56 protein-coding genes (1 of these 56 running past the window's edge) are annotated in these 57,164 nt (G+C 65.0%); 9 read left to right on the top strand and 47 right to left on the bottom strand.

Annotated elements, in window-relative coordinates:
- The 26 genes from flgK to motA form a co-directional block, all read right to left on the bottom strand.
- Positions 1-299 carry the beginning of a flagellar hook-associated protein FlgK gene (flgK, locus tag I6F09_RS21335; protein WP_036007035.1) on the bottom strand. Its footprint begins 1,177 nt before the window's first position, so 299 of the gene's 1,476 nt are visible here — the first part of the coding sequence; it begins with the start codon at positions 297-299; its stop codon lies beyond the left edge, outside the window.
- Between the two features lie 34 nt (positions 300-333).
- Entirely contained in the window at positions 334-1,566 is a 1,233-nt protein-coding gene (locus I6F09_RS21330) for a flagellar hook protein FlgE (protein WP_109144812.1), read from the bottom strand.
- Positions 1,567-1,672: 106 nt separating this feature from the next.
- The gene (locus tag I6F09_RS21325) at positions 1,673-2,254 is read right to left on the bottom strand and encodes a transglycosylase SLT domain-containing protein (RefSeq protein ID WP_225188970.1); all 582 of its coding nucleotides are present in this window, start codon (positions 2,252-2,254) and stop codon (positions 1,673-1,675) included.
- Complete coding sequence (locus I6F09_RS21320) at positions 2,205-3,548, bottom strand: flagellar hook-length control protein FliK (RefSeq protein WP_225188969.1); 1,344 nt, start codon at positions 3,546-3,548, stop codon at positions 2,205-2,207. Before I6F09_RS21320 ends, I6F09_RS21325 begins: the two co-directional genes overlap by 50 nt.
- Entirely contained in the window at positions 3,545-4,720 is a 1,176-nt protein-coding gene (locus I6F09_RS21315; protein WP_225188968.1) for a chemotaxis protein, read from the bottom strand. The genes I6F09_RS21320 and I6F09_RS21315 overlap by 4 nt, the downstream gene beginning before the upstream one ends.
- On the bottom strand, positions 4,717-6,030 hold the full coding sequence (locus I6F09_RS21310; protein ID WP_225188967.1) for a MotB family protein: 1,314 nt from the start codon (positions 6,028-6,030) through the stop codon (positions 4,717-4,719). Before I6F09_RS21310 ends, I6F09_RS21315 begins: the two co-directional genes overlap by 4 nt.
- Positions 6,031-6,036: 6 nt before the next feature.
- Positions 6,037-6,729, bottom strand: coding sequence for a hypothetical protein (locus I6F09_RS21305; protein ID WP_225188966.1), 693 nt, complete (start codon positions 6,727-6,729; stop codon positions 6,037-6,039).
- Positions 6,726-8,351: a flagellar basal-body MS-ring/collar protein FliF gene (gene fliF / locus I6F09_RS21300; protein WP_225139200.1), complete on the bottom strand. Its 1,626-nt coding sequence runs from the start codon at positions 8,349-8,351 to the stop codon at positions 6,726-6,728. The genes I6F09_RS21305 and fliF overlap by 4 nt, the downstream gene beginning before the upstream one ends.
- A gap of 297 nt (positions 8,352-8,648) precedes the next feature.
- Positions 8,649-9,563, bottom strand: coding sequence for a flagellin (locus I6F09_RS21295; RefSeq protein ID WP_057030126.1), 915 nt, complete (start codon positions 9,561-9,563; stop codon positions 8,649-8,651).
- Positions 9,564-9,831: 268 nt separating this feature from the next.
- Positions 9,832-10,740 carry a flagellin gene (locus tag I6F09_RS21290; RefSeq protein ID WP_225134442.1) on the bottom strand — a complete coding sequence of 303 codons (909 nt, stop codon included), beginning with the start codon at positions 10,738-10,740 and terminating at the stop codon, positions 9,832-9,834.
- Positions 10,741-11,004: 264 nt separating this feature from the next.
- Complete coding sequence (fliP, locus tag I6F09_RS21285) at positions 11,005-11,745, bottom strand: flagellar type III secretion system pore protein FliP (protein WP_036007014.1); 741 nt, start codon at positions 11,743-11,745, stop codon at positions 11,005-11,007.
- Positions 11,742-12,185, bottom strand: coding sequence for a flagellar basal body-associated FliL family protein (locus I6F09_RS21280; RefSeq protein WP_346730124.1), 444 nt, complete (start codon positions 12,183-12,185; stop codon positions 11,742-11,744). The genes fliP and I6F09_RS21280 overlap by 4 nt, the downstream gene beginning before the upstream one ends.
- A gap of 42 nt (positions 12,186-12,227) precedes the next feature.
- A complete protein-coding gene (gene flgH, locus I6F09_RS21275; protein ID WP_036007011.1) occupies positions 12,228-12,926 on the bottom strand; it encodes a flagellar basal body L-ring protein FlgH in 699 nt (232 codons plus the stop codon).
- A complete protein-coding gene (locus tag I6F09_RS21270) occupies positions 12,927-13,673 on the bottom strand; it encodes a MotE family protein (RefSeq protein WP_225188964.1) in 747 nt (248 codons plus the stop codon).
- Between the two features lie 67 nt (positions 13,674-13,740).
- On the bottom strand, positions 13,741-14,871 hold the full coding sequence (flgI, locus tag I6F09_RS21265; protein WP_036007006.1) for a flagellar basal body P-ring protein FlgI: 1,131 nt from the start codon (positions 14,869-14,871) through the stop codon (positions 13,741-13,743).
- Positions 14,868-15,344, bottom strand: a complete 477-nt coding sequence (gene flgA, locus I6F09_RS21260; protein WP_225126170.1) for a flagellar basal body P-ring formation chaperone FlgA — start codon at positions 15,342-15,344, stop codon at positions 14,868-14,870. Before flgA ends, flgI begins: the two co-directional genes overlap by 4 nt.
- Before the next feature lie 13 nt (positions 15,345-15,357).
- Positions 15,358-16,146, bottom strand: coding sequence for a flagellar basal-body rod protein FlgG (gene flgG / locus I6F09_RS21255; RefSeq protein WP_036006992.1), 789 nt, complete (start codon positions 16,144-16,146; stop codon positions 15,358-15,360).
- Positions 16,147-16,164: 18 nt separating this feature from the next.
- Positions 16,165-16,494, bottom strand: a complete 330-nt coding sequence (locus tag I6F09_RS21250) for a flagellar hook-basal body complex protein FliE (RefSeq protein ID WP_225188963.1) — start codon at positions 16,492-16,494, stop codon at positions 16,165-16,167.
- A 2-nt stretch (positions 16,495-16,496) separates the two neighbouring features.
- Positions 16,497-16,913: a flagellar basal body rod protein FlgC gene (gene flgC / locus I6F09_RS21245; RefSeq protein ID WP_036006988.1), complete on the bottom strand. Its 417-nt coding sequence runs from the start codon at positions 16,911-16,913 to the stop codon at positions 16,497-16,499.
- 11 nt (positions 16,914-16,924) lie between these two features.
- On the bottom strand, positions 16,925-17,326 hold the full coding sequence (flgB, locus tag I6F09_RS21240; protein ID WP_036027427.1) for a flagellar basal body rod protein FlgB: 402 nt from the start codon (positions 17,324-17,326) through the stop codon (positions 16,925-16,927).
- A 64-nt stretch (positions 17,327-17,390) separates the two neighbouring features.
- Positions 17,391-18,476: a flagellar biosynthesis protein FlhB gene (gene flhB, locus I6F09_RS21235; protein ID WP_225188962.1), complete on the bottom strand. Its 1,086-nt coding sequence runs from the start codon at positions 18,474-18,476 to the stop codon at positions 17,391-17,393.
- Positions 18,477-18,489: 13 nt separating this feature from the next.
- Positions 18,490-19,530, bottom strand: coding sequence for a flagellar motor switch protein FliG (locus tag I6F09_RS21230; protein WP_225188961.1), 1,041 nt, complete (start codon positions 19,528-19,530; stop codon positions 18,490-18,492).
- Between the two features lie 2 nt (positions 19,531-19,532).
- Positions 19,533-19,907 carry a flagellar motor switch protein FliN gene (gene fliN / locus I6F09_RS21225; protein WP_036006979.1) on the bottom strand — a complete coding sequence of 125 codons (375 nt, stop codon included), beginning with the start codon at positions 19,905-19,907 and terminating at the stop codon, positions 19,533-19,535.
- Positions 19,908-19,983: 76 nt separating this feature from the next.
- Positions 19,984-20,298, bottom strand: a complete 315-nt coding sequence (locus I6F09_RS21220) for a hypothetical protein (RefSeq protein ID WP_036006976.1) — start codon at positions 20,296-20,298, stop codon at positions 19,984-19,986.
- Positions 20,279-21,220: a FliM/FliN family flagellar motor switch protein gene (locus tag I6F09_RS21215; RefSeq protein ID WP_036006973.1), complete on the bottom strand. Its 942-nt coding sequence runs from the start codon at positions 21,218-21,220 to the stop codon at positions 20,279-20,281. Before I6F09_RS21215 ends, I6F09_RS21220 begins: the two co-directional genes overlap by 20 nt.
- Positions 21,217-22,113, bottom strand: coding sequence for a flagellar motor stator protein MotA (motA, locus tag I6F09_RS21210; protein WP_036006971.1), 897 nt, complete (start codon positions 22,111-22,113; stop codon positions 21,217-21,219). The genes I6F09_RS21215 and motA overlap by 4 nt, the downstream gene beginning before the upstream one ends.
- 143 nt (positions 22,114-22,256) lie before the next feature.
- On the opposite strand from motA, the gene I6F09_RS21205 reads away from it, so the two are divergent.
- The 5 genes from I6F09_RS21205 (at position 22,257) to I6F09_RS21185 (ending at position 28,682) form a co-directional block, all read left to right on the top strand.
- Complete coding sequence (locus I6F09_RS21205) at positions 22,257-23,045, top strand: DUF1217 domain-containing protein (protein ID WP_036006968.1); 789 nt, start codon at positions 22,257-22,259, stop codon at positions 23,043-23,045.
- A 3-nt stretch (positions 23,046-23,048) separates the two neighbouring features.
- Entirely contained in the window at positions 23,049-23,777 is a 729-nt protein-coding gene (gene flgF, locus I6F09_RS21200) for a flagellar basal-body rod protein FlgF (RefSeq protein ID WP_225188960.1), read from the top strand.
- 40 nt (positions 23,778-23,817) lie between these two features.
- A complete protein-coding gene (fliI, locus tag I6F09_RS21195) occupies positions 23,818-25,143 on the top strand; it encodes a flagellar protein export ATPase FliI (protein WP_225188959.1) in 1,326 nt (441 codons plus the stop codon).
- An 816-nt stretch (positions 25,144-25,959) separates the two neighbouring features.
- Positions 25,960-26,595, top strand: coding sequence for a MarR family transcriptional regulator (locus I6F09_RS21190; RefSeq protein ID WP_036006959.1), 636 nt, complete (start codon positions 25,960-25,962; stop codon positions 26,593-26,595).
- Between the two features lie 1,022 nt (positions 26,596-27,617).
- The gene (locus tag I6F09_RS21185; protein WP_036006955.1) at positions 27,618-28,682 is read left to right on the top strand and encodes a 2-dehydropantoate 2-reductase N-terminal domain-containing protein; all 1,065 of its coding nucleotides are present in this window, start codon (positions 27,618-27,620) and stop codon (positions 28,680-28,682) included.
- 22 nt (positions 28,683-28,704) lie between these two features.
- Here the strand turns inward: I6F09_RS21185 and I6F09_RS21180 are convergent, their stop codons facing one another.
- Positions 28,705-29,289: a LysE family transporter gene (locus tag I6F09_RS21180; protein WP_036027459.1), complete on the bottom strand. Its 585-nt coding sequence runs from the start codon at positions 29,287-29,289 to the stop codon at positions 28,705-28,707.
- A gap of 239 nt (positions 29,290-29,528) precedes the next feature.
- Between I6F09_RS21180 and I6F09_RS21175 the strand changes: the two genes are divergently transcribed.
- Positions 29,529-31,043, top strand: coding sequence for an ATP-binding protein (locus I6F09_RS21175; protein ID WP_225123905.1), 1,515 nt, complete (start codon positions 29,529-29,531; stop codon positions 31,041-31,043).
- 3 nt (positions 31,044-31,046) lie between these two features.
- Here I6F09_RS21175 and I6F09_RS21170 read toward each other — a convergent pair whose 3' ends face one another.
- The 8 genes from I6F09_RS21170 to I6F09_RS21135 form a co-directional block, all read right to left on the bottom strand.
- Positions 31,047-31,787, bottom strand: coding sequence for an ABC transporter ATP-binding protein (locus I6F09_RS21170; RefSeq protein WP_109144828.1), 741 nt, complete (start codon positions 31,785-31,787; stop codon positions 31,047-31,049).
- Positions 31,784-32,632, bottom strand: coding sequence for an ABC transporter ATP-binding protein (locus I6F09_RS21165; protein WP_210235505.1), 849 nt, complete (start codon positions 32,630-32,632; stop codon positions 31,784-31,786). The genes I6F09_RS21170 and I6F09_RS21165 overlap by 4 nt, the downstream gene beginning before the upstream one ends.
- Positions 32,632-34,455, bottom strand: a complete 1,824-nt coding sequence (locus I6F09_RS21160; protein WP_036006935.1) for an ABC transporter permease — start codon at positions 34,453-34,455, stop codon at positions 32,632-32,634. The genes I6F09_RS21165 and I6F09_RS21160 overlap by 1 nt, the downstream gene beginning before the upstream one ends.
- 54 nt (positions 34,456-34,509) lie before the next feature.
- Complete coding sequence (locus I6F09_RS21155) at positions 34,510-35,667, bottom strand: ABC transporter substrate-binding protein (protein ID WP_036027466.1); 1,158 nt, start codon at positions 35,665-35,667, stop codon at positions 34,510-34,512.
- A 58-nt stretch (positions 35,668-35,725) separates the two neighbouring features.
- Entirely contained in the window at positions 35,726-36,301 is a 576-nt protein-coding gene (locus tag I6F09_RS21150; RefSeq protein ID WP_225184708.1) for an alkylhydroperoxidase domain protein, read from the bottom strand.
- Between the two features lie 11 nt (positions 36,302-36,312).
- A complete protein-coding gene (locus I6F09_RS21145) occupies positions 36,313-36,912 on the bottom strand; it encodes a CMD domain protein (protein ID WP_225189045.1) in 600 nt (199 codons plus the stop codon).
- Positions 36,913-36,950: 38 nt separating this feature from the next.
- Entirely contained in the window at positions 36,951-37,988 is a 1,038-nt protein-coding gene (locus tag I6F09_RS21140) for a putative FMN-dependent luciferase-like monooxygenase (protein ID WP_225188958.1), read from the bottom strand.
- Between the two features lie 160 nt (positions 37,989-38,148).
- A complete protein-coding gene (locus I6F09_RS21135; RefSeq protein WP_225188957.1) occupies positions 38,149-38,931 on the bottom strand; it encodes a MetQ/NlpA family ABC transporter substrate-binding protein in 783 nt (260 codons plus the stop codon).
- A 333-nt stretch (positions 38,932-39,264) separates the two neighbouring features.
- On the opposite strand from I6F09_RS21135, the gene I6F09_RS21130 reads away from it, so the two are divergent.
- Entirely contained in the window at positions 39,265-41,052 is a 1,788-nt protein-coding gene (locus I6F09_RS21130) for a peptide ABC transporter substrate-binding protein (RefSeq protein WP_057026455.1), read from the top strand.
- Between the two features lie 285 nt (positions 41,053-41,337).
- Here the strand turns inward: I6F09_RS21130 and I6F09_RS37740 are convergent, their stop codons facing one another.
- The 11 genes from I6F09_RS37740 to I6F09_RS21075 form a co-directional block, all read right to left on the bottom strand.
- The gene (locus tag I6F09_RS37740) at positions 41,338-41,616 is read right to left on the bottom strand and encodes a DUF2934 domain-containing protein (protein WP_036006918.1); all 279 of its coding nucleotides are present in this window, start codon (positions 41,614-41,616) and stop codon (positions 41,338-41,340) included.
- Positions 41,617-41,745: 129 nt separating this feature from the next.
- The gene (locus I6F09_RS21120; protein ID WP_074447556.1) at positions 41,746-41,931 is read right to left on the bottom strand and encodes a hypothetical protein; all 186 of its coding nucleotides are present in this window, start codon (positions 41,929-41,931) and stop codon (positions 41,746-41,748) included.
- Positions 41,928-42,089 (bottom strand): DUF2934 domain-containing protein, encoded by a 162-nt coding sequence (locus tag I6F09_RS21115; protein ID WP_074447557.1) that lies wholly within the window; start codon positions 42,087-42,089, stop codon positions 41,928-41,930. Before I6F09_RS21115 ends, I6F09_RS21120 begins: the two co-directional genes overlap by 4 nt.
- Before the next feature lie 292 nt (positions 42,090-42,381).
- Complete coding sequence (locus I6F09_RS21110) at positions 42,382-44,400, bottom strand: S8 family serine peptidase (RefSeq protein ID WP_225188956.1); 2,019 nt, start codon at positions 44,398-44,400, stop codon at positions 42,382-42,384.
- A gap of 47 nt (positions 44,401-44,447) precedes the next feature.
- Entirely contained in the window at positions 44,448-44,678 is a 231-nt protein-coding gene (locus I6F09_RS21105) for a hypothetical protein (protein ID WP_036006916.1), read from the bottom strand.
- Between the two features lie 61 nt (positions 44,679-44,739).
- Positions 44,740-45,888 carry a hypothetical protein gene (locus tag I6F09_RS21100; RefSeq protein ID WP_225188955.1) on the bottom strand — a complete coding sequence of 383 codons (1,149 nt, stop codon included), beginning with the start codon at positions 45,886-45,888 and terminating at the stop codon, positions 44,740-44,742.
- 97 nt (positions 45,889-45,985) lie between these two features.
- Positions 45,986-46,810, bottom strand: a complete 825-nt coding sequence (locus I6F09_RS21095) for a BTAD domain-containing putative transcriptional regulator (RefSeq protein WP_050996197.1) — start codon at positions 46,808-46,810, stop codon at positions 45,986-45,988.
- A 449-nt stretch (positions 46,811-47,259) separates the two neighbouring features.
- The gene (locus I6F09_RS21090) at positions 47,260-48,435 is read right to left on the bottom strand and encodes a Gfo/Idh/MocA family oxidoreductase (protein WP_225188954.1); all 1,176 of its coding nucleotides are present in this window, start codon (positions 48,433-48,435) and stop codon (positions 47,260-47,262) included.
- Positions 48,436-48,452: 17 nt separating this feature from the next.
- Positions 48,453-49,508 carry a sugar phosphate isomerase/epimerase family protein gene (locus tag I6F09_RS21085; RefSeq protein WP_225188953.1) on the bottom strand — a complete coding sequence of 352 codons (1,056 nt, stop codon included), beginning with the start codon at positions 49,506-49,508 and terminating at the stop codon, positions 48,453-48,455.
- 141 nt (positions 49,509-49,649) lie between these two features.
- On the bottom strand, positions 49,650-51,770 hold the full coding sequence (gene mdoH, locus I6F09_RS21080) for a glucans biosynthesis glucosyltransferase MdoH (protein ID WP_225189044.1): 2,121 nt from the start codon (positions 51,768-51,770) through the stop codon (positions 49,650-49,652).
- Entirely contained in the window at positions 51,758-53,263 is a 1,506-nt protein-coding gene (locus tag I6F09_RS21075) for a glucan biosynthesis protein G (RefSeq protein WP_225188952.1), read from the bottom strand. Before I6F09_RS21075 ends, mdoH begins: the two co-directional genes overlap by 13 nt.
- Before the next feature lie 153 nt (positions 53,264-53,416).
- On the opposite strand from I6F09_RS21075, the gene I6F09_RS21070 reads away from it, so the two are divergent.
- Together I6F09_RS21070 and I6F09_RS21065 are read left to right on the top strand one after the other, a co-directional pair.
- Positions 53,417-53,554 (top strand): hypothetical protein, encoded by a 138-nt coding sequence (locus tag I6F09_RS21070; protein WP_157785121.1) that lies wholly within the window; start codon positions 53,417-53,419, stop codon positions 53,552-53,554.
- A 23-nt stretch (positions 53,555-53,577) separates the two neighbouring features.
- Complete coding sequence (locus I6F09_RS21065; protein WP_225188951.1) at positions 53,578-54,402, top strand: SDR family NAD(P)-dependent oxidoreductase; 825 nt, start codon at positions 53,578-53,580, stop codon at positions 54,400-54,402.
- A 244-nt stretch (positions 54,403-54,646) separates the two neighbouring features.
- Here I6F09_RS21065 and I6F09_RS21060 read toward each other — a convergent pair whose 3' ends face one another.
- Complete coding sequence (locus I6F09_RS21060) at positions 54,647-56,359, bottom strand: tetratricopeptide repeat protein (protein ID WP_225188950.1); 1,713 nt, start codon at positions 56,357-56,359, stop codon at positions 54,647-54,649.
- Between the last annotated feature and the right edge of the window lie 805 nt (positions 56,360-57,164).

Below are 57,164 nucleotides of genomic sequence, written 5' to 3'. Positions count from 1 at the left end.
TGGTCGAGCTCCGGATCGTCCACCGTCGCGGTGGCGATCTTCTGCAGGCCGTCATAGATCGCGGTCTGCTTGGCGGACGACGAGGTCGCGATCAGGACGTTGTTGTAGAGGCCCGAGCTGGCGGCGCGCTGGATCGCCGCGACATAGACGCCGGCGCCGGGCAGATTGTCCAGCATGGTGAGCTTGCGCGAATAGCCGGTGGCGCTGGCACCGGCGATGTTGCGCGAGATGACCGACGACTGAACGCTCGACGCCATGAGCGAGGAGCGAGCCGAGTTGAGAGCGGCGGTAAGCGACATGGCGTGCTCTTGCCCGAAACGAGCGCCTAGGAATTCAGCGCTTCAAGTTGACGACGACATCCAGCAGATCCGAGCCGGTCTGGAACGATTTCGAGTTCGCCGTGAAGCCGCGCTGGGCCTCGATCATGCCGGTGAGTTCGTCCGCAAGGTCGACGTTGGAGTCCTCCAGGGCACTGGACTGGATCGTGCCGAGCCCACCCGTGCCGGCATTTCCGACCTGCGCGTTGCCGGAATTCATGTTGGTCGAATAGACGTTGCCGGGCTCGGGCGTCAGATTGTCGGGGCTCGCGACGTCGGCGAGCATGATGGTGTAGAGCGTCAGCTGCTGCCCGTTCTTGAGGATCGCCGTCACATGGCCGGCATCGTCGATATCGACCTTGTCGATCGCCGAGGGAACGCTGCCATTGACAGTGGCCTTGAAGCTGAAGTCGGTGCCGACCTGGGTCAAGTTCGACAGGTCAAAGGTCATCGCCGCACCTCCGGGAACGGTGAAGGCGAGACCGGTCGGGCTCGCCGCGGCGAGCGCGCCCCTGCCGGCCGCCGTGGTGTCGAAGGTGAAAGTGGTGGCGGCGCCGAGCGAGGTGCCCGTCGCGGAGTCGTAGACCCCGATCTGCCAGGTATCCGAGCCGGCAGCCGTCGCCGTGTGGGACATATAGACGTCGAGCGTAACGGCCTGGCCGATATTGTTGTAGGCCACGATCGAGCTCTTCGATGAATATGACGCCGGGCCGGGCGGACCAGCAATGACAGCCGCTTTCGGATCCAAATTGCCGGTCGTGAGCGTCCCCGCCGTCGACGGCACCGGCACCTGCGAGACCTGGGCGATGTTGACGATCTGCATGCCGGACAGGCTGTTCTGCGAGAAATTGCTCACGTTGCCCGGCTGGCCCAGAAGATAGAAGCCGGCCGCGTTGACCAGATTGCCCTGGCTGTCGGGCACGAACGAGCCGGCCCGCGTCAGATATTGCTGCGTGTTGTTGGCGTTCGACACCACGAAGAAGCCATTGCCCTGGACGCGGAGGTCCGTGGTCGACGTGGTATACTGCGTATTGCCGCCGTCGCTGATGGCATAGCGGACCTTGGTTTCGACCGCGCCGGAATCGTAATTGCCGGAGCCGCTCTTCAGGATCAGCGAGGAGAATTCCGTGGAAGCTCGCTTGTAGCCCGTCGTGTTGACGTTGGCGATGTTGTCCGAGACCGTCGACAGCTTGTTGGACTGCGCGTTCATCCCGGAAACGCCGGTGCGCATAACACCATACAGGCTCATGAATTGGGCTCCTTTGGTAGGTTGCAGCTACAATGGGGGTTCTTGCTTGCGCGGGGCTGATGATTGGGCGCGATGCACAACTTGTCGTGGTCCGGTCAGCTCTGCTTCAGCTCGTCTTGGGCTGGCAGAACGAGCGCGCCTTGTCCGTCCACGCGCCGAAACCGCTCGAGACGAGATGCGCAACAATGTGACAGACATAGCGCTTCTGCGCCGGCTGATTGTTGGGACCCGCGTTGTAGCGCGCGACCGCCATGGTCCAGCTGCCCTCGCGCTGCTTCAACTCCTTGAGGAAGCGCGCGGCGTATTCGACGTTCCCCGCGGGATCGAACATCGCCCGGACCGAAGCGAACTTGTCGCCGTGATAATAATGGTTGATCTGCATGCAGCCGAGATCGATCAGCTTGATGCCTTTGCTGCGCATCGCCTCGAAATTCGCGATTGCATCGTTGATGTCCTTGGCGAACACGGTCTGGCCGTCGGCCCCGAGCGCGTAAGGATGGAGCGCGCCGCGCCGGCCGGTCTCGGTGAGGCCCACCGCATAGAGAATGCCGAGCGGAATCCCATGCTGCCGGGCCGCGCGCGTCATCTCGCGCTCGCAGGGGCGCGCAGTCTCGGCGGCGGCTTCCGAAGCGCTCGCGTTACAGATAAACAGGGCCGCGACGATGATGCGGCGCCACGTCCTGCTCATGACGCGTCTCCTGGTTGAACTGGCGCTCCTGGCGAGCCTGTTTCGCGCCGCCGTCGGATTGCCCCGACGACGTGCCGGCACCGCCGAACGCGCCTTGCGACTGCGGCGAGGATTGTTGCTGGCCCGAGAGCTGGGGCTGGGACTGGCCGGAGCCGCTCTGGAATCCGTCCAGCGAGCCGTGCTGGACCGGCGCGACGTCGGCGACGTAGCCGGCCGACTGCATGAGCTCGCGGATCTGGTCGCGCTGCTGGTCGAGCATCTGGCTCGTGTCCTTGCGCTCGGCCGCGAGCTGGACGGACACTTCGGTGCCGACGAGACGCAGGCGCACCGTGACGTTGCCGAGGGCGGGCGGTTCGAGATTGACCGTCAGGATCCTGAGCGGCTGATCCGGTGCGTTGGTCTGGGATGCGGCGAGATCGGGTGCCGCGGACGCAGCCGGTGCCGAGGACTCCTTCAGCTCGGCGACGACTGCATTGGCAACCTGCTGCGGGGCGTTGAACTGCGCCGGTGGCAGATGGGTTTCCTGCTGGACCACGGTGACCTTGGTCGTCTCGGGTAGCGCGGCGCGCGCCGAAGCCTTGGCAGCGCGCTCGACATCGGCCGTGACCGCCTCGAAGCCGGGTGATGCCGGCCTTGCGCTCGAGGCTTCCGCACCTTGCGTCAGCGCAGATTGCGACGCCGCCATCGCTTGCGAAGCCGCCGCCTGCGAGCGCGCGCCGGCCGCGGCAGGACTGGATGGACCGGCATCGCCGGTCGCCGCCTTCACCGCGCCCGGTGCCTCGTGCTTCGCCGAGGTTGACCGCTCATCGCGCGCGGGCGCGTCCTTGTCTGCGGAGGGCACTTGCATCTGCGGCTTCACGGCAGACACAGCAGCGATCTCCTGCCCGACCATCACAGCGATGCCGGATTGATCCTGGCGATCTGTCCCGGTGAGATGATCGACCGGACGTGGTTTCTCCGCCAGCTTGTCGGACTTGGTGTCGGAGGTCTCGTCCATGGACTTTGGATCAGCAATGGTCGCGACGCGTTCGCGCAGCGCCGCCTCCTTCGGCTGCTCCTGCTCGGCCGGATGGATCGGACGCGTGCGCAGCGTTCCGGTCTTCGCGGCCGCCTCGCTGCCGTCTTCGCTCAGCGCCTGCTTGGCGAGATTCGAGACGGTGTGGAGCAGATCGTTGAAGGACGAGTTCGCCTGTGGTTTGGTCGCGGCACCCTTTGCCGCGCGCGACCCGCGCATGTTGAGACTCTCGGCGAGACCGTTGAAGAGCTGTCCGGAGGTTCCACTGAGCTTGGTCATGGCCGGCGATCCTTGGTCAGGAGTTCGAGCTCCCCGAGCTGCTTCTGCGCGCGTGCGAGCGTCGCGGTCGATGACGCCAAATCGAGTCGCGCCGGCGTTGCCGGAGGCTTGTCCGCTGCCGCGGCGGATCCGCCCGCGAACGGCTTGCGAACGTCGAGCGCGAGCTGCACCGTGGCATTGAGAAGGGGGACGTCGCGTTCGGGCAGCTTCGACCGGTCGAGCGCCTTCAGTTCGGCGAGACCGCCGTCATATTCGTCGGTGAGCACGCGCGAGGCGCCGCGGAAGAAATGGGCGCGCTCGCGTTCCGCCGATGCATCCGCGCTCAGGGTCAATGCCCGCTCGCCGGCCAGCCGGGTCACGGTCAGCCGTCCGCGCACCATCGCGGCGCGCGCGATCATGAGATAGAGCTTGAGGCGGCTGGCGCGATCGATCTGCTCGAGCAAGGCTGAGATCCGCGCAAAGCGGCGCTCGTCGAGTGCCAGGCTCGATTGCGTCAGCCCCGCGGAGAAGCGCTGCCAGAAATCGCCCGCATAGATCGAGTTGCGGTAATGGCGGATATAGGCCAGCGTCAGGAACTCGAACTTCTCGAAATCCTCCGCCTGCCCCACCAGCAGGATCTCGCGCCGCAGGGCCGCCTCCTCGACCAGCGTGCCGGGCAACAGCAGGCGCGCATCGTCCAGGCGCTCGATCGCGAGCGAGGCCTCGGCGCGCGCGAACAGCGCGCCCTGAACCAGCGCGACCTGTCCGCCCAGTCCCGAAGGAATCGTCCGCGGCTTGATCTCCTTGAGCAGCTCCCGTGCTTCCTCTTGGCGACCCTCGACATAGGCGAGCGCACCGTTGAACAGCCGCTCGTCGACGTTCAACTTGTCGCGCGGCAGTTTGCGGACGATTTGCGGCGCACCGCCGCTGAGCAGGTAGATAACGACCGCCTGGCCGTTCCGCGGATTGCTCCACACCGCGGGATCGGCCGCGAGAAACTTCTCGCCGATTTGCCGGATCAGCGCGATATGACTGCCATGTGCGGCGGTGTCGCCATTGGCGATGCCGTCCTGCACCGCTTGCAGCGCGCGGACGAGCTCATAGGGTTCGCTGCCCTGGGGTGCAGGCTGGGCAAGCGCATTTGCCGCGATGAACGGCAGCAGCAAGACGGCGCGGCGCAGCAGCCTGATCAAGGTCGCTTCTCCCGGATCAGGATTTCGATCCGGCGGTTCTGGGCGGCCGCCGGATCGTTCGGGAGCTTCGGCCGCCGATCGGCGTAACCTTCGATATGCTCGATCCGCCGCGCATCGACGCCGGAACGGACCAACATGTAATAGGCCATCTGCGCACGCGCGGTCGACAGCCTCCAATTGTCGTAGGTTTCCGATCGATACGGCCGATTGTCGGTATGCCCGCGGACGATGATCATGCCCTGGCGCTTCATCAGCAGCGGCCCGATCTTGTCGATCACGCGGATCAGCTCGGGCCGCGGCTCCGCCGAGCCGACCGCGAACATGCCGAAGCTCGCATCGTCGGTGAGGCTGACCAGGAGCCCTTCCTCGACCTGACGCACCTCGGCCGCCGGCCCCGCCCCTGCTTTGATGTCCGACAGCGCCTCCGCGACCGCGGACTGAAGCTGCTTGAGGGTGGGCTGCTGTGTTTGCGCCGCGTCGCGCGCCTCCGGCTCCTTCGCCGCATCGTTGGGACGAGCCTGCGGGGCGGTGCTCACCTGGACGCCAGCTTGGGCGCTGCCCTCGCGCGGCGACTGCGTCGGTGCGGCGCCCGGCGGCATCAGCGGCGACAGGCTTGCGGACGAGCTCTCCGGGCCCGGAGCCACGTTGCCGCCGGCATCATCCGTCCTGCTCCGGCGCGCCTGCACCTCGCCCGGATTTGCTCCGGCTGCGCCGTCTCGCGCGGAGGCATTCGGCTTCGGCTCGCTCTCGATGAAGCGATCGGCGTCCTTGGACGCCTGTGGCGCCAGCTTCCAATAGCCGGGATCGAAGGGATCGCGATAGGCATCGCCCCCCTTGAGGCCGTCCTCTTCAGCGGAGGTCAGAGCGCCGGCGCGCCGCTGGCCCGTCGACTGGTTCGCGCTGTTGGCGATCTCGGCAAGCGTCGCATAGGGGTCACGGAACAGGACCTTCTCCTCGAAAGAGGCCGGCTTCTCAGCCGTCGGAGAATCGCCGCGACGTTCCTCGTTCGTGCCGGCCGGCTGACGCCTGCCGTCCTGGCCTTCGAACGACGACGGCTCCTTGTTGGAGAGATCCTTGAGGCCCTTTGGGGCAGGTGAGTTCTCAGCGAGCTTGATCGGGTTGAAATAGCTCGCGACGACCTGCTTCTGGTCCTGGTTGAGCGCGTTGAGCAGCCACATGACCAGGAAGAACGCCATCATCGCGGTCATGAAGTCCGCATAGGCGATCTTCCAGACGCCGCCATGATGCGCCTCCTCGGCGAAGGCGCTGCGGCGGCGGACGATCACGATCTCATGCTTGACCTCCTCCATGGCGGACTACCGGCGCGCGTCCTTGAGGCGTTCACTCCAGGCGGAGATCTGCGTCTCGATCACGGTCTGGTCGGCCACGACGCGCACCTCGAGCGTCTCGGCGGCCTCGTATGCGATGCCCGTTCGCCTGGACGCCTCGAGCTGCGTCTTCACGAGGTCCAGCAGCTCGCTCGGGCCGGTGACCTTGAAGGCCGGCGCCGATGAGCTGCCGGTCAACGCCGCGATCTGCTCGACCAGCGATCCGATCGCCTTGTCGCGCACCGCATCGGTGAGGAACGGCAGCAGGATCCGCGCCACGGAGCTTGCGATGTTGGTCTCGATCTCGCGGCAGGCCGCCTCAAAGCCGCTGACGATCGCGACCGCCTGCTGGTCGGACCATTTGGCCCGCTCTTCGCCGAGCCGGATCGCGCTACGAACGCGCTCCTCGGCCAATTTGGCGTCGCCTTCCGCGACGCCCGCGGCATGGCCGCGCCGATAGGCATCGTCCAGGAGATTGACCGGCGGCGCTTCCGTCGCGGGCGCCGGAGACGGCGCCTGATGCTGCGTGTGGGCCTGCGGCTGCGAGTGAGGCTGCGGATCGCGCCTCGCCTCCTTTGGCCTGGTCAGCACGTCCTGGATTTTCGGCGGTGGCGGCGGCGACGACTTGACCCGGCCATTCGCATCGAACTGCGTCAGAAGTTTTCCGATTGCCGCGTTCATGCCGCCTCCTCGCGTCGCATCCAGTCTTTAAGGATCGCCGCCGCCTGCATCTGATCGAGCCGGACGATCTGCTCGAGCCGCTTCTGCGGCGTTCGCTGCATCTTGCCTTCGAGATCTTCGACGAGGTTGAGCTCGGCCTCCTCGCCGTCGGGCAGCGCAAGGGCCGCCGAGGCCTCGAGCTGGGCGGCCTCCGCCGCCTCGGCCTGCTCCTGCTCCGCGCGATGGGTCAGAATGCCGTTGACCGCCGGCCGCAGCCCGAACCAGACCAGCATCGAAGCCACGGCGAGAATCGTGATCGCGTTGATGACGCTGCCGAGCTGCTTGTTGATCATCTCGACGAAGCTGATCGGCGGCACCGGCGCCAGCTCGCGCGAGCCCTCGATGAAATCGACGGCCGTCACCTGGATCTGATCGCCGCGCGCCTTGTCCAATCCGCCCGCCGTCGCCGCGAGCTGGCTGATCTCGGCGAGCTTGCTGTCGATGATGGCCTGGTTGCTCTTGTCGCCGAGATCGGCGACCAGTCGCGCGCGATTCACCAGGACGGCGATGAACAGCTTCTTGACGGAATAACCGTCGCTGACCGTGGTCGTGGTCTTGGACGAGACCTCGAAATTGGTGACGTCCTCGCGGCGGGTCTTGTCCTCGCTGGAGTTCTTGCCGCCGCCCGCATTCACCTGCTGGTCGGGGAGATTCTGCTGCACCGTGGTCGGCGACGAGCGGTCGGCGTTCTGCGAGGATTCCTTCTCGCGTACGGCCCGCACCGAGCGCTCGGCGCGGTTCTCGGGATCGTAGACCGTCTCGTTGATCTGCCGCTTGTCGGTGGACAGCTGCGGAGCGACGCTCACCTCGAAGTTGTCGAGGCCCAGATACGGCGTCAGCGCCTTGCGAATGCTCTCCTGCACCATGCCGCTGACCGTCTTCTGCAGGCTCGCCATCTTGGCTGGCGCGGCGCTGGCCTCGTCCTCTTCGGCGAGCAGCATCGAGCCGTCGGCATCGAGCACCGTCACCTTGTCGCGGCTCATGCCGGGAATGGCGGCGGCGACGAGATGCCGGATCGACTGTGCCGTGCGCGCCTCGATCGCGCCGTCGGTACGCAGCACGACCGATGCCGAAGGCGGCTGCTGCGTGGCGCGGAACGAGCCGCGCACCGGCAGCACGATATGCACGCGCGCCGCCTTCACGCCCTTCATCAGCTGGACGGTGCGGGCGATCTCGCCTTCGAGCGCGCGCAGCTTGGTGACCTCCTGCATGAACGAGGTCAGCCCGAGCGAGCCGATCTTGTCGAACAGCTCGTAACCGGAATTGGCGCTGGTCGGCAGCCCCTTCTCGGCGAGCAGCATCCGCGCCTGCATGGTCTGGCTTGGACGCACCGAGACCGCATCGCCGGCGGAATTGACGTCGAAGGTGATGTTCTGCTCGCGCAGTGCCGCGCCGATGCGCGTCACGTCTTCGCGGGTGAGGCCGGTGTAGAGCGTTTCGAACTCGGGGCGGCTGAGATAGTAGGCGCCGCCGACGACGGTGACGAGAACCGCAAAACCGATCAGTCCCAAGGCCATCAGGCGTCGCGGCCCAAGCTCCAGCAGATTGTTGAGCAGTTGCTGTACCTGCGCACGACTGAGCATATGACCTCGTACCAATGCGAATGGTGACGACACTCAGCTGCCAACCTTGTCTGAAGGTTGCGCGAGGCGCGAATGTTTCGGGTTCGCTGGCGAGGCGTTGCAATTATGCAAGACGAGGCGACGCAATCGGTTTGGCAGGCGCGAGCGAGCGCTCGGGCGCACGGCAGCCCGACCGGCCGCGGCATGTCGCAAGACGTATGACGAAGGTTCGATTGCCGGCATATCGCGTGTCGGCGCCCACCATCACGGCGGGGACCGTGCTCCCTGAGGGAGCACGGTCGTTTTCGAGAGCGCCGCTTAGCCGCGGAACAGCGACAGGATGCTCTGGCTGTTCTGGTTGGCGATCGACAGCGCCTGAACGCCGAGCTGCTGCTGGGTCTGCAGGGCCTGAAGGCGGGTCGATTCCGCGTTCATGTCGGCGTCGACGAGCTGGCCGACGCCGCGATCCACGGAGTCCATCAGGGTCTTGACGAATTCCGTGTTGGTCGAGATGCGGTTCTTGACCGCGCCGAGATCGGCAGCGGCCGAGGCCACCGAGTTGATGGCGGCGGTGACCTGCGCGATGTAGGCATCGAGCGTGGTCTGGTCGGCCGCCGAGTCAGTCAGCGCGGAGATGTTGATCGTGTCGACCGAAGCGCTGCCGGCCACGGTATCCAGAATGCCGGTCTGCGTCGTGGAGTACAGCGTGTAGTTGGCGGTCGTCACGGTGATCGAGCCGATGGTGGGCGTACCGCCGACGCGGGAGTAGGACGACACGAGGTTGAAGCTCGTCGGGGTGGTACCCGTCGTCGTGCTCAGCCAGTTGATGCCGTTGAAGGTCGCCGAATTGGCCTTCAGCTTCATGTCCTGCTGGATCTGGGTGATGTCCGCCTGGATCTTGGTGCGGTCGATACCCGCGGTCTTGGCTTCGACCAGCAGCGCCTGGAGCTTGGTCAGACCGGATTCCTTGTCGCCGATCACCGAGGTCAGAGCGGTATATTCGGTGTCCACGGTGGCAGCCGACAGGCCGAGCGAGTCGGAGACAGCGGACAGCGCGGCGTTGTCGGAGCGCATCGAGGTCGCAATCGACCAATAGGCGGCGTTGTCCGAGGCGGTGGACACGCGCTGACCGGTGGAAATCCGGTTCTGCGTGGTGGCGAGTTGCGTGCTGACAGACCGCAGGGTCTGCAACGCGGTCATGGCGGAGGAGTTGGTGAGAAGACTAGAACCCATTTTGATGTCCCTTTGAAGATTGACTTGAGTTGGGGACATACCGGGCTTGCACCGGTACGACAGGGCGGCGTCATGCCTTTGGGCGTGCCGCAAACGCGGGTTCAAGGCCCAATCTGTCGTAGCGGCGAGGTTAGCGAGCGAAGCTTGTGCGGGGCTTGTGGCCCTGTGTTCCGGCCGCAACAGGCGGCCGGACTTGGGCGCGCGTGGCTGCCCAAGCGAAAAGGCCGCGCTTCGCGAGAAGCGCGGCCCTCCCCCGATGACTTCCGTCTTAGCGGAACAGCGACAGGATGCTCTGGCTGCTGTTGTTGGCGATCGAGAGCGCCTGCACGCCGAGCTGCTGCTGGACCTGAAGGGCGGCCAGGCGGGTGGATTCCGCGTTCATGTCGGCGTCGACGAGCTGACCGACACCGCGGTCAACCGAGTCCATCAGCGACTTCACGAAGTTCGTGTTGGTCGAGATACGGTTCTTGACGGCACCGAGATTGGCGGCGGCCGAGGCCACCGAGTTGATCGCAGTCGTGACCTGCGCGATGTAGCCATCGAGCGTGGTCTGGTCGGCCGCCGAGTCGGTCAGCGCGGCGATGTTGATCGTGTCGACCGACGCACTGCCAGCCACAGTATCCAGAATGCCGGTCTGCGTGGTCGAGTAGAGCGTGTAGTTGGCCGTCGTCACCGTGATCGAGCCGATGGTGGGCGTGCCGCCGACGCGCGAGTAGGATGACACGAGGCTGAAGCTCGTCGGGGTGGTACCCGTCGTGGTGCTCAGCCAGTTGATGCCGTTGAAAGTCGCCGAGTTGGCCTTCAGCTTCATGTCCTGCTGGATCTGGGTGATGTCCGCCTGGATCTTGGTGCGATCGATACCTGCGGTCTTGGACTGGACCAGCAGCGCCTGGAGCTTGGTCAGACCCGAGTCCTTGTCGCCGATCACCGAGGTCAGAGCGGTATATTCGGTGTCGACGGTCGCGGCCGACAGGCCGAGCGAGTCGGACACCGCCGAGAGCGCGGCGTTGTCGGAGCGCATCGAGGTGGCGATCGACCAATAAGCGGCGTTGTCCGAGGCAGTGGACACGCGCTGGCCGGTGGAGATCCGGTTCTGCGTGGTGGAGAGTTGCGAACCCACAGACCGCAGGGTCTGGAGTGCGGTCATGGCAGTCGAGTTCGTAAGCAGGCTTGACATTGCGAATGTCCCTTTATGTACGCGTTTACATTTTCACGAGGGGACATACCGGGCTTTCACCGGTACGGAAGGGCGGCATCATGCCTTTGGACCGATCTGTGTGGGTCCAACCCGCCGTACCGTGTTGCTAGCACGCCGAATCTTGCTTCCGCATTAAGACGAGCTTGAATTCCGCAGCAAAATCATATGGTTAAAATTACGCGCCGCTAACCATATCCAGCGCGTTTCGTTTAACCATAATCGGCCGGCGGGCGCTCGCGGCGCTCACGAGAACGAGCGGACCAGCCCGGAGGCCAGCAGATTCCAGCCGTCGATCAGCACGAAGAACAGCATCTTGAACGGCAGCGCGAGGATCGTCGGCGGCATCATCATCATGCCCATCGACATGGTCAGCGTCGCCACGATCATGTCGATCACCAGGAACGGCAGGATGATGAGGAATCCGATCTCGAACGAGCGCCGGAGCTCGGAAATCATGAAGGCCGGAATGATGACGCGCAGATCGACCCGCTTGTCGTCGAACTTCCTGCGGAAGCTTTCGGCGGCGAGCGCTTCGAAGGTCTGGAGATCCTTGTCGCGGACATGGGCCAGCATGAACTCGCGGAACGGGTCCGTGATCTTCAGATAGGCTTCCTCTTCCGATATCTCGTTCTTCATCAGCGGCTGGACGCCGCTCTCCCAGGCCCGGTCGAAGGTCGGCGCCATGACATAGAAGGTCATGAACAGCGCGAGGCTGATCAGCACCAGGTTGGCGGGCGTGGTCTGGAGGCCGAGACCGGCGCGCAGGAACGACAACGCCACCGCAAATCGCGTGAAGCTCGTCACCATGATCAGCAACCCCGGCGCCACCGACAGCACCGTGATCAGCGCCATCAGTTGGATGATCCGGCCGCTTGTCGAGCCGTTTCCGGGCGGCAGCAGCGAATTCAGGTCGGGAATCTGGGCCAGCGCCGCTTCGGGCAGCACGACCAGAACCAGCGCGAGCAGCAGGACTTTCACCCTCACTGGATCACCAGCGTTTCGATGATCAATTCGCGGACCTTGCCTGACGAGCGGATACTGGCGCGGTCGGTCAGGTCGTCGCGCAGATGCTGGAGCCCGCGCGATCCCTCGAACTGCGCCACCGTAGCCGACCGCAGATAGGTCACGATGTCCTCGCTGATATGGGCGGCCAGAATGCCGGCATCCTCGTCGCTCATGCTGTCGGTCACCATCGAGGCTTCTATGCGCGCCCAATTGTTGGCTGGCGCCGCGAGATTGGTCACGATCGGAGACAATTTCCTGAGCCGCGCGCTGCCGGCGTAGCTCGACGCGATCGGCGGCGATGTGGCGTTCTTCTTGGCGTCGGCAACGCGTTCGGCGGTCGCGATCAGATGCAAACCGGCAATCGCGCCCGCGCCGATCGCGATCAGGGTCAGCACGACGATGGCGGCGATCAGGCGCATGGCGTCGCCCGCCATCGCGGCGCGATCAGGCCGGCTCGGGCGTCAGAATGGTGCCACGGCGTCATAGATCCGGTGTCCCCATCCAGGCTGCTGCACGTCCGACAGATTTCCGCGCCCGCCATAGGACACGCGCGCCTCGGCGATCTTGTCGTAGGAGATGGTGTTGGCTCGCGAGATATCGCGCGGACGCACGATGCCGCCGACCTTGAGCACGCGCATCTCCGTGTTGACGCGAAATTCCTGCGAGCCGCTGATCATCATATTGCCGTTCGGCAGCACGTCGGTGACGACGGCCGCGATCGAGAGCCTGATGTCCTCGGTGCGGTCGATCTGGCCGTTGCCCTTGATCTGGGTATTGGTGCTGAGATTGGCGTTGGCCGAACCCGTGTCGCTCCATCCAGCGATGTCCATCAGCCAGTCGAGCCCGAACTTGACCTGCGAATCGCGCGAACGGCCAGTCTTGTTGTCGAGCTTGGCCTTGTCCTGCATCGAGATGATCACCGTCACGACGTCGCCGGTGCGGCGGGCGCGCGGATCGCGGTAGAGATCGGTGCCGTCGTCCCAGGTCGAGCGATAGCTGACGGGCGTGCGCATGCGCGGCGTCACCGGGATCGGATCGGCCTGCATCCGCAGGCCGCTGCCGACGGGCGACATCTGCGGACCGGTCAGGACTTCGGCCGGATGGTAGCACCCGGCCAGGAGCACCGACGCCGCGAGCAAGGAAAGGATCGGCCTGTTCATCTATTTGCTCTTTCCGTCGTCGACGCGACGCATGCCGCCGAGCAGGTCTGCGAGGTGCGCCGCGCGTGCCGTGTCCATCTCGTTGAAGATCGCGCTCGAGCTGCGCGGGCTGAGCTTGGCGAGCACGGCGGCGGCGGTCTCGTCGGCCATGCCAGCGATCTGCGTCGCCGCAGCTTCGGGCTTCATGCGCGAATAGATCTCGACGACGCTCGCTTCGGCCTTCTTCAGGAAGTCGTCGCGCAGCGCCATCCACTTCTCGTATTCGGCGCGCTTGGCCTCGACCTCGGCGATGCGCTCGCGCAGCAGGCTCTCGGCCTTCTCGAGCTCCTTGAGCTGCCAGGCCAGCCTGGCATCGACGGCGGGATCGGCGACGTTGCTGCAGAACAGCGCGATTTCGTTGTCCGGGGGCGGCGCAGCCTGCGGCGGTGCAGGCTTCGGCGGCGCCGTGACGCTGCCAGGCTTGGCCGGACGGGCAGGCGCCGGTGTCTCCGGCACCGCACCGGTGACCACGGGGCCCGAATCTTCGGCCGCCCATGCCGTGGCCCGGACCGAAGAGTTGTCGACAGGTGTCGCGGTGGCCGACGGCTGCGGCTTCTGCGGTCCGCCCGCGCGGGCGCGGGCGAAGGAGAGCAGGTTGAGCGGTTTCGACGGCTTGGCCTCGTCCAAGGCGAACGCGGGCGAGGCGCTCGCGAGCATTGCTGCCGCGGCCAGCAGGAGGAGTTTGCCTTTGTGATCCAGCTTCAGCATCGGGCCGCGTGCGATTCTCGCTTCAGACCTGAGCATTGAGCGACCAAGCTTGCACGACGCTTGCGCATCATTGCACGATGACGTCGGCCTGGAGCGCGCCTGCCGTCTTGATCGCCTGCAGGATCGCGATGATCCCCGATGGCTTCAGGCCAATCTGGTTCAGCCCGCGCACCAGGCGCTGGAGATCGACCCCGCTCAGGATCGCCACCTGCGATCCGGCCTCGTTGGCTTCGACCACGGTCTGCGGGACGACCACCGTCTGTCCCCGCGAGAACGGCGCCGGCTGCGACACAACCGGCATCTCCGTGACGCGAACCGTCAGATTGCCGTGGGTCACGGCAACGGTGGATATCCGCACGTCGCGCCCGATCACGACCGTGCCGGTGCGCTCGTTGATCACGACCCGCGCCGGCGTATCCGGCTCGACCACCAATTCGCCGATCTCGGCGAGGAAGCGGACAGGGCCGACATGACGCGGCTTCGACAGCACGATGGTGCGGTAGTCGCGCTCGAAGGCGATCTGCGCGCGGTAGCGACCGCCGGCGTAGCGGTTGACAGCGTCGAGGATGCGCGTTGCGGTGACGAAGTCCGGGTTCTTCAGCTGTAGCACCAGGAACTCCATCTCGTGGAGACTTCCCTGCACCTCGCGTTCGACCAGCGCACCGTTCGGGATGCGCCCGGCCGTCGGCGTGCCCTGGCTGACGTTCTGCGCCTGGCCTCCGACGCTGTAGCCGGCAACCGTGATCGCGCCCTGTGCCACCGCATAGACGGCGCCGTCCGCCGCACGCAGCGACGTCATCACCAATGTGCCGCCGAGCAGCGACGTCGCATCGCCGAGCGAGGACACGGTGACGTCCATGCGCTCGCCGGGCCCGATCGAAGGCGGCAGGTCCGCCGTCACCATCACCGCTGCGACGTTGCGCGTGCGCAGCGTGGTCGGACGCGGGGGATTGTTGGTGCTCGTGGTCTCGTTCCTGACGTTGATGCCCATGTTCTCGAGCATCGACTGCAGGGACTGTTCGGTGAACGGAGCGTTGCGCAGCGTGTCGCCGGTACCGTTGAGGCCGATGACGAGGCCGTAGCCGACGATCTGGTTCTCGCGCAAACCCTTGATGTCCGCGATGTCCTTGATGCGGACGGCGGCCTGGGCGCCGGCGGCCGACACCAGCAGCATGAGCGCAAGCAGGAGCCTGGTCATGACCCGTCCATGACCTTGACGCTGCCGTCCGGCTGGACGACGCCCCTGATGATCACGCCGGTGTCCGTGTTGCGCACGGGGATCAGCGCGCCGGCCGCACCCGACTGCATGGCCGAGCCGTAAGTGACGATGGACAGGCCGCTGTCCTCGACCACGACCTTGACCATGGCGCCGCGCGCGACGGTCCAGGGGTCCTCCACCGCATTGGTTGGAATGGGCTGGCCCGGCAACAGCGCGCGCCGCGCCATGCGACCGACCAGGATCTGGCGTCCCTCGATGAACATTGCGACGCCGAGCAGGCTCGGCGCGAAGGCGCGCTCGGTGATCATCTCCTCGCGGATCATCTCGCCGGCGCGGATCGAGACGGCCGGTACGGGAAGCCGCTTCTCCTCGGCCGCGGCGGCCCGCGCCGCGGCGAGAACCAGCAGCACGGCGGCCAACCCGCGCACGATCAGGCCCACCCTGTTCAACATCGAGACACCGGAACTAGCGCATGCCCTTCGAGACCGTCTGGGCCATTTCATCCGAGGCCTGGATGACCTTGGCATTCATTTCGTAGGCACGCTGGGCCGAGATCAACTCGGTGATTTCCTTGACCGGGTCGACGTTCGAGGCTTCGAGCCATTTCTGGTTGATCTTGCCATAGCCGGCATCGCCCGGCAGACCGACGACCGGCGTGCCGGACGCCGTGGTCTCCTTGTAGAGATTGCTGCCCAGCGGCTCGAGACCCGCTTCGTTAGCGAAGTTGGCGAGGTTGAGCTGGCCGATCTGCCGCGGATTCACTTCCGTGTCGAGCTTGGCAAACACCTGGCCGGTCTGGTTGACCGTGACCTCAACCGTCCCCTGCGGGATGGTGATCGCGGGATCCAGCAGGTAACCGTCGATCGTGACCAGCTGAGCGTTGGCGTTGACGTTGAACGAGCCCGCACGGGTGTATTGCACCTCGTTGTTGGGGCCGAGCACCTGAAACCAGCCACGTCCGTTGATCGCGAGATCATAGGGATTGCCGGTCTGCGTCAGCGCGCCCTGGATGTGCAGCTTGCGGATCGCCGCGGACTTGACGCCGAGGCCGAGATTGGCACCTTCCGGAATCGGCGACGAGCCGTTGGTGTTCGCGACGCCCTGCATGCGGTCCATCTGGTAGAACAGATCGGTGAACTCCGCGCGCGCCCGCTTGTAGGAGGTCGAGTTGATGTTGGCGATGTTGTTCGCGATGACTTCGATGTTGGTCTGCTGGGCGTTCATGCCCGTGGCCGCAATGGCGAGCGATTTCACTGGTCCCACTCCTTCAGATCAAATCGACATCCGAACGACTTCCTGGTAGGCCTGGACGACCTTGTCGCGAACCGCGACCGCCGTCTGCAGGGCCTGCTCGGCCGACATCAGCGCCTCCACGACGCGGCGCGTCGATTCCTTGCCCTGCATTGCCGAGATCGATGCCGCCTCGCCCGCCTTCAGCGTCCCGATCGCATCCGACGTCACCTGCTTCATCACCGATTCGAAGCCGACGTCGTCACTGGTCTGGATCGAGGTGGTCGCCGCCGGCGAGACGGCTGACGTCTCAGTCGCACGGCCCGCGGCTTGCCCTGCGGAAATCGCGGTGGATGAAATCGCCTCAAGCATGGTCAGCTCCTCAAGAGATCGATGGTCATGCCGAGCATGGACCTTACCTGCTTCACGACCTGGAGATTGGCCTCGTAGGAGCGGTTGACCTCTCGCATGTCGGCCATCTCGATCATCATGTTCACGTTCGGCAGCTTGACGTAGCCCGCCTTGTCGGCCGCGGGATGCCCCGGGTCGTACTCGACGCGGTAGGGCGTGGTGTCGACCCCGATCTCCTTGACCTTCGCGAGCTGCGCGCCCGAGGCGCGATCCATCGCCGCATCGAAGGTGATGGTCTTGCGCTGATACGGATCGGCGCCGGCGGCGCGCCCCGTCGAGGTGGCGTTCGCGAGGTTCTCCGAGACGATGCGCATGCGCGTCGACTGCGCTTCGAGCCCGGAGCTTGCGACCGTCAGCGAGGCGCTCAATGAGTCCAGCATGTCAATTCACCTCAGGCCTTTGCACTCGACAGCACCATGCGGTGAAACGACCGGACGATCGCCGCGTTCATCGAATAGTCGCGATTGACGTCGCTGCCCTTGATCATTTCCTGCTCGAGGCTGACGGAGTTGCCGGAGTGAACCACTTCCCAGCTGTCCTTCTTCGCGGTCGCCCGCGTGTCGGTCTCGGCTGCGGCCAATTGCATGTGCGAAGGCGACGTCGTCGCAAGCCTCACCGGCATGCCATCGAGCACCTTGTTGAACGGCTCGACGTCGCGCGCCCGAAAGCCCGGCGTGTTGGCGTTGGCGACGTTGGTGGCGATGGTCGACTGACGCAGCTCGAGATAGCGCGCCTGCGACGATGCGAGTTCGAAGAGAAAAAGCGGTCCCACGACGGCCCCATTCTGATCCATTCGGGACGAGCCTAGGGCGTTAAGCTTTCGTCAAGCTGTTGCGCGAAGCACCATCCTCGGAAATCTATCGAACGTTCTCGGGCCGCGGCGCCTGCTTGGATTGGAGGAAGTAGATGATCTCGGCAACGGGCCGGAAGAATTCCGCCGGAATCACCTGATCGACCTGGACTGCCTCGTAGAGCGCGCGCGCCAGCGCCTTGTTTTCGATGACGGGGATTCGGTTCTGCTCGGCAATCTCGCGGATCTTCAGCGCGATCACGTCCATGCCCTTGGCCACGACCAGCGGCGCGGCGTTTTCCTCGCGCTTGTAGCGCAGCGCGATCGCGAAGTGCGTCGGATTGGCAATCACCAGCGTCGCGCGCGAGGCCGAGGCGATCATGCGCTGGCGCGAACGGTCGCGCGCCAGCGAGCGCAGGCGCGCCTTGATCAGGGGATCGCCTTCCGCCTGCTTGTGCTCGTCCTTGATCTCCTGCTTGGTCATGCGCAGCTCGCGCCGCCAGTGGAAGCGCGCCCAGGCGAGATCGATCGCCACCAGCACGATGGTGGCGATGCAGATCGCCGAGACGATGCGCATCGCGATGTTGAGGATCATCTCCGGCAGTGCGACCGGGTCGGTATACATGGCCTCGAACGCCCTCGCTTCGGACGAGCGCAGCACGAAGGCGACCACGGCGCTCACCGCGGCGAGCTTGAACAGCGACTTGGCGAACTCGATCAGGCCCTGCGTCCCGAACAACCGCTTCCAGCCGCTGACTGGAGAGATTCGCGATAAGTCAGGCTTGATCCGCTCGAGCACCAGGCGCGGCGCGTTCTGCAGCAGCGAGGCCGCGAGCCCGAACACCACCAGGATGACCACCAGCGGCACCAGGAACCGCAGCGCCTGCAGGCCGACCACGGTGAGCAGGTTCTGCGCGTCCGCACCGGTCGAGAGCGGGAAGCCCTCGGGATCGTCGAGCAGGCTCTTCAGCGCCGGCGTCAATTGCTGCACGCCCTGGCCGATCAGGAACGCCTGGATCACCATCAGCGCGGCCATCGAGGCGAAAATGGAGGCCTCCCGAGAGACCGGAATCTTGCCCTGTTCGAGCGCATCGCGGACTTTCTTCTCGGTCGGCTCTTCTGTCTTGCTCTCCTGATCGGATGTTTCTGCCATGCCCGTTCAGCGGTCAGCGGAAGACCAGCTCATCCTCCTGCTCGGGGTTGAGCTCGATTTCGCCCTTCTCCGCGAGGTCGAGTGCAAGGTCGGTGATCACACGGCGCGCCTCGAGCACGTCGCGCTGGTTCGACGGCTCGCCGATCGCGAGCTCGGCCTCGACGACGCGGCGGACGCGCGAGGCGACCGCGGACAGGATCACCTCGCGGAAATGCTTGTCGGTGCCCTTCAGTGCGACCACGATGCGGTCGGTCGGAACCTGGTCGAAGATCATGGTGCGCGCCTTCGGCGCCAGGTTGATGACGTCGTCGAAGGTGAACAACAGCTCCTTTAGCACCTCGGCCGACTTCGGACGCTTCTCCGACAGGCTCTTCAGGATGTCCTCGATGTGGCCGCGCTCCATCTTGTTGATGATGTCGGCGACGCGGGCGTAGGTGTCGGCGCCGAGGTTGCGGGCGAAATTCAGCGTCAGATCTTCGTGCAGCGTCTTCTCGAGGACCTTCATCGCGTCATCAACGATCGGCTTGAGGCTGAGCACGCGCCGCATCAACTCGTTGCGCAGACTCGACGGCAGCTGGCTCATGACCTTGGCGGCGCAGGACGGCTTGACTTTGGACAGGATGAGCGCCGCGGTCTGCGGATGCTCCTTGGACAGGTAGGTGGCCAGCGAATTTTCCGACACCGACGAGACGCGGTCCCACACAGAGCGGCTCGAATTGCCGAGCAGGTCCGTCATGATCGCCGAAACCTGATCGGCCGGAAGCACGTCGCCGAGCACCGCTTCCAGGCCACCGAGGGTGCCGAGAATGTTCGCGCCCATCGAGAACTGCTGGGCGAACTCCTCGACGATCCCCTCGAGCTCCTGCGCGGTGATCGGCCGCAGCTCCGCCGCCGCCTTGGTGACGATGCGGATCTCCTGCGGCTCGAACTGCTGAAGCACGCTCGCCGCCGCCTGCCGGCCCATGGCCAGCAGGAGCGCGGCGACCTTTTCCGTGCCGCCCAGCGTGGTAACGCCTCGCTGCTTGACGGGAGCGATGCCGACCGGTGCCGCCATGGTCAGGTATCACCCTGCCCCAGCGGTCCGACGATCTCCGTGAGTGAGACGCCGAAGCGGGAATTGTCCTCTTCGACGACGACCACCTCGCCGCGGGCGACGATGCGGCCGTTGACGACGACGTCGACGGGCTCCCCGACCCGGTGATCGAGCGGAACCACCGCGCCGCGTCCGAGCTTCATCAGGTTCGCCACCGGAATGGTCGCCGATCCCAGCACCACCTGCATGGTGACGGGAATGCGCAAGATGGCGTCGACATTGGCGAACTTGCCGGTCTCCTCGGCCGTGCGCTGGGCGATCTCGGCCAGGCGTTCCAGCGGTGACGTCTCGGTCTCAGCCGATGCAGGTGCAGACTCGTAGTCGAATGATTGCGCCATATGGTATCGCCTCTTGGTACTTCCGCTGCCGGAGCGCCGTGGCGTTCCGGCCGTATTGCTCTGCCGGTGCCGGCATTCAGTGCTTGTTCAGCTCGGCGGTCGCGGCCGTCGCCGCGGGTGCGAGCCCGCTGCGCGCATCGAGCGCTGCGATCGCCTCGTGAGCCTGGTCGATCTTCGTGCTCAGCACGTTGGCGAGGCGTCCGAGATTCGCCGTGGAATCGTGCGCCGCGGTGATGACCGTGTCGAAGGCACCCGCGGTCTCGTGCATGATGGTTGAGAATTCGCCCTGATAGCTGCGCAGCCGCGCCAGCTCGCGATGCATCCTGGTCACCCGCAGGCTGGTGAAGGCGAGCGCAACCAGCAGCACGATATCAACGAGATAGGATATCATCGACGAACTCCCGCTTCTGATCGACGGGATCTGCCACCTGCATGGCGTAATAGCCGTCGAGCTGGCCGATCTGACACCAGAACAACACCTGATTGTTGCTTTCGAGACGGGCCAGCGTGCGCGGCGTGGCCTCGAGCTCGAGCACCTGCCCGACCTCGAACTTCACGACGTCGCCGAGCGTCACCATCTTCTCGTCGAGGACGGCGCTGAGGGTCACCTCGGTCCGCTGCACCTCGCTTTCCATCTGTTCGCGCCAGCGTGGGTCGGCGGCGCGACCGTCGCTGACGACCACGTGAGCGAGCTTCTGACGCAGCGGGTTGAGCGCGGAGTGCGGAATGATCAGGAACATCTGACCGCCGCGGTAGAGTGCCTGCACCATCATGTTCGCGCAGATCGACATGTTGCTGGCGCGCCCGATCGCCAGCGACGCCATCGCGGTCTCGACACGCTCGACGCGGAAGGTGACGTTGGACGTTCCGGCGAAGGCGCCTTGCAGCGCCTTGGCGAACCGCTCGAACAGCGCCTGGACCAGCCGTATCTCAATGTTCGAGAACGTCCGTTCGACGTCAAGCGGCGGTTCCGCTCCGTCAGAGCCGAACATCGCCTCGACCATCGTGAATACGAAGTCGCGGTCGAGCATGATAATGACGCGCGAATCCCACTGCTCGGCATAGAGCACGGCCGCGACCGCGTTGCCCTCGTAGTCCTTGATGATGTCGCCGAGCGGATCGTTGGTGATGCCGTTGACCGAGAAATAGCAGGGCGTTCCGGCCATCGGCTGCAGGCTGTCGGTGCACGATGCCGCCATGCGATCGAAGATCACATTGAGCATCGGCATACGCTCGATCGATATGCCGGCAGCGTCCAGCAGGTAGTTCGGCAGCTGCTTGCGCTGGTCGACTTCTGCGTCTTCCATCATCATGCGCGCGCCGCCTTGGGTTCAGCGTCGGCAGCGACGGGCTTGGGACCTGCGATCGTCTCGTTTTCGACGACGTCGATCGAGGGACGCTCGCTGCTGGAGATCATCTTGCGGCCGTGCTCGACGGCGATCTGCGGCATAGCACCGTTCATGAATGCCAGCAGCGTCTGCTTGACGATGATGTAGGGCCGACACTTCTTCTCGCGCGTCATCTTGATCTTGATCGCGAAGGGCGAAAGCACGCCATAGGACAGGAAGATGCCTGCGAAGGTGCCTACCAGGGCTGCACCGATAAAGCCGCCCAATAGCTTCGGCGACTGGTCGAGCGCGCCCATCGCCTTGATGACGCCAAGCACGGCGGCGACGATGCCGAGCGCCGGCAGCGCCTCGGACACCGTCACCAGCGCATGATAGGGCGCCAGCTTGCCTTTCACGATGGTATGGATCTCCTCGTCCATCAGCGCCTCGATCTCGTGCGTGCGCGCATTGCCCATGATGATCAGGCGGACATAGTCGCAGATGAACTGGAGCAGCGAGGGATCTCCGAGCACGCTGGGGAACGCCTTGAAGATTTCGGAGGAGGCGGGATCGTCGATATGCGCCTCGACTTCGTTGCGCCCCTTGCCACGCAGCTCGCGCATCAGAGCGTGGAGCGCGCCGAGCAAGTCAAGGTAGTAGCGCTGGCCGGGCACCGCGCCGGTGATGGCCTGCATGCAGGCGACGCCCGTGTCCACCACCGTCTTCCATGGATTGGCCACGATAAAGGTGCCGACTGCGGTTCCCATGATGATCACGAACTCCCACGGCTGCATGAGCACGGCCAGGTGCCCGCCCATGGCGGCAAAGCCGCCGAGCAGCGCCGCTACCGTGATGAAAATCCCCACGAAACTGCCCAACGCGCCGCTCCATCGCCGATCCCACCTGGAATACCTAGTCGGCGACGCTTGCGCGAAGCTGGCTTCGAGGTCGCCAGCCCCGCGCAAGCAATTGGCGGCAGCTTGAAGCGGGGTCGCGACCTGCGGCCAGAGGGGCGCGTGTCATGCTATCCACCATCGCGGACTACACCAGGCTGACCAAAGACATGGGCAAGTCGCTGACGCAGGTCGCGAAGCAGCCGGACGTCAGCCGCGACACCGACTATTTCCTCGGCCATATCGGCAAAGTGAAGACTATCGACGATTTCCTGAAGGACTATCGTCTCTATTCCTATGCGATGAAGGCCTATGGCCTCAGCGACATGACCTACGCCAAGGCGTTCATGCGCAAGGTGCTGACCGAGGGGGTCACGAGCAAGGACGCCTTCGCCAACAAGCTGACCGACACCCGCTACCGGCAATTCGCGACCGCCTTCAATTTCGCCGCACTCGGCGACAAGGCGACCCAGACCGCCGCGGCCACGACCGGCACCGCGACCCAGTACGTCACGCAGACGATGGAGGAGAAGGCCGGCGATCAGAACGAAGGCCTGCGTTTGGCGCTGTATTTCACCCGCAAGGCTTCCACGATCACGACCGCCTACCAGATCCTGGCCGACAAGGCGCTGACGCAGGTGGTGCAGACCGCGCTCGGCCTGCCGTCGACGATCAGCGCGGCGAACATCGACGCCCAGGCCAAGATGATCGCGGACAAGATCAAGCTCACCGACTTCCAGGATCCGGCCAAGGTGACCAAGTTCGTGCAGCGCTTTGCGGCGATGTGGGATGCGACCCAGGCCCGGAACGACAGCTCGACCAATCCCGCGCTGGTCCTGATCGCCGGCGCCGCGACGTCGGTCAGCATGGATACCAACGTGCTCACGACGCTTCAGAACATCAAGTTCAACAGGTAAGTCATGCAATCGGCTCTCTATGTGGGATTGTCGGCGCAGGTCGCCCTCGAAAAGCGCCTCCAGACGATCGCCAACAACGTCGCCAACGTCAACACGGCCGCGTTCCGCACCGACGTGGTGAAGTTCGAGACCGTGCTGTCCAAGGCCGGTCCGACGCCGGTGGCGTTCTCCTCGCCCGGCGACAACATCATCTCGCGCGAGATGGGCAACATTACCGAGAGCGGCAACCCGCTGGACGTCGCCGTGATCGGCCAGGGCTGGATCGCCTTCGCCGGTCCGAACGGCACGGTCTACACGCGCGACGGCCGGCTCCAGATCGCCCCCAACGGCGACCTTCAGACCGTGAGCGGCTTTCCGATCGTCGATTCCGGGGGCGCGCAGATCACGCTCGACCCGAACGGCGGACCGATCTCGATCGCGCGCAGCGGCGCGATCATCCAGGACAACAACGAGATCGGCACCATCGGCCTGTTCAGCATTCCGGCCGACGCCAATCTCGAACGCTACGGCAATTCAGGCGTGACGCCCGACCGGCCTGCGACCGCCATCGCGGACTTCTCCCGGGACGGCTTCAAGCAGGGCTATGTCGAAGGCTCCGGCGCCAATCCGATGCTCGAGCTGACGCGGCTGATCTCGGCTTCGCGCGCCTTCGACGGCACCAACTCGATGATCGAGGGCACCGAGAGCTCGCTGCAGAACGCGATCCGGACCCTCGGCGAACCCGGCAAGTAGATTACGCGCCAAGCGCGCAGGATGAGGTTGGACGGTTTCCTTGAACGCTCTTCGGCAACTCGAGTGGGCGCTGCTGGAGCTTCAGCAGAGCACTCCCCTGGCAAGCGTCAGCGGCGCGATCTCCGAGATCGCGCCAACGCATTTCCGCGTCTCCGGTCTGTCGCGCTTCGTCAGGCTCGGCGAGCTCATCGGCGTCGATTGCGGCGGCAAGCGCCAGATCGGCGAGGTGGTGCGGATCGACAGCGACGGCATCATCGCCAAGCCGTTCGACCGGCAGTTCGCAGGCGGGCTTGGTTCGGTCGCCTCCCGCATGCCGCCGCTGTCCTTTGCGCCCGATCCGAGCTGGAAGGGCCGCGTCATCAACGCCCTCGGCGCGCCGCTGGACGGACAGGGGCCGCTCACGCAAGGGTCGCAGGCGGTCTCGGCGGAGGCGGAGGCGCCGTCGGCCATGAAGCGTGCGCGCGTGCACAAGCCGCTGCGCACCGGCGTACGCGTCATCGACCTGTTCGCGCCGGTCTGCGCCGGCCAGCGCGTCGGCATCTTTGCCGGATCGGGCGTCGGCAAATCGACGCTGCTCGCGATGCTCGCCCGCAGCCAGGGCTTCGACACCGTCGTGCTGGCCCTGGTCGGCGAGCGCGGCCGCGAGGTGCGCGAGTTCATCGAGGACGTGCTGGGCAACGACCGTCATCGCGCTGTCACAATCGTGTCGACGGGCGACGAAAGCCCGATGATGCGGCGACTGGCGCCGAAGACGGCGATGGCCGTCGCCGAATATTTCCGCGACCGCGGCGAATCGGTCCTGCTGATGGTGGATTCGATCACCCGTTTTGCCCACGCCGCCCGCGAGGTCGCGCTCGCCGCCGGCGAGCCCGCGGTGGCGCGCGGCTACGCGCCGACGGTCTTCACCGATCTGCCGCGCCTGCTCGAGCGCGCCGGCCCGGGCGAGGAGGGTTCCGGCACCATCACCGGGATCTTCTCCGTGCTGGTCGACGGCGACGATCACAACGAGCCGATCGCCGACACCATCCGCGGCACGCTCGATGGGCACATCGTGCTCTCAAGGCACATCGCCGACCAGGCGCGCTACCCGGCCGTCGACGTTCTGGCCTCGGTCTCCCGCCTCGCCCACAACGTCTGGGACCCCGAGGAGCGCGAATTGGTGAGCAAGCTGCGCGCCATGATCGCGAAATACGAGGACACGCGCGACCTTCGCCTGATGGGCGGTTATCAGCCGGGACGTGATTCGGGCCTCGACCAGGCGGTCGAGATGGTTCCGCGAATCTACAACGCGATGCGACAGGGCGCGTCGGCCCCGCCGAGCGCCGATCCGTTCCGCGAGCTTCGGGACATGCTCAAGGGCGACTGACGGGTGGAGAGGGGTGAGGCGCCTGCCGTCCGCCCTGCCCGTGGTTTTCGACAAGAGATTGCGCATGTCGCTACGCTTCCAGCGCATGCGCGTGCACACCGGCTCACCCATTTTCGTCGTGAGCGAATTCGCCGTTCGCGGTGTGCACGAGCTGGCAAGCGCTGTGCAAGCGATCGAAGAGTCTATTCTGCAAGCACGACGGGAACAACCGCCGCGTGCAATTCCAATGAGTTCCCTCGACGATTCCGCGGCAGAACGCACAAGTTGTGGATGACGTGCCGCCAAACGTCATCGTGATGCACAAGCTTCGATCAGTTTGCATCAACGCAAGACAACAACGCGCGTGCAATCAAACTCTCACAATATCGAGTGCATATTACTCGCCGCGCCATGTATTGCGTTCACCATCATGTGTCCCGAACAACGAGATTGCCCTTGAACGTTACATTCGCCTGCCACGACATCCAGCCTGTGAGAGGGTCTCTACTTGATTTTGTTGAGAAGCTCATCCATCGTTTTGGTTGAGTATAAGAAACGTCTGCTTGTGACTTGAACTTTGGGGGCTCCGGTTGAGCTACTCCGATCCACCGTTTGCCGGCGACGGCAACCCGAGCTCCCGCGCGACGACCACGCCGTTGGCATGCCATCAGCGATACGGCTTCTCGCTGCGGACGATGCGACGCTCATCGGCCGAGGTCGGGCGCGGTGCGATCCGCGCCATTGTGCGAGAGTTCGACAGGGCATGCTCGTCTGACACTCAGGGCGCAAAGCGGCTTCGGGACGCCGCAGACGAAGTTCCGGGGACGAGGTAGATTCATGCCATTGGCGCGGGAAGCCGTCGAGCTGCTGGTTCAGGCGGCGCGGGCTTGGTATTTCGAAGGCAATCAGCATGGATTGCGCGATCGGGAATGGATGGCGCTGCGCTTTCTCGGGCGCGCCAACAGGTTTTCGCGCACGCCGTCCGCACTGGCCGGCTTCATCGGCGCCACACGCGCGACGGCGTCGCAGATCGTGAAGACTCTGGAGAGCAAGTCGTTCCTGGTGCGAAAGCCGTCGCATGAGGACAAGCGTTCCGTCGTCCTGCACGTCACGCCGCAGGGCGAGAAATGCCTGAGCCAGCACGACCCGATCAATCACGTGGTCAACGCGGTGACGTCGCTCGGGACCGAGGAGTGCATCAGGCTGCGCGACTCTCTCCGCGAGATCCTCAATCACCTCGATGCTGCCCATCAGCGGCTCGAAGCGAGCATCTGCCGGGACTGCATGTTTCTCGCAGAGCGCGGGCCGGGCACCGGCAAGGGGCGTGGAAACGCCGAATTCATGTGCCGGCTCTATCGTGCTCCGATCTCGCTCGAGGAGACCGAGCTGCTCTGCACCAGCTTCGAGCGCACGCGTGACCGCCCCAAGATCGAGCAGCATCTCGACCGCGAGCGCATGGCGAGCCAGGGCTGAGGCCGCCAAGAAGCGGCGCTCCATCAACGTCATTGCGAGCGAAGCGAAGCAATGACGGAGTATGAGGCGATAGCTCGCTCTCCGAGTGACGGCTGTCATTCCCCGCGAAGGCGGGGAATCCAGTACGCCGCGGCCTCTGCATTGAACAACTGTCGTCTCGGAGTACTGGATCGCCCGGTCAAGCCGGGCGATGACAGCGAGTGTGTGGTCGCAGACGTGCATATTCATTCTCGCGACTGATTTCGCCCGAGCTTTGCTTCGTCTCGCCGCCCTCATCGGCAAGAGGGCGCAGGGAAGACCGGGTGCTGACATCGCACCCGCGGTCCGCTGCGCAAAACGCACACGCAGAAAACCGCACAGCAGCATACAGGTGGTGCCAATCACTCGGCCTTCCCTGCGCGATGGTCGGACGGCTTATGCCGTGCTCTCCCGGGAGCCGAGTTCCTTCTGGCCTCCCTCACCCTCGCAAAAGTCACCGGCACCGCGCCGGTTGACGCCAATGCCGCATTCGCGAGAGCTTGACCGTAGCAACGACGGCCAGGACCACACGGTTTTGCCGTACGCACGGCCCGCCATTTCGCCCGCAGTATTCCCTGACACCGTCGACAGAGCCGGAAACTTACAGACGAGACGAAACCTAGCAGCGCCGCTCGTCCGCGCGCGGCCGCGAGCTCACCGGGGACTACCCTCCCTGCCCGCACCTTTCGCGCCCGACGCTGCCGCGTCCACCGCAAGCCCGGCTCGCGACAATGACGACCTCATGATCGCCCCTCGAGATTGAGCCGGGATGACCGACACATACGACAAATCCGAATTTCGGTAAAGAAGAATATCTTTGCTTCACTGGGTTGACACGAGACCGAAACAGGCCGCCAGGCTGGCCCTCGAACCCGCGGGGACCAGACGCACCCTTGTATGCATTATCCCAGTTGCCATTCCCCTGCGCTTCGCTTTACATGCCCTCAACTGCCCCGCGGAACGGCCGGGGCCGGAAAAATCACACAGATTTCCAGGGGACGAGCATGGCGCGCAACATATTGATTCTTGGGGCTTCTTACGGCTCCCTGCTGGGCACGAAGCTGCTGATGGCCGGGCACAACGTGACCCTGGTCTGCCGCGCAAAGACTGCGGAGCTGATCAACCGCGACGGTACCGAGGTGCGCATTAAGCTACGCGACGAGGCGGTGCACCGGGCGATCTTCTCCCGCAACCTCCCTGGCAAGCTCGACGCGGTGACGCCGGCCAATGTCGACCTCTCCCGCTACGATCTGGTCGGCCTCGCGATGCAGGAGCCGCAATACACCAACCACACGGTGCGCGTCCTCATGGTCAAGATTGCCGCGGCGAAGCTGCCGTGCCTGTCGATCATGAACATGCCGCCCCTGCCCTACCTGAAGCGGATTCCGGCACTCGCCGACATGGATCTCGAGGAGGCCTACACCAATGCGCAGGTGTGGGAGCGGTTTGAGCCCGGGCTGGTGACGCTGTGCTCGCCCGACCCGCAGGCCTTCCGGCCGCCGGAAGAGGCCGCCAACGTGCTGCATGTCGGCCTGCCCACCAACTTCAAGGCGTCGGTCTTCGCCGACGAGAAGCACAACAAGCTGCTGCGCGAGCTGGAGGCCGACATCGACGCGGTGACGCTCGACGGCCACGACGTGCCGGTGAAGCTGAAAGTGTTCGATTCCCTGTTCGTGCCGCTGGCGAAATGGTCGATGCTGCTGACCGGCAATTACCGCTGCATCACGCCGAACGAGCCGCAGTCGATCCGCGACGCCGTGCACGGCGATCTCAATCGTTCGCAGACGATCTACGACCATGTCGATGCGATCGCCCGCCGCCTCGGCGCCGATCCGCAGGACCAGGTGCCGTTCGCGAAGTACGCCAAGGCCGCGGAGAGCCTGCTCAAGCCGTCATCGGCGGCGCGCGCGGTCGCGAGCGGTGCGCCCTTCATCGAACGCGTCGACCTGCTGGTGAAGCTGATCTCGCATCAGCTCGGCGTGCCCAACGCCGAGATCGACCGCACCGTCGACACCGTGGACCAGAAGCTGAACGAGAAGATCGTGCAGGGCGGCTCCGGCGCGCAGTAGCGCCGCTCCCACCGAGGTCCGCTCAGGCAACCAGGAAGGATTGCAGCCAGATCAGGCCGGTCACGGCGACCAGCGTAACCGCGCCGGTGCGCGTGACGAGGTCAGGGCGCCCGAGGCGACGGGCGCCGCGGCCGAGCGTTGCGCCGAGAATGATCCACGCGGCGCCGGCGGTGAGAATCTGCAGCACGATCACGCCGAGCCACGGCAGCAGTTCGAGCGGCCCGGCCCCAAGCGGCAGCAGCAGGAACGCGAAGACCAGTGCTTTCGGGTTGAGCAGCGTCGTCAGCAGCACCTGGCCGAACGTCACCGCAGCGCCGTCGCGCAGCTCGCGCGTATTGACGCGCCAGAGCATGACCGCGAGGCACAGGATGTAGATGGTCACGGCGACGCGGAGCAGCAGCGCCGCAATCGGGATGTCGCTGATGACCGGACCGAGCGCCAGCCGCAGCACCGCGATCGCCAGCAGATAGCCGCACAGCTCCGCCGCAAGCAGATGAAGGGAGCGCGAGATGCCCGCTCCGGCCCCCGATGTCGCCAGCAGGGTGTTGGTCGGCCCCGGCACCGCCAGCAGGAAATAGGTCGCCGTGAAGAAGGTCAGAAAGGTCATACGGCCGGATAGCAGCTCTCGAACCCGTCGATCTTGATCTGCGTCATTTGGCCGAGCGATGGCGGTCTGCATCATCTTCCCCGAGCTGAGGCCTTTCGGCACCGGGTTCCTGCCGCTCACGGCGGAGCTTGCCGGTTTTGGCGTGGGCAACACCATCTGATTCGTGCTGGAGCGCTCGACGTGCCGCGGCTGGATTGATAAGCCGCTGTCCGCGAATGACGGGACTTTGAGTCGGGGACATGACGGTTGCGATCGAGATGGGGCAGACCACGGCAGGCGCCGCGGCCGCCATGGACCTCGAGGAACTGCTCGCGACCCGTCTCCTAGTGCAGGGCAATTCGGGCTCCGGCAAGTCGCATCTCTTGCGGCGGCTGCTGGAACAGAGCGCCCCCTGGGTGCAGCAGGCCATCATCGACCCCGAGGGCGACTTCGTCACGCTGGCCGAGCGCTTCGGCCATCTGGTGATCGAGGCCGAGGATCACACCGAGCGCGGCCTCCAGGTCGCGGGCGAGCGCGCACGGCTGCATCGCGTCTCCACCGTGCTCAATCTCGAAGGTCTCGACGCCGAGAACCAGATGCGGCGCGCGGCTGCGTTCCTTGGCGGGATGTTCGACGTCGACCGCGATCATTGGTACCCGATGCTCGTCGTCGTCGACGAAGCGCAGCTGTTTGCGCCCGCGGTGGCGGGCGAAGTCTCGGACGAAGCACGCAAGCTCTCGCTCGGCGCCATGACCAATCTGATGTGCCGCGGCCGCAAGCGCGGGCTTGCCGGCATCATCGCAACCCAGCGCCTGGCCAAGCTCGCCAAGAACGTCGCGGCCGAAGCCTCGAACTTCCTGATGGGGCGGACCTTCCTCGACATCGACATGGCCCGCGCCGCCGACCTGCTCGGCATGGAGCGGCGGCAGGCGGAAGCCTTCCGCGATCTCGAGCGCGGTCAGTTCATGGCGCTGGGACCTGCGTTGTCGCGCCGACCGCTGCGCCTCAACATCGGCCCGACCGAGACCAGCCCGCGCAATTCGACACCGCGGCTGATGCCGCTGCCGGAAGCCACGCTTGAAGATGCCCGCGCGGTCATCCTCGCCGCACCGCCGCCCGATGCCAGCCGGCCGCAGCGACGGCCGGCGCCGGATCTGCTCGAGCAGCTTCGCGCAGCGAAGGCCGCCGCGGTGCCGGAGATTCGGGCCGAAGTGGTCGAGGCTCCCGTCAGTGCCGAAGAGCTCGCCGAGCGGCGCGAGCGCGTGGATCGCACGCTGCGTGCCGTGATGGCCGAGCCCGATGCCGGCTTCCGCGCCATCGGCGTGCTCTATCAGGAGTTCGTGGTCCGCTGCCGCATCGAGGGCCTAGGGGCGGCGGTGCCCGATCTCAACGAATTCCGGCGCATGCTGACGCATGCGCGCGCCGGGCTCGGGACGGATCTCACCGAAGACGACGCCTGGCAGGACGTGGCGCTGCGCGCCTCGATCCTGCCCGACGACATGCAGGGCGTGTTCATGATGATCGCGCGCGCGGCGAAGGAAGGCTGGCCCTGCCCCGGCGATGCCGCGATCGCCCGCGCCTACGGCTCGCACTCGCTGCGCCGCGCGCAGCGCCTGCTCGGCTACATGGAGGAGCAGGGCCTGATCGTCGTCCAGCTCGACGGCGGCGGCCGCCGGATCGTGACGCTGGTGGAGCTCGCCTGGGCGACCGCGCCGGGCGATCCCAACGGCGATGATCAGCCGGCGGAGCAGGTCGCAAGCGCGGCGTCGGCTTGAGCGTCAGGCCGCCTCGGAGCCGCCGAGATAGGCGTCGCGGATGCGGGGGTCGTCCTTCAGTGCGCGCGCGGGGCCAGACAGCACGATCTTGCCGGTCTGCAGCACATAGGCCTCGTGCGCGATCTCGAGCGCGAGGCTGGCGTTCTGCTCAACCATGAAAACCGAGACGCCCGCCTGGTTGATGCTGCGGATCAGCTCCAGCACGCGATCGACATAAAGCGGCGACAGGCCCATGGTCGGCTCGTCCATCACGATCATGCGCGGGCGGCTCATCAGCGCGCGCGCCATCGCCACCATCTGCTGCTCGCCGCCGGACAGCGAGCCGGCGCGCTGCGACAGCCGCTGGCCGAGCTTCGGGAACAGCGTCAGCATCCTGTCGAGATCCTGCGCGATGGCGTCGCGGTCATTGCGCACGAAGGCGCCCATCAGGATGTTCTCGCGCACGCTCATGTCGGCGAACAGCCGCCGCGCCTCCGGCACCGAGCCGATGCCGCGGCGGACGATCTGCGGCGTGGAGAGCCCGATCAGCGAAGCGCCGTCGAACGTCACCTCGCCCGAGCGCGGCTTCACCAACCCTAAGATGATCTTCATCGTGGTCGACTTGCCGCTCGCGTTGCCGCCGAGCAGGCAGACGATGTGGCCGCGCGCAACCGTGATCGACAGGTCGAAATGCACCTGGGCCTGGCCGTAGAAGGTGTTGACGTTCGACAAAGCCAGCAGCGGTTCGGGACCAGAGTTCGTCATGCCGCGCTCTCCTGCTCCGCCGCCCCTGATAGCCCATGGCCGAGATACGCCTCGATCACCTTGGGATCGCTCCGCACCTGCTCGCCCGGCCCTTCCGCGATCTTCTTGCCCTCGTCCATGACGATGACGCGGTCGGACAGGCGCATCACCATCTCCAGCTTGTGCTCGATCAGCAGGATGGTCAGCCCTTCGGCTTTCAATTCGGCGACGAGCCCCTGCATCTCCGCGGTCTCGGTCGGGTTCATGCCGGCGGTGGGCTCGTCGAGCAGCAGCAGCCGCGGCTTCAGCGCGAGCGCACGCGCGATCTCGACGCGGCGGCGGTTGGCGTAAGACAGACTATAGGCGGGCTGGTCGATGCGCGGCAGCAGCCGTTCGCCGAAACGCGCGAGGATGGCCTTCACCTCCTCGCGCAGCCGCTCCTCCTCGGCCCTGACGCGCGAGGGACGCAGCAAGGCCAGACCCAATTCCAGCAGCGGGCCGATCACCGGCACGGCCGGCTTCACCGCGCGCAGCCGCGTGTGCGCGCCGATCAGGACATTGTCCATGACGCTGAGATTGCCGAACACGCGGCCGAGCTGGAAGGTGCGCGCGATGCCTTCGGCCGCGAGCCGCTCCGGCGACAGGCCGGTGATATCCTGCCCTTCGAAGCTGACGGTGCCGGCATCGGGCCGATCCAGCCCGGTGACGAGATTGAACAGCGTCGTCTTGCCGGCGCCGTTCGGGCCGATGATGCTGATCAATTCGCCCTTGGCAAGATCGAGGTCGATCGTATCGACGGCGGTGAGGCCGCCGAAACGGCGCGTCAGGCCGCGCAGGGACAGCATGGCGTGAAGCTGCTTCTCCATCAGACCGTTCCCAACAGGCCCTGCGGCCTGAACCGCACCAGCAGCAAGAGAACGATGCCGTAGATCAGGATGCGATACTCCGCCGCGATCCGGAACACTTCGGGCAGGCCGACCAGCGCGACCGACCCGACGATCGCGCCGACGACGTTGCCGAGGCCGCCGAGGATCACGACGGTCAGCGCCAGGATGGATTGCTGCGTGTTGAAGGTCTCGTGGTTGATGTAGGAATAAAGATGCGCGGCGATGCCGCCGCTGACGCCGGCGGCGAAGCCGCCGAAGATGAAGGCGATCGACTTGTAGCGGTTCAGGCTGAGGCCATAGGCGCGCGCGGCGATGTCGTCGTCGCGGATGGCACGAAAGCTGCGGCCGAGATGCGAGGTGAGCAGCCGCCCCTGCAACAGCGCGAGCACGACCATGACCGCAAGGCTGAACCAATAGACCGAGGTCGGGCTGATCAGGTCATAGCCGAACAGCGACAGCGGCGGGATGCCGGAGATGCCGATCGGGCCGCGCGTCACGCTCTCCCAGTTCAGGATCACCAGCGCCACGATCTCGCCGATCGCGAGCGTCGCGATCGACACGTAATGCCCGCGCAGGCGGAAGGACGGCGAGATCAGGAGCGTGCCGAGCGCGGCGCTCATCAGGCCACCGCCGATGACGGCAAGTCCGGCCGGAACGGCCAGCGTCAGCGACAGCAATGCGGAGGTGTAGGCGCCGATCGCAAGCAGCGCAGCATGCCCGAGCGAGACCTGCCCCATCGTGCCCGCAACCAGCGTCAGGCTGAGCGCGAGCATACCGAGCAGCCAGGCGTTGATCAGGGTCTGGAGCACGTAGAAGGACACCGGAAACAGCGGCAGGATCGCAAAGCCGGCAACCGCGACCAACAGCGCCCAGCGGGGAATATTCACCGGGCGGCTCGGCGCGATGAACGTGCCGGTGAGCGGCTCGGGCGGCGCCTGCCGTGCGCTGACGAACAGGCCGTTCGGCCGCAGCACGAGCACGACGACGAGCAGCAGGAACGCGAACAAGTTGCGGTAGCTGGTGCCGAGCACGGCGACGCCGTAGCTCTCGACGAGGCCCAGCAGCAGGCTGCCGATCACCGCGCCCGGCACGTTGCCGGCGCCGCCGACGACTTCCGCGACAACGCCCTTGAGCGTCGCCTGAAGGCTCATCGCCGTGTCGATCTGGTTGTAGTACATGCCGACCAGCATGCCGGAGACGCCGCCGAGCGCCGCCGCGATACCGAACACGGCCTGATTGACCCGGTTGACGTCGACGCCCATCTGCATGGCGGCGTCGCGGTCCTGCGCGGTGGCACGCACGGCCCAGCCGAGCTTGGTGTAACGCAGGAACACGAACAGCAGCAGCGCACTGGTGAGGCCGACGCCGGCAATGAGCAGATCAAGCGGCCCGATCGTCCCGCCACCGACCTGGAAGCGGACATCGGGCAACTGGCTCGGCAGCGCGCGCGGATTGGGCGAGAAGATCAGCATCACCAGTTGGTCGAGCACGAAGCTGATGCCGATGGTCGCGAGCAGCGGCGCGATGCGCACCGAGTTTTGCAGCGGCCGCAGACCGAACCGCTCGATGATCAGACCGACGATCGCCGCGGCCACGGCGACCACGATGATGGTGAGAGGCAGCGGCGTGTGCAGCTGCACCACCGCGATCCAGCCGATATAGGCGCCGACCAGATAGATCGACCCTTGCGCGAAGTTGATCAGCCGGCTGACGCCGAAGATCAGCGCAAGCCCGACTGCAACGAGCGCGTAGACATTGCCGACGATCAGCCCGTTGATGGTGTGGTCGAGCCAGGAGGACACGCAGCATTCCTAATCAGGGAGAAAGCGGCCGGAGCGATCGCTTCGGCCATCACATCAGGTCGGCTTGCCGTCCCAGAGCGCGAACTGGCCCTTGCGCACGACGAGCTCGGCATTCATCGCGCCCTTGACGCGGCGGCTCTCGACGTCGAACGTCGCCTGACCGAAGATGACGCTGGAGACGTCCTTCACCTTGGCGAAGGCATCGCGGATGGCGCGGCGGTCGGTGCCGCCGATCTTCACCACGGCAGCGGCCATGTTCATCGCGTCATAGGAATAGGCGTTGAAGGCGTCGGGCTCCTGCCCGTTGTACTTGGCCTTGAAGCCGTCGATGAACTTCCTCACCTCGGGCCGCGGATCTTGCGGGAAATAGCGCGTGCCGAGATGGACGTCCTCGACCGCCTCGCCCCCGAGCTCGATGAATTTCGGCGAGTACACCGAGCTGGCCGCGCAGATCGTCTGCTTCAGGCCGACCTGGCGGGCCTGGCGCGCGATCAGCGCGCCGTCGGAATAATAGGAGATCAGGATCAGGCCGTCCGGGCTGGCGTCGCGCACGCGCACCAGAGTGGAGCGGAAGTCGCGTTCCTCGGCGATGTAGCCCTCGGTGATCGCGACCTCGGCGCCGTATTCCTTGGCCGCCTTGACGAAATGATCGCGGCTGGTGCGGCCCCAATCGGTGTTGAGGTGCAGCACCGCAAGCTTCTTCAGACCGAGCCGCCTGACGGCGTAGGACGCCAGCAGTGGCTGCTCGTCGGCCTGGCTCACGGACGTGCTCCACATGAAGTCACCGCCCTTGGTGAAGTCGGGGTGCGAATTGGTGAAGCCGAACTGCACCAGGCCGCCGCGCTGATAGATCGGGGAGGCCGCCATCGAGGCGGGGCTGGAGAAATCGCCGAGCTCCATGACGATGCGGGGATCGGAGACGAATTTCTGGGCGATCGCGACCGACTGGCGCGGATCGCTCTGGCTGTCCTCGAACTGGTAGGCGAGCTTGCGGCCGTTGATGCCGCCGGCGGCGTGAATCTCGTCGAGCGCGAGATCAAAGCCCTGCTTCCACTGCGCGCCATATTGCGCGTTCGGTCCCGTGAGGGGGCCGCTGACGCCGAGCAGGATCGGCTCGGCGGATTGCGCCAGTGCGGCGCGCGAGAAGGCTGTGCCAGCCATCATGGCGGCGAGCGAGCCTTTGACCAGGGTACGGCGATCGATGTTGCTCATTCACGGCTCCATCCATTCAATGTTGATACAGCAGCAATTCTCGTGCCGGTAAGATTGCCTATTTCGAGGGCTCGCCGAGCGACAGCATCAGCCGGTTCGCCCAGTTGAAGAACGAGGCGCCGTTGATGACGTCGACGATCTCGGCGTCGTCGAGACCGGCGCGGCGCAGCTCGGCGATATTGTCAGGCCCGAATGCGATCGGCGTTGCGGCCAACGCCACCGAGGCCTTGACCACCGCATTCCAGCGCTCGCCGAGATCGGCCCCAACGCCCTCGTCGAGCAGGCGCTGGACGTCGTCGCGCCGCTTGGAATAGGTGCTGGCGAAGCGCGCATGCACGGAGGCGCAATAGATGCAGCCGTTGTAGCGCGAGGTCGCGGCAGCGGCGAGCTCGCGCTCGGCGCGCGGCAGGCCGTCGGCGACGTTGTAGAAGATGTCCTTGTCGGTCTTGGTGCGGGCTTCCAGCACTTCGGGATCGCGCACCAAAAGACGAAAATATTCCGACTTGGCGCGGGCACGGTCGACGAGGCCGGCGTAGTGCCGCTCGGTCAGCTCGGCCTCGGGCAGAGGGTCGATCCACGAGACCCAGCCGAGCTCGTCCTGGGTGAAGGCGACGGGCGGATTGACGGTGCTCATGATTGGACCTCCTACGCGTTCGCTGCGGCGAGCGTGCGCAGGCCGCTGACGACGCGCACCTGGAACGACAGGAACGCAACGAGCTGGGACAACGTGACGATGCCGGTGGATGACCAGCCGGCAGCCAGTAGCGCCTTCATGTCGGCGGACGCGGCATCGCGCGGGTGGAAGACAAGGAGGTGCGCGTGCTCCAATGCTGCAACCAGCCGGGCGCCGAGGACCGGCTTGCGCTCCGCGCTGACGCGATAGATCAAGCCGGCCTTGTTCTCGATCGACAACGGACCGGCCGGATAGGCGCCGTATGGGCCGGAGGTCTTGCCGCGCTCGATCTCGGCGTTGATCGCATCGAGCAGAGGCGCGCCATCCGCAGTCGCGGCAAGCTTGTCGCGATAGAAGGCGGCGACGGGGGACTGGCCATGGAGCCCGGTCACGAAGGCCGCGACCGCGGCGCGTGCGGCCAGCGAAAAATCGCCGGCCTCGATCGGCTCGAACAAAGCGAGATAGCTCTTCTGCGCATTCTCGCGCGCCTGCAGGCGGCGCGCGCGGATGGCGTCGAGCGTGGAGCCGGGCTCGATGCCGGCGAGCGTGTCGATGATGTCTTGCGTTCCCATCATTCAGCCTCGTGCAACGCGTTTTTCGTTCATTCCGGCTAACCTGCGAGGACAATGTCTTTGGCGGCCGTCCGGGTCCAGCCCAGCACTGGGGCGACCTTGTCGGCGACGAGCTCGATCGAGCGCAGGACGTCAGGATGCGGCGCATCGACCGAATGCACCTGGAAGACGAGATCGGTCACCCGTTCCAGCGTGGCGTCGGTGCGGAGCGAGGCAATGACGTGGTTGGCATCGCCGACATGGGTGTCGAACGCGGTGATCATCTCCTCCAGCGTCTCGCCCGGAGGGGGATGTCCGCCCTTCATGAATTGCGGCAGCGCGCGGCGCAGCCCGATATCGGCAAGCCGCAGCGCCTCGCGATGGTCGTCGGCGACGAAGATGCTGCGCGAGGCCATGATGCGCGGCTCGCAGCCCGGCGGCAGCGCGGCGAGATAGGCGTCGATGATCGGGTTCTGGATCTCGGCGAGCGTCGCGTTCGGCGCGTCCTTGGCCCGCGGCTGCGTGCGCGAGAGCAGGAGGCCGTCGCCGGCCTTGCCGGCGCGGGCGCCGCCGGCAACGGAGAACGTCGCCTGCCAGATGCGCTTATCCAGTTGCGGCCGCTGCGGATAAAGCGTGTCGCCGCCATTGAGCGGCTCGCCGGTCAGGGCCTTGCGGACGATGTCCAAATTGCGGGCAAAGATCTCGTTGCGCTGGGCGCTGTCGAGGCCGAAAGCGGCGAAGGCCGACGGGTTGCCGCCGGTGCCGACGCCGAGCTCGAAGCGGCCGTTGCAAAGGAGATCGAGCACCGCGGCGTCCTCCGCCACCCGCACTGCGTTCTCCAGCGGCAGCGTGACGATGCCGGTGCCGAGGCGGATGCGCGAGGTCTGCGCGGCCGCATAACCCAGGAACGTGAAGGGCGACGGCAGGCCGCCCTCGCGCTCATGGAAATGATGCTGAGCGATCCACGCGGAATCGAGCCCGGCCTTCTCGGCGCGCACGATCTGCTCGGCGGCGAAGCGATAGCGGTCCGCCGCCGGCGCCTCGTCGAGCAGCCGCGTGAAGAAGCCCAGACGTTTCAGGTTGGCAAAGCGTTTCATACGATCCCTGTCGGGCGAGGATGGGCCCCGATGATGTCGGTTGCCGCAGTTCCCGACAAGCGGGCATTACGCAGGGCACATACGCAAGATTCCTGCGCAAGGCTGATCGCAAGGCTGCCCGCCGGATCGCCTTCATGTGGACTCTGGGCGGGCAGATTGCCTACCAGCTCGGCAGCACCGCGCCCTTGAACTTGGTCAGGACGAACTCCTTGACCTCAGGCGTGTGGTAACTGTCCACGAGGATCTTGACCCAAGGCTTGTCCTTGTCGGCGCTGCGCACCGCGATCAGGTTGACATAGGGCCCCTTCGGGTCCTCGCGCAGGATCGGATCCTTGACCGGATCGAGGCCCGCCTGGGTTGCATAGTTGGTGTTGATCGCGGCGGCATCGACGTCGTCGAGCGCGCGCGGGGCCTGCGCCGCGTCGACCTCGATGAACTTCAGCTTCTTGGGATTGTCGGTGATGTCGAGCACGGTCGGCTTGAAGCCGGTGCCGTCCTTCAGCTTGATCACGCCCTTGTCGCGCAGCAGCAGCAGCACGCGGCCGCCATTGGTCGGGTCGTTCGGGATCGAGACCTTGCCGCCCGCGGGGATGTCGCCGAAGGCCTTGTGCTTCTTCGAATAGACGCCGATCGGGAAGTTCACGGTCAGGCCGACGGATTCGATCTTGTAGCCGCGGTCGGCCTTCTGGTTGTCCAGGTAAGGCTGGTTCTGAAACGAATTGGCCTGGATCTCGCCGGCATCGAGCGCGGCGTTCGGCACCACGTAATCGGAGAACTCCAGGAGCTGGATGTCGAGGCCCTGCTTGGCGGCGATCGGCTTCACGGCTTCGAGGATCTGCGCATGCGGCCCCGGCGTCACGCCGATCTTGATGGTCTCGGCCGCGGCTGCGGCGGACCATGCGGCCAGCACGGCAGAGAGAACCAGGGGAAGGCGAAACGGCATCTTGGTCTCCTTGGGTCTTGCGGCAACGGACCCGTATTCCCTTTTCTGCGGTGCGAAATCAATGAAATGGAAATCCATATTGTCCGCGGCTCGGGGCCAGCCTTTCTCCATTCGGCCGCAAACGGAAAACGAATGCAGAGTGCGACAAAGTGCGCGCGCGTAACCCGGATGAAGCGCCGCGCAAGCAGGGCTGCTGCCGCTCGTGGCAAGAATCCCGGATTGCACTTTCGTTCCATCCGCAGCCGGGCCGGCGTCCTTCTCTTTGACTCCACCACGCCCGACGTGCTGAGTTAGCGCGCACTGAGCCGGTGGCGACGAAGTGGGGATCATCCAATGAACGAGAACGAAATCCGCAATCTGGTCGCAGAGGTGAAGCAAGGCACGCTGTCTCGGCGCTCATTCATCAGGACAATGGCCGCGGTCGGAATCGCAGCGCCGATCGCGAGCCAGATCCTGGTCTGGCACGACGTCGCGATGGCTGACGCCACGCTGCCGTACAAGCCGGCCAAGGCCGGCGGCGGCGGCACGCTCAAGATGCTGCTCTGGCAGGCGCCCACCCTGCTCAATCCGCATTTCGCGCTCGGCACCAAGGACCAGATCGCCTCGCGCATCTTCTTCGAGCCGCTCGCCGGCTGGGACAAGGAGGGCAACCTCATCCCCTGCCTCGCCGCCGAGGCGCCGACCAAGGCGAACGGCGGCCTTGCGGCCGACGGCATGAGCGTGATCTGGAAGCTGAAGCGGGGCGTGACGTGGCATGACGGCAAGCCCTTCACCGCCGACGATGTCGTCTTCACCTGGCAATACGCCGCAGATCTCGCCACCGCGGCCTACACCACGGGCTCCTACAAGGACATCAAGGTCGAGAAGATCGACGACCACGCTGTCAAGGTGATCTTCCGGGCGCCGACGCCGTTCTGGGCCGATCCGTTCGTCGGCTCGGTCGGGATGATCCTGCCGAAGCATCATTTCGGCGAGTATGTCGGGGCCAAGTCGCGCGAAGCGCCGGGCAATCTGAAGCCGGTCGGCACCGGCCCGTACAAATTCGTCGAGTTCAAGCCGGGCGACATGATCCGCGCCGAGCGCAATCCCGACTATCACATCAAGAACCAGCCGCATTTCGACATGGTCGAGATCAAGGGCGGCGGCGACGCGGTGTCCGCGGCGCGCGCCGTGCTGCAGACCGGCGAGTACGACTTCGCCTGGAACATGCAGGTGGAGGAGGAGGTCCTCAAGCGCATGGAGGCCGGCGGCAAGGGCAAGCTCGAGATCACGCCTTCCGGCAATGTCGAGTTCATCATCCTCAACACGACGGATCCCTGGACCGAGGTCGACGGCGAGCGCTCGAGCGTCAAGACCAAGCATCCGACGCTGTCCGATCCCGCCGTTCGCCGCGCGATCAACTTCCTGATCGACCGCGATTCGATCCAGAAGTTCATCTACGGACGCGGCGCCATCGCCACCGCGAGCTTCGTCAACGCGCCCAAGCAGTTCAAGTCGCCCAAGCTGAAATACGAGTTCGACATCGACAAGGCCAACAAGATCCTCGACGAGGCCGGCTGGACCAAGGGCGCGGACGGCATCCGGGAGAAGGACGGCAAGAAGCTCAAATACGTATTCCAGACCTCGACCAACGCGCCGCGCCAGAAGACGCAGGCCATCATCAAGCAGGCGTGCCAGAAGGCCGGCATCGACATCGAGATCAAGGCGGTCACCGCCTCCGTGTTCTTCTCCTCCGACGTCGGCAATCCCGACACCTACTCGAAATTCTATGCCGACATGGAGATGTACAACACGACGCAGCCGCAGCCCGATCCGGAGCGCCTCTTGAACCAGTGCGTGTCCTGGGAGATCGCCACCAAAGACAACAAATGGCTCGGCCGCAACAATTCGCGCTATTCCGATCCCGAAGCCGACAAGGCCTACAAGGCCGCGCAGAACGAGCTCGATCCGGTCAAGCGCGCCGCGCTGCTGATGAAGGTCGACGAGATCTTCTGCGAGGCAAACGTGTTCCTGCCCCTGCTCTCGCGCCACGTCGTCAACGCCGGCGCCAACAATTTGATGATCGACATCTCCGGCTGGGACACCATCACGTGGAACCTGGCGGCGTGGTACCGGACCTGAGGGGCTCGTGAGCGCGCTGATGGTTGCAGCGCAGCGCGGCCGTCAGAACGTGACGGCGAATCCTCTCCACTGTGTGCTCCAGATCACAGCGGAATCGCGCACCATCGCCTACAAGGATCGGGCATGGCCGCAAACAAGGTAACGGCGGTACGCACGAGGCTGGGAAGACGATCAACAGCTACGGACTTTGCGACGCCGCCAGGGTGAAGAACCCGGCGGCTTTTTTCTTGCTCGCGCGACCGGCACCTGCGGTCCGCGCGCAGAGGACGGAGATACCGCCCGGCGCTATGAAGCGCCCGAGCTCTTTCGCTCCTCGCGTTCATCTTCGATCTGACGTTCGGCTTCCAGCCAGAACTCCAGCTCGCGATTGCTCGGCCGTCCCGCCTGCTCCCAGAGCTCATAGGCGCGTGTGCGCACCTTGCCACGGCGCATTATGCGAAGCAGCTTTCGTTTCAGTTCCTCCGCGAAGCTCCTGAAGCGTTGTCCGGTGGTTTCATCCCTGACGAGCGAGGCCGCTCGCGTTGCGAGTTCGATCTGGTGCTCTAGCTTCTTCTGCTCGTCCACCACCGAAACTGCCGCGGAAAGAATTGTTGTCGGAGCCGTGCGGACACTAAATTCCTTTCCGGGATGGTCCGTTCCCTGAGGTGCAGCGTTTCGGAAGTGACCAGCCGAGCAGGCATCGGTTGGGCGCCGCTAGTGCCACGTCGTGTCGGCTTCGACGATCACCACCCTGATTTCAGGGTCCTCGGTCGTGTTGCAGGAGCAGGGCATGCCCTCGCCACAGCGGCAGCCGCCGAGCTTCTCGCTCCAGACCCGGAGCGGATGGTTTTCGCAGACCCATCCAAGACCCTGGCAGAATGGGCAGGTCTTGTCGGTCACAGCGTATCCGGCGTCCGCAGCGTGCTCGACCTGTCCTCGTTGCGCAGCTCCTGCTCCGCCGCGTGCCAAAATTCCTCCTCGCGCCCTTCGGGCTTGCCCGCCTGCTCCCACAATTGGTGCGCGCGTTCTCTGATCTCTTGCTCGGTCGGCTCGGACAATTGCACCTCCTGCTTGGAAGCACGGCCCCACCCAGGGGGGTATGGGGGGCTTGGAGGCGGGGCCGTGCAGGCCAGCGATCGGCGGCGATGCTGACCCGCGGAGTCAAGTTTCGATCGGGCGCGAGAGTTCCAAGCTGCGCCTGTGCGGCACGACGCCGCGAAGGAAAATCCAGGACGCGGCAAACAATCCACCATGTTCCCAAGGCGAGCGGCCGCAGCAATTGCCTCAAGGCAGTCGGCACTCGGGGCACAGCTGCTGCTGTGCCCCTTTCTGAGATGCCAAGGACGCGCGTTAGAGCAATCCCACCCTGTGCATGATTTCCCGGATCTGCGCCGGATTCGGATCCACCATCATGGGCGCGACTGCCGCGCCTGCGGTCTGTGCGGGACCGTGAGCGACGGAGCTCGATCCGTTCTTGATCGGATCGACGGACTGCAGATTCATTGCGGCCGCCGTTTGTGCCGGACCGCGCGCCACGTGGATCGCACTGCCGTGCACGGGATCGGCGGACGGCGGCGGCGACCCCACGGGAACCATGCTCGGCGCTTCGACCGACTGCAATCCAAGCAGACGCCGCAACGTTGCCAGCGCAGGATCGGTAGCGGCGGCGATCACCGGGGCGACGCCGGTTTCCAGGCCGAGTGCCCGCATCACGTTCGGCAATCCCGCGCCGGTCCGATTTGGGTCGCCAAACTGCAGCGGCGTCGCGGTTTCCTTCAGAATTTGGAACAGCCGCTCGACACGGCGTGCGTCGCGATTCTGAAAGTTGCCTTTGGTGAAGTCTGGATGATGCGCCAGCACCAGCGCGGCCAGGCCCGTGACATGGGGAGTCGCCATCGAGGTGCCGTCCCATGCTCCGAAGCCATCGGCGGGAAGCGACGAGACGATCGCCACACCAGGCGCGCAGACGTCGACCTCCGGACCGAAGCAGGAGAACTTTGCCGGAAAATATCCGTCGCGGCTCTGGAAGCCGTCGAGGGCCTGCTGCGAATGATAGCTGTCGTTGGGGAATTCGCCCCACTTGCCGATCGCGGCAACCGCCAGGCAATGCGGCGTCGACGCGGGAAACTGCACCGGCCCCGAGGAATTGCCCGCGGCGATGATGCAGGCCATACCCATTTGCTTGGCCCGGATGATGCGTTCCTCGATAATGCGCGAAGGCTCGCCGCCGCCCAGGCTCATATTGGCAACATCGATGCCATGCTCCATGCAGTAATCGAGCGCGGAGACGAGATCGCTGAACCGGCCGCCGGGGAAGATGCGGCAGACGTGGATTTCCGCCGCGGGAGCGAAGCCGCGGATGCCGCCACCGGCGCCGACGGGTCCGCCAGCGATGATTCCAGCGCAATGCGATCCGTGGCCGATCGTATCGACGGTCCAGGCCGCCTTGTCGGTCCCGACGATACTGGTGCCTGCCGTGATGCCGTGCAGATTGCGATGGGTCGGCGCCAGGCCGGAATCGATGACTGCGATCTTCATGCCGGCGCCATCGAAGGACGGAGGCAGACGATCAAGGCCCATCGCGCGCTCACCCCATCCCATCAATTGCTGGCCGGGGAAATTCCGCAACACCGCGCCGAGCGCCCTTACAACGATCCGGTTGACGCTGTTAGGAACGAGCTGCGGACGATCGAGCCAGAAGGTCCAGTAGTCGATCTTCGGTTTGACCAGGATCGAGCGGATGGTCTCGGGTCTTTCGCCTTGCAGGGTCACTGTGGCGCGGCCGGTGGCGTCGGTGATGCCTTGGGCCGGCCACATGCTGCCGAACACATAAACCTCGGCTTCAGGCAGCGGACCATCCTGGCCCAGCACTTCGATCGTGGTCGTGAAGCCGTCGGCCAGCGGTGTCAGCACCCCCGGATTGGGCAGCTGCGGCGTGGTCGGATCGAGCATGTAGCTCAGCCGCTCGTCGCGCTCCACCGCGCAACGCTGTCCCGCCTGGGTCTGCAGCAACTTGGCCTTGTCAGGAGTCATCTTGGCGAGGACCAGCGGGCTGAGCGGCACTTGTCCGAGCTCTGCGCTCTGAAATCCGAACAGGCGCGGCGGAGAGACCGTTTTCACCACTTCGATGTCGGGACTGTTGCTGAGCTGCTGAGTCAGGAAATCGACGCTGAAGGTCGCAAGCCCGGGCTGCTGCTGCGGCGCGATCATGAATTGCGCCGGGCGCGCTGCGATCGTTGCGGGCTCCTGCCCCCGTGACGATGATGGAGCGGTGCCCTGGTCCGGAACGGACCCGTTGCCGTTCATCGCGGCTTCGGTCGCGTCGTGCTCGCCCTGCGTGGAAGTTCCTGATTTGCCTTTCGTGGCCATCTGCGGCCTCCTTGATGTTTTGCGTGTCCAATGTTTGCCCACCGACGTCAGTCGGCATCGAATGGCTTCAGCGCTGAATCCGGTTCGACCACCAGCGTGGCAAACGTCGATTTCAGGCGATCGGCCTGTGTGGTCGTCATCGACAAGATGACGACATCGGGTGCGACTTGCGCGACTCGCTTCACGCCGGGTTCACGCTGCAAGTGTTCGTTGAGCTCACCGGATTGGACCGGGCCTCCCTGCACGATGAATTGCTGCGACGCGGTTGAATCGGCCATCTGGTTTCCATTCACGTCTAAGCGCAGAGGGCGGGCTTGCGCCCGCCCCCACGCGTTGGGTCTAGTGCATCGTGCCAGCGGGCTGGCCGGCGTTGAAGACTCCGAGCTGACGGCCGATATCGAGGCCGGTCTGGGCGCCCTGGCCGATCTTCTTCAGCACGCTCCAGAAGCCCTGCAGCTCGATGTCGGAGACCTGCGCCGCCGCGGGCTGCAGGCCGGGCTGGGCGCTGAACACGCCGAGCTGCTTGCCGACATCCAAGCCGGTCTGCACGCCCTGGCCGATCTTCTTCAGCACGCTCCAGAAGCTCTGCAGCTCCATGTCGGAGACTTGCGCCGCCGCGGGTTGCAGGCCGGGCTGGGCGCTGAACACGCCGAGCTGCTTGCCCACATCCAAGCCGGTCTGCACGCCCTGCCCGATCTTCTTCAGCACGCTCCAGAAGCCCTGCAGCTCCATGTCGGAGACCTCCGCCGCCGCGGGCTGCAGGCCGGGCTGGGTGCTGAACACGCCGAGCTGCTTGCCGACGTCCAAGCCGGTCTGCACGCCCTGGCCGATCTTCTTCAGCACGCTCCAGAAGCTCTGCAGCTCCATGTCGGAGACTTGCGCCGCGGCAGGCTGACCGCCGGGGCCGGCACTGAACACGCCGAGCTGGCGACCGATATCGAGGCCGGTCTGGGCACCCTGGCCGATCTTCTTCAGCACGCTCCAGAAGCTCTGCAGCTCGATGTCGGAAACCTGCGCCGCGGCGGGCTCCAAGCCGGGCTGGGCGCTGAACACGCCAAGCTGCTTGCCGACATTCACGCCGGTCTGCACGCCCTGACCGATCTTCTTCAGCACGCTCCAGAAGCTCTGCAGCTCCATGTCGGAAACCTGCGCCGCCGCGGGCTCCAGGCCAGGCTGGGCGCTGAACACGCCGAGCTGCTTGCCGACATTCACGCCGGTCTGCACGCCCTGGCCGATCTTCTTCAGCACGCTCCAGAAGCCCTGCAACTCCATGTCGGAGACCTGCACGGTACCTTGCATGTCCGGACCGGCCGAGAACGGCAGGAAGCCACCACCGATGTTGCCGATCGCGCCGCCGATCTGCTTCCCCTTCTTGCCGCCGAGCAGGTTGCCGATAACGCGTCCGGCCGCGCCGCCGAGGATCGAGCCGAAGATCCCCTGCGGGTCCAATTGGCCGTAGTCCTCAGTCTGTTGCTGAAATCCAGTCATGTTCAAAATCTCCTGATGAAGTGCTTGAGCCGTGAGCGACACGCGCTCCCCACAGGGAGGCGGGATCACTGCGCACGATTGTGCGAGCGGCTGAAGGCTACGACAGGGATCGTGATGCAGGCGTCACGTCGAGCGTGAAAGTTGCGTCAGAATTCTTATCGCGAGGCAATTTGAGTGAAGTAGATCTCACAGCGGCTCGGAACGTGTGCCGGATTTCGAGCTGCAGCCGTTCCGTCTCTCGCTCCGGCGCTGCGCGAACCTCGCGCCACAGTACGGAGCGGCAGAGATCGTACTGACGGAGCGCATCGGTCCGGCGGCCTTGCTGCGCGTAACAGCGCATCAAGATGCGATGGATCTCTTCCTGCAACGGGTCGATTGCGAGGATCCGTAGCGCGAGTGCGATCGCGATATCCATGTGTTCGCGCCCGCCGGAGTCGAGCAGGCCCGCAAGCGCCCGCATCGCCTGGGTCCGCAGTCGCTGGCGCTCGGCAGACAGCCAGGCCTCGAATTGGCATGAAGTCGAGCCGATGCCCTCGAGAAGGTCGCCGCGATAAAGCACCGCCGCGCGGGCCAGACGTTCGGGATCCCCTCCCGTCAAAAGCCGCTCGAATTCCCCGACATCGGTGCTGATGCTGTTCGGACAGATGCGTATATCATCGCGATCGGCCAGAATCACATCCGAATATCGCGGCAGCTCACGCCGCAACGTGAGCAGGGCTTGTCGAAGACTGGCGCGCGCGCGATCGCCGAAATGACCGTCCCACAACAGCGTCGCGAGCTTGCCGCGCGAAATGGCGCGAGGGGAACTGAGCGCCACGTAGCCCAGGAGAGTTGCAGCCTTGCGACTGGGGATCAACACCGACTCGCCGGTCGCACACACGACCTCGACACCGCCGAAGAGATTGATCTGGAGCAGCGACATTGTCCTTTTCCTTCGGTCATTGTCTTCTGTCCCTCATTCTATCCAGGGGCGAACATTCTTCTTATGATCATGATCACTAGGACACGGACAGCGCCGATTGGCCGCACATCGTCGATCAGACCGGATGCTCTTACGGGCACCATACAATCTAGGTTAGACAAAGCAATGGAACTCGCCTTGGCTCCGCGTCAGCAATTTGTGAGAGCGGAAATTTCAGATGTGTGAGGTAGCCCATAGTCAGCATGCAAATTGCAGGCGCCACAATTGCTCGCATTTGATGCATCTTTCGTGCGGACGCCGGACGCCGCAAGCTGTCGCATGACGTGACGCACCGAATGCCGTGCAAGTTGTCCCACTCGACGGTACTCGACAAAGCGAAGTCATGGGTCATGATTGCATCCATATAGAGCAGATCCGTCGACAACGGGTTCCGCGGCTTCGCGACCGCCTTACGTCATCCGAACCCAGACGCCATTACCCGCGGACGACTTCACCGCAGCCTCGATCAACTTCACGCCGGCGAGGCCATCCTCGACCGTCGGGAAGACGACATCGGGATGCGGCTTTTCACCGGCCGCTGCCGCGCGGATGGCGCGCGCCGCCTCGGCATAGATCGTTGCGAAGCCTTCAAGGTAGCCCTCAGGGTGGCCTGATGGGATGCGGCTAACGCGGGCGGCCTCGCCCATTGCGCCGGCTCCGCCGCGGGTCAGGAGCTGCCTGGGCTTGCCGTAGGGTGTGAACCAGAGATGGTTCGGATTCTCCTGCGCCCATTCGAGGCCGCCTTTGCTGCCGTAGACGCGCAGCGTGAGCCCGTTCTCGTTGCCGACGGCAACCTGACTCGCCCACAGCATGCCCTTGGCGCCGCCCTTCCACTTCAGGAGGATCTGGACATCATCGTCGAGCGGCCGCCCCTCGACGAAGATCGACAATTGGGCGAGCAATTCGTCGAGCTCGAGCCCGCTGACGAAGCAGGCAAGATTGTAAGCATGGGTGCCGATGTCGCCGATGCACCCGCCGGCGCCGGACCGGGACGGGTCGGTGCGCCACGCCGCCTGCTTCTGGCCGGTGGTTTCCAATGGCTCGGTCAGCCAATCCTGCAGATACTCGACCTTGACGAGACGGATCTCGCCGAGATCGCCATTCGCGACCATGGCGCGCGCCTGCCGGACCATGGGATAGCCGGTGTAATTGTGCGTGACGGCGAAGATCCTGCCGGTCTTCCTGACCAGCGCCACCAGTTCCTCGGCGTCCGCAACGGTGGTCGTCAGCGGCTTGTCGCAGATGACGTGGATGCCGGCTTCGAGGAAAGCTTTCGCAACCGGGCGGTGCATGTGGTTGGGCGTCACGATCGAGACCGCCTCGATGCCATCCGCCCTCGCCGCTTCAGCCCGCGCCATCTCCTCGAACGAGCCATAGGCCCGGCCGTCGGCGATACCGAGCTCCTTTGCGGACGTCTTGGCGCGAACCGGATCCGACGCGAGCGCGCCGGCGACCAGCTCGAACTGGTCGTCGATGCGCGCGGCAATGCGGTGGACGGCACCAATGAAGGCGCCCTGGCCACCGCCGACCATCCCGAGCCGGATACGACGATGGCCGCCGGTTTCGTTGCTTGCTTCGATCGCCATGTTGCACCCTCTTTTTTTTAGGAGATGCCGAGCATCTTGCGGTTGGCAGCCGCGTCAGCGCCGCTGCCTGCGAAATCGTCGAAGGCTTTCTCCGTCACCCGGATGATATGGTTTCGGATGAACTCGGCGCCCTCGGCCGCGCCTTGCTCGGGATGTTTCAGGGCACACTCCCACTCGAGCACCGCCCAGCTGTCGTAATCGTATTGCGTGAGCTTGGAGAAAATGGCGCCGAAATCGACCTGACCGTCGCCGAGTGAGCGGAAGCGGCCGGCACGGTCGACCCAGCTCTGGAAACCGCCATAGACGCCCTGGCGACCGGTCGGATTGAATTCGGCGTCCTTGACGTGAAACGCCTTAATGCGCTGGTGGTAGATGTCGATGTAGTCGAGATAGTCGAGCTGTTGCAGCACGAAGTGCGAGGGATCGTAGAGCAGGTTCGCGCGCGGATGATTGTTCACCCGCTCGAGAAACATTTCGTAGGAGACACCGTCGTGGAGGTCCTCGCCAGGATGGATCTCATAGGCGAGATCGACACCGTGCTCGTCGGCATAGTCGAGGATCGGCCGCCAGCGCCTGGCGAGTTCGTCGAAGGCGGTCTCGATCAGGCCGGCGGGGCGCTGCGGCCAGGGATAGACATAGGGCCAGGCAAGCGCGCCGGAAAACGTTGCCTGGGCCGTCAGCCCGAGCCGCCGGGACGCCAGGATGGCGCGCTTGACCTGATCGACGGCCCATTCCGTGCGGGCCTTGGAATTGCCACGCACGTCCGGCGCGGCGAAGCCGTCGAACGCCGCATCATAGGCCGGGTGAACGGCGACGAGCTGGCCTTGCAGATGGGTCGAAAGCTCGGTGATGGAAAGCCCGTGCCGAGCCGCAACACCCTTCACCTCGTCGGCATAGGTCTGAGACTCCGAGGCTTTGTTCAGGTCGAAGAGCCGCCCATCCCAACTCGGAATCTGGATTCCCTTGTAGCCAAGCGAGGCGGCCCATCCGCATATGGCATCGAGCGAATTGAACGGCGCCGCATCGCCAGCGAACTGAGCGAGGAATATCGCAGGCCCTTTGATCATCTTCATCGCGTGCTTCCTTCCTTGGACGTTTTTGGGCGCTTTCCGCGCACTTGGTTCGAGGATGCCGGCCATCAAGGGAGAGAGCAATACCGGACTATGCAACGAGAAAAGCTTCAAACGGCCGCAGGACAGATCCAGGCCGCAGCTTCATCGCTTCTGCAACACGCTGGAAAGCGCCGGACCGTCGTTCAAGATCGAGAAGATTTCTCGCGAGGATAGATGCTCTGCGGCCTCCTCGAAAGTTTCGCTTGCATCGACCTTGGCACGGCCGACCGCCAGGTTGGCGTCGACCGTGTCGGGCCTGGTGGCGCGAGGAGGCAGCAACTGCGCGAGGTGGAAGGCCAGGAGCGCGGGGTCTTGGCGCAGCTCCACCAAGGCGGGGCTGCCCCCTACGTCTGCCGACGCGCTGAGTTCGTTCGCTCGCCGCAGCACGGAAGGCGGCTCTCGTTCTTCGGGAGTAACAAACAATCTTCCGAAGGCGGGCATGGCGGTCAGCGCGCCTATGGGAACGGCGAACAGCAGCCCAACGATGACCGGCGACATCCAAAGCAGAAGGGGCACCGAAACCGCGTACGCGCTTGCGGCCATCGCAACGCCGCACAGGGTTGGAATGCCGTACTTCCGATAGAGTTCACGGCGCTCCACCGTGCCGTCGTCGCGCCTCTGGGTCTGCCAGCCGGCATCGCGGCCGGCCAGAATCTCGACGACGGCGATCGACTGAAAGATCATCATCACCGGCGCCATCAGCGCGGACACGACGATCTCTGCGAGAACTCCGGCCGAAGCACGCAACGCGCCGCCGAACTGGCGTCTCACCGAGCCCCGCATCCAAACGAGGACCAGGCTGAGCAGCTTCGGCAACAGCAGCAACCCCATGGTGGCGACGAACACCCAGATGGCGAGCACGGGATCCTGGGCCGGCCAGGTCGGAAACAACGAGAACCCCTTCGGAAAATACTCTGGCCGCACGAAGCGGGCCTGCAGCGAGATCAGCATTCCCAGCAGCAGGAACAGCAGCCACAGCGGCGCCGTCAGGTACGCTCCTATGCCCACCATGAAATGGACACGCGATACCCAGTGGAGGCCCCGCGCTGGCACGACAGCCAGATGCTGAAGATTGCCCTGACACCAGCGTCGGTCGCGCGCCGCAAAATCGAGCAGCGAAGGCGGCACCTCTTCGTAGCTCCCGCCGAGCGTCGGCAGCATGTAGATGCCCCACCCGGCCCGCCGCATCAACGCAGCCTCGACGAAATCGTGGCTCAGGATGTGCCCGCCGAATGGCTTGCGCCCGCGCAACTGCGGCAGCGCAGCCGATTCCGCGAACGCCTTCACCCGGATGATCGCGTTGTGGCCCCAGTAATTACCTTCCGAGCCGTGCCACCAGGCGACGCCGGCGGCGATCATCGGTCCGTAGAGGCGGCCCGCGAATTGCTGGACCCGGCTGAACAGGCTTCGCGCGTTGACGACCATGGGGAGCGTCTGGACGAGGCCGGCGCTCGGATTGCTCTCCATGGCATGGACCAGTCGGACGATGGTCTGCCCGCTCATGAGACTGTCGGCGTCGAGCACGATCATGAAGTCGTAGGCGCCGCCGAACCGCGTGATCCACTCGGAGATGTTGCCGGCTTTCCGAGCCGTGTTGTCGGCTCGATGGCGATAGTACAGCCTGGGCGTTCCGACGGCTTGTCGCAGCACGAGGAGCGCTTTTTCCTCGGCGACCCAGATGTCGGGATAGGTGCTGTCGCTCAGAACGTACCAGTCGAACAGCCTTCCTTGGGAGGTCGTCTCCAGGGATTCGATGATCGCGCGAAGCCGCGCCGTCAATCGGTGCGGATCTTCATTGTAGGTGGGAAGCAGCATGGCGGTGCGGCTTGCGATCGCAGGCAACTCCGCCTCTGGCGCGAGGGCGCCTGGACGATGGGCCAGCAGCACGAAGAAGCCGGCCAGCGCGGAGGCGAACGAGAAGGCGACCCAGGCGAGCAGGACCAGGAACAGCGCCAGCACCATGGCTTCAAGGATGGTGACGCCGCCGACCTGCAGCACGCGATACATCTCATATCCGCCGGCCGCCGTGAGCGCCGCCGTCGAGAGCAGGATGAGGCCGCGCCGCCAGGCCATTGCGGGGGCAACCGGCGCAGGAATACGGTCCGCTACCAGGCTTTTTCCGAGGTCGCCAGGAGCCATCGGAAGGGGGGCCTCCGTCGGCAGCAGGCGCTGGGTCGCGATATCGCCGGCAATCGGCCGCGGTGCAGTGCTCAGGGTGCCCATCGGTAGACCCAGATTTCCGACAAGGGCTTGTCGCCTTCTGCCAGAAATGCCCGCAGCTCGATCGGTTCGCCTTTGACCCGGCACTGGAAGCTGAGCCGCCAGCCACCGGTGTAGGGATTGGGCTGCGTGACGATGTTCTTCACCTCGGACTTCTCCGCCGTCACCACGCCTTTGACACCGGCAGGATCGACGCCCTTGAGGTTGTCGCCATGCAGATCGAGCACGAACAGGCGCGCATCTCCGCCCCTCGCTCCTATCCCGCTTCGCGTGAATCTGGCCAGCGAATGCGGCTTCGGGCTATCTGGCCCCCAATGCAGCCGATAGGTGTAGTTGTGTTCGCCCTTGGCCTGGAGCGGGCTTTTCGGGCGCCAGAATGCGGCAATGTTGTCGTGGATCTCCTCCTTGGTCGGGATCTCGAACAGCACGACGCCGCCCTCGCCCCAATCGCCGATCGGCTCCATCCAGAGGCTTGGGCGTTTTTCGAAACTGGATTCGATGTCCTGGTAGGCGAAGAAGTTTCTCTCCCGCTGCATCAGCCCGAAGCCACGCGGATTGAGATCCTGGAAGGTGCTGATCTGGAGATCGCGGGGATTGCTGAGCGGCCGCCAGAGGCTTTCGCCCTTCCCGTTGAAGATCGCAAGGCCATCGGAATCGTGGACGGAGGGGCGGAAATCGTCGATGTCGTTGCGGTCGTTCGGACCATAAAAGAACATGCTGGTCATGGGCGCGAGACCGGCGCGCGGCATCTCGACGCGCGGGTAGACCGACATCTCGACGTCGAAGACCGTCGTGTCCCCGGGGCGCACCGTGAACCGGTAGCTCGCGGCGCAGCTCTTGCTGTCGAGCAGAGCATGAATCACCAACGAGGTCGCACCCGGCGCCGGCCGCTCGAGCCAGAAGGCCTTGAACAGCGGAAATTCCTCGCCCTTGGCTTCGCCCGTATCGATCGAAAGTCCCCGGGCGGAGAGCCCGTACGTCTGCCCCTTGGCCACGGCGCGGAAATAGCTCGCCCCGAGGAAGACGCAGACCTCGTCGTAATAGTCGGGACGGTTCATCGGCGCATGGATGCGGAAGCCCGCGAACCCGAGATCGCTGTCCTCGAACGGCGGGACCTTCTCGCCGAAGGAGAAGTCCGCCTTGCGGTACTTGAGCTCGGATGCCTTTCCGTCCGCGACCTCGAAGATGTTCACTCTGTTCTTGTAGAAGAAGCCGCGGTGGAAAAACTGCGCTTCGAACGGAAGATTCTTGCCGCGCCAGAGCGCCCGCTCGGGCAAAAATCGGATCGAACGATACTGATCGTAGTCCAGGTCCTTCAATCCGCCCGGGAGCTTCTCGTCCGGCGCCTCGTAGGGCTTGCCCGCCAGCCTCCGCGCCAGGTCCCTCACGGTGGACGGCCCGAACATGTCATCCGAAGGGGCGGCCAGACTGCATCGGGAAGCAAGCAGCAACGCCGGCAGCACTGCCGACCCTTGAACAAGCTGGCGTCGGTTCACGTGCTCTCCCCGATCGTTACTGCTGCCCCGGCCAAGCAAACGACCATCACGCCCACGAGTTCCAGCCCGTCCGGCGCCCAACTCGAGGAGCGGCCAAATAGAGGTAAGCTAAATGCCCAAACCGGATGAAATTCGCCGTCCGGCAGTGTCTCTGTGCGAACGCGTGCCATCGAGGGCGCCAGCGCCGTCTTCAAGATCCAGGACATGCCCAAGCCGGTGCTCCGCACGCGGGTGGCGCCGATGTGCCTGGTGCAAGCGCTGGCGATCGGCTTCAATGTCGCAGCGGAGTGACATTTCATAGCAGGAAGAGGATCATGGCATCGCCTGACAGGACGAGGATTTTGGCTGGGCAGGTGGCCCTGGTGACCGGCGCAGGGCGAGGGCTCGGCCGCGCCTTTGCGGAAAAGCTCGCCGCGCTCGGTGCCAGCGTCGCGATACACGGCATGCGCGAGAACGGACCGGCCGAATATGGCGAGGGCACCACGCTCATTGCCGTTGCCGCGGAGATCAGCCGAGAATTCGGCGTGAGCACCGTGCGCGTGCTTGGCGATCTCACCAGGACCAACGATATCTCGCGGGTGATTGCCGAAACCGAGGCCGCTCTCGGTCCGATCGACATCCTCGTGCACAATGCGGGCGGCGATATCGCGGCTGCGGGTGGCAAGCCCGATCCGAACGATGCCGTGAACATCAAGGAAGCCGACATACGGGCCGTGCTGGAGCGGAACCTGCTCTCGACCATCCTGACCTGCCAGGCGGTCGCGAAGGGCATGATGGAGCGGCGGCGCGGCCGCATCGTCACGCTCGGCTCGGTCGCCGCCTTCAAGGGCCGCACCAACGGCTCGATCTATGCGGTGGCGAAGGCCGGCGTGACGCATTACACGCGTTGTCTTGCCGACCAGCTCCGTGCCTACGACATCGCCGTCAACTGCATCGCGCCCGGTGACACCCGCACCGGCCGATTTCTTGGCACCCGAGCGGTCGACCCCAACCGGATGGTCGAGACCGGGACGCTCGACCGCATCGCCACCGTCGACGAGGTCGCGCGCGTGGTCGAGTTTTTTGCAGGACCCATGGGTGCCTTCGTCTCGGGCCAGGTGTTGCGGATCGACGGCGGTGGACAGGCGTGGCCGGCGTGAGCGGCCGAAAATGTCACCATGTCGCAAGTCCGATTGTCGGGCACGATGCGTGACCCGCGGACAGGGCCCTTGCGCCGATGGACCAGGGGGCAACATGCCTCCGACAGGCGCCACTCATTGCAGGCGACCTAGCAGCGCCGTTCGTCCGCGCAAGGATGAGCCGGGATGGGCGGGGTGTACGATATTCCGAAATTCGGCTCAATACCGTGAATTTTGGCCGGCGCGACAGCCAAAGCCTTGCGTCTCATTTCCCGGCAACGAAGTAAAAATCCTGCCGGCCCGAGACCGATCCGTAGCTGAACGGCTTTTGTGCACGATTGGTCGCCTCCATGACGTCGTCACGCACGACGTCGAACAGCCGGCGCACCTCGAGACCGGGCTTGCGCATGTTGTTGACGAACGCCGTGGCGAACGGGCTGTTCCTGCCCTCTCCGTCGAGCGCCATCTCTCCGTCCTTTGCGGCATACACCACCAGCGTGCCCGCCTCGGGCTCGATCGCCGCAAGGCCGCGCGACACCGAACGCGACGCCAGCGTCAGGGTGCGCTTCATCTGGTTGGCGAAGGGATTGTCGCGGCAGGCATCGAGGACGATGAGGCGCAGCCGCTTGGCGCGTTCCGCCGCGTTCAACACCTGGTCCAGCGCCACGGCTTCGAAGCTGACGTCGCGGTCGGAGGCGATCTTCGCGTCGATCGGGATCAGGTAGTTGACGCCGCCGACCTCCATGCCGTGACCGGCGTAATATACCATTGCCCAGTCGGCGATTTCCGCCTGCCTTGCAAAGTCGCGCAGCGCCGCGGTCAACGCATCCTTGCGCAGATCGGTCAGCAGCGTGACGGAATCGAATCCGGTGAGCTTGAGCGTTTCGGCGACGAGCGCCGCATCACGCGCTGGATTGGCGAGCGCTGCGACATTCTCATAAGCGGAGTTTCCGACCACGAGCGCGATGCGCCTGTCATTTCTGCTTGACGGTCCCGGCAACGCGATGACCGACGTGGTGGTGGCGGGAACGGTCTTGATGGACGTATCGTCCAGCGCGGCGAGGCGTTCGCGCGCCTTGTCCATCGCCCATTTCGCGCTGTCGTACTTCTGCGGGGCAGCCAGAGCTGCGTTGAAGTCGGCGCGGGCCTTTGCGACCTCGCCCAGCTTCTCGAACACCATTCCGCGGTTTACCAGCGCGCTCTGATGTTGCGGATCATTGCGCAGCGACTCATTGAAATCGGCGAGGGCTTGATCGTACCTGCCCTGAAGGAGATGGATGTCGCCGCGGTTGTTGTAGGCCAGCGTCGTCCTCGGCAAAAGCCGGATCGCCTCGCTGAAATCGGCCACGGCACGCTCGGACTGGCCGGTGTCCCGATAGGACAGTCCGCGATTGTTGAACGCATAGCCGTAGGTCGGGTCAATGCGAATGACCTCGGAGTATTCGGCGATCGCCCGGGTGTGGTCGCCCTTGCCGGCATAGAGCCGCCCTCGATTGAAGTAGGCGAACTTGAACCTCGGATTGATGCGGATCGCTGCGTTGTAATCCGAAAGCGCGCGCTCGGAATCACCTGCTGCGGCATAGGCCATGCCGCGGTCGTTCAAGGCGTTCAGATTGTTTGCATCGAGCCGGATCGACTGGGTCAGGTCGGCGATGGCCCGATCCACCTCGTTCCGGCGAAGCAGGGCGGCGCCGCGATGCTGCCAGGCAAGCGCGTATTTCGGATCGATGCGGATGGCCTCGCTGAAATCGGAGATGGCGCGATCGTAGTCGCCCTTGTCGCCATATTCGGCACCGCGATTGTCGAACGCCACGGCGTCGCGCCCGCCGCTCTTTGCGATCAGCCGCGAGCACGCGGCGATGCGGTCGTCATGGCCGCGCTGCGCGCAGATGGTCCGATCGTCTGCGGCCGCAGGATCAGCGGCTGCCAGAGAAGTGAAAAAAAAGAAACTGAAAACCAGTGCAATCCGATTCCGCATGGTCGCCACCCTGCCTCCGAGCCGCAGTATAGACAGGAAAGGCGGCCGCGCCTGTGATGGTGATCACAGAGCCGTCGGTTGCCCAAGCTCGGAGCGGGGCATCAACATCACGCAGATGCGGCGGCGTGCCGCGGTCACCCCAGCCACACTTGCCATTCGCCAATCAGCCTCGAATTCCAAAATGCGGGACGCAGCTCCGCGTTCTCGCGGCTGAATTCGCCCGAGTTTTGCCTGGTCACTCCACCCTCTTGAGCCAAGAGGGCACAGGGAAGGCCGGGTGCTGACATCGCACCCGCGGTCCGCTGCGCGAAATGCACACGCAGAAAGAACCGCACAGCAGCATACAGGTGGTGCCGATCACTCGGCCTTCCCTGCGCGATGGTCGGACGGCTTATGCCGCGCTCTCCCGGGAGCCGAGTTCCTTCTGGCCTCCCTCGCGCCTCGCGGAATTCACCGGCACGCGCGCCGGTTGACGCGAGAGCCGCATCCGCAAGAGCTTGACCGTAGCAACGACGGCCAGGACCACACGGTTTTGCAGTACGCACGGCCCGCCATTTCGCCGCAGTTTTCCCTGGCACCGTCGACAGCGCCGGAAACTTGCAAGACGAGACGAGACCTAGCAGCGCCGTTCGTCCGCGCGCGGCCGCGAGCTCACCGGGGACTACCCTCCCTGCCCGCACCTTTCGCGCCCGACGCTGCCGCGTCCACCGCAAGCCCGGCTCGCGATCAAGACGACGACGCGATCGCCCCTCAGGATGAGCCGGGATGAGCGAGGTGTACGATATTTCCGAATTTCGGTAAAGGG

This window comes from Bradyrhizobium sp. IC3195 (assembly GCF_020193585.1).
In the GTDB taxonomy this organism is placed as follows: Bacteria; Pseudomonadota; Alphaproteobacteria; order Rhizobiales; family Xanthobacteraceae; genus Bradyrhizobium; species Bradyrhizobium yuanmingense.
Note: the sequence above shows the minus strand (reverse complement) of the source record. Positions and strands in the feature narration are given on the sequence as shown.

Coding starts and splice junctions, on each gene's coding strand:
- I6F09_RS21180 (WP_036027459.1), bottom strand. CDS start 29,289: ATGACCTTTCTGACCTTCTTCACGGCGACCTATTTCCTGCTGGCGGTG.
- I6F09_RS21305 (WP_225188966.1), bottom strand. CDS start 6,729: ATGAACGCGGCAATCGGAAAACTTCTGACGCAGTTCGATGCGAATGGC.
- I6F09_RS21065 (WP_225188951.1), top strand. CDS start 53,578: ATGGCATCGCCTGACAGGACGAGGATTTTGGCTGGGCAGGTGGCCCTG.
- flgA (WP_225126170.1), bottom strand. CDS start 15,344: ATGTTGAACAGGGTGGGCCTGATCGTGCGCGGGTTGGCCGCCGTGCTG.
- I6F09_RS21175 (WP_225123905.1), top strand. CDS start 29,529: ATGACGGTTGCGATCGAGATGGGGCAGACCACGGCAGGCGCCGCGGCC.
- flgH (WP_036007011.1), bottom strand. CDS start 12,926: ATGAACAGGCCGATCCTTTCCTTGCTCGCGGCGTCGGTGCTCCTGGCC.
- I6F09_RS21100 (WP_225188955.1), bottom strand. CDS start 45,888: ATGACTGGATTTCAGCAACAGACTGAGGACTACGGCCAATTGGACCCG.
- I6F09_RS21165 (WP_210235505.1), bottom strand. CDS start 32,632: ATGGAGAAGCAGCTTCACGCCATGCTGTCCCTGCGCGGCCTGACGCGC.
- I6F09_RS21090 (WP_225188954.1), bottom strand. CDS start 48,435: ATGGCGATCGAAGCAAGCAACGAAACCGGCGGCCATCGTCGTATCCGG.
- I6F09_RS21060 (WP_225188950.1), bottom strand. CDS start 56,359: ATGCGGAATCGGATTGCACTGGTTTTCAGTTTCTTTTTTTTCACTTCT.
- fliN (WP_036006979.1), bottom strand. CDS start 19,907: ATGGCGCAATCATTCGACTACGAGTCTGCACCTGCATCGGCTGAGACC.
- mdoH (WP_225189044.1), bottom strand. CDS start 51,770: ATGGGCACCCTGAGCACTGCACCGCGGCCGATTGCCGGCGATATCGCG.
- I6F09_RS21290 (WP_225134442.1), bottom strand. CDS start 10,740: ATGTCAAGCCTGCTTACGAACTCGACTGCCATGACCGCACTCCAGACC.
- fliF (WP_225139200.1), bottom strand. CDS start 8,351: ATGCTCAGTCGTGCGCAGGTACAGCAACTGCTCAACAATCTGCTGGAG.
- I6F09_RS21215 (WP_036006973.1), bottom strand. CDS start 21,220: ATGATGATGGAAGACGCAGAAGTCGACCAGCGCAAGCAGCTGCCGAAC.
- I6F09_RS21185 (WP_036006955.1), top strand. CDS start 27,618: ATGGCGCGCAACATATTGATTCTTGGGGCTTCTTACGGCTCCCTGCTG.
- I6F09_RS21085 (WP_225188953.1), bottom strand. CDS start 49,508: ATGAAGATGATCAAAGGGCCTGCGATATTCCTCGCTCAGTTCGCTGGC.
- I6F09_RS21280 (WP_346730124.1), bottom strand. CDS start 12,185: ATGCGCCTGATCGCCGCCATCGTCGTGCTGACCCTGATCGCGATCGGC.
- I6F09_RS21110 (WP_225188956.1), bottom strand. CDS start 44,400: ATGGCCACGAAAGGCAAATCAGGAACTTCCACGCAGGGCGAGCACGAC.
- I6F09_RS21250 (WP_225188963.1), bottom strand. CDS start 16,494: ATGCTTGAGGCGATTTCATCCACCGCGATTTCCGCAGGGCAAGCCGCG.
- I6F09_RS21145 (WP_225189045.1), bottom strand. CDS start 36,912: ATGGGAACGCAAGACATCATCGACACGCTCGCCGGCATCGAGCCCGGC.
- I6F09_RS21105 (WP_036006916.1), bottom strand. CDS start 44,678: ATGGCCGATTCAACCGCGTCGCAGCAATTCATCGTGCAGGGAGGCCCG.
- I6F09_RS21270 (WP_225188964.1), bottom strand. CDS start 13,673: ATGCTGAAGCTGGATCACAAAGGCAAACTCCTCCTGCTGGCCGCGGCA.
- I6F09_RS21295 (WP_057030126.1), bottom strand. CDS start 9,563: ATGGGTTCTAGTCTTCTCACCAACTCCTCCGCCATGACCGCGTTGCAG.
- I6F09_RS21325 (WP_225188970.1), bottom strand. CDS start 2,254: ATGAGCAGGACGTGGCGCCGCATCATCGTCGCGGCCCTGTTTATCTGT.
- I6F09_RS21310 (WP_225188967.1), bottom strand. CDS start 6,030: ATGGAGGAGGTCAAGCATGAGATCGTGATCGTCCGCCGCCGCAGCGCC.
- I6F09_RS21150 (WP_225184708.1), bottom strand. CDS start 36,301: ATGAGCACCGTCAATCCGCCCGTCGCCTTCACCCAGGACGAGCTCGGC.
- I6F09_RS21190 (WP_036006959.1), top strand. CDS start 25,960: ATGCCATTGGCGCGGGAAGCCGTCGAGCTGCTGGTTCAGGCGGCGCGG.
- flgB (WP_036027427.1), bottom strand. CDS start 17,326: ATGGATCAGAATGGGGCCGTCGTGGGACCGCTTTTTCTCTTCGAACTC.
- I6F09_RS21205 (WP_036006968.1), top strand. CDS start 22,257: ATGCTATCCACCATCGCGGACTACACCAGGCTGACCAAAGACATGGGC.
- flgC (WP_036006988.1), bottom strand. CDS start 16,913: ATGCTGGACTCATTGAGCGCCTCGCTGACGGTCGCAAGCTCCGGGCTC.
- I6F09_RS21330 (WP_109144812.1), bottom strand. CDS start 1,566: ATGAGCCTGTATGGTGTTATGCGCACCGGCGTTTCCGGGATGAACGCG.
- I6F09_RS21130 (WP_057026455.1), top strand. CDS start 39,265: ATGAACGAGAACGAAATCCGCAATCTGGTCGCAGAGGTGAAGCAAGGC.
- I6F09_RS21095 (WP_050996197.1), bottom strand. CDS start 46,810: ATGTCGCTGCTCCAGATCAATCTCTTCGGCGGTGTCGAGGTCGTGTGT.
- flgI (WP_036007006.1), bottom strand. CDS start 14,871: ATGACCAGGCTCCTGCTTGCGCTCATGCTGCTGGTGTCGGCCGCCGGC.
- I6F09_RS21170 (WP_109144828.1), bottom strand. CDS start 31,787: ATGACGAACTCTGGTCCCGAACCGCTGCTGGCTTTGTCGAACGTCAAC.
- I6F09_RS21140 (WP_225188958.1), bottom strand. CDS start 37,988: ATGAAACGCTTTGCCAACCTGAAACGTCTGGGCTTCTTCACGCGGCTG.
- I6F09_RS21220 (WP_036006976.1), bottom strand. CDS start 20,298: ATGATATCCTATCTCGTTGATATCGTGCTGCTGGTTGCGCTCGCCTTC.
- flhB (WP_225188962.1), bottom strand. CDS start 18,476: ATGGCAGAAACATCCGATCAGGAGAGCAAGACAGAAGAGCCGACCGAG.
- I6F09_RS21155 (WP_036027466.1), bottom strand. CDS start 35,667: ATGAGCAACATCGATCGCCGTACCCTGGTCAAAGGCTCGCTCGCCGCC.
- I6F09_RS21230 (WP_225188961.1), bottom strand. CDS start 19,530: ATGGCGGCACCGGTCGGCATCGCTCCCGTCAAGCAGCGAGGCGTTACC.
- I6F09_RS21320 (WP_225188969.1), bottom strand. CDS start 3,548: ATGACCAAGCTCAGTGGAACCTCCGGACAGCTCTTCAACGGTCTCGCC.
- flgF (WP_225188960.1), top strand. CDS start 23,049: ATGCAATCGGCTCTCTATGTGGGATTGTCGGCGCAGGTCGCCCTCGAA.
- I6F09_RS21135 (WP_225188957.1), bottom strand. CDS start 38,931: ATGCCGTTTCGCCTTCCCCTGGTTCTCTCTGCCGTGCTGGCCGCATGG.